The following is a 57,671-nucleotide window of genomic DNA, read 5'->3' as shown; positions in this document are numbered from 1 at the left end:
CGCGGCTTTCGCTCGCATGCATTCTCAACGCACATGGGAAGCCATGCTGTACACGCACGTTACCCTCGGCGACATCGTTTTGGGTGAACTGGCCTGGGCAGCCACCAAGGCCTTCCTGGCCGGTACGGCAATTACGATTGTCACCGTAACGTTGGGCTATGCAGCCTGGCCGTCCGTCCTCTATGCGCTGCCAATCATTGCTCTGACGGGGTGCGTATTTGCGAGCCTCGCGATGATCGTCACCGCACTTTCGCCCAGCTACGATTACTTCGTATTTTACCAGACGCTTGTGCTTACACCTATGCTGTTCCTGTCGGGCGCCGTTTTCCCATTGAATCAGCTGCCTGACGCCTTTCAGAAGATAGCGCGATGCATGCCGCTGTCACATTCGATCGACCTCATTCGACCTGTTATGCTTGATCGCCCGATCGCCGGCATCGCCCTGCACATCGGTGTGCTCGGCCTATACGCACTGTTGCCATTCTTTCTCTCGATGGCGCTGTTGCGCCGCCGACTGATGCGCTGACGCGAAAGAGAGAAGGAGATAAATCATGCCCTATGAGCGCAAATAAAAACGACATCGCCAGCATGTGCCGCGAAGGGTTTGGCTGGCGTCAATACAATCTCACAACGCTATGGGACCGGCGTCTCGAGCACAGAATCTTATGTTGATCCCGGCGGACCCAAGAGGATTTCTTTGAGGTCAGTGATGTCTGACTGGCGTTCGCCGGGACGAATGACAACGCAGCCGGTCTTTCTGATCGAACGGCCTCGAGACAGGCCAATTTAGTATTCTTGTACGACAAACGGAGAGCCAGATGCTGTGTCTAGGATTGAACGGCGGATTGGACAAAGTCCATGAAAACAGGTTTCAGATTCCAAACACATTCATGCACGATGGCGCTGCGGTGCTCGTCCGGGACGGACAGGTCATTGCGGCAGTAGAAGAAGAGCGCCTCAATCGGATCAAACATTCCAACAAGCTCCCAATTAGCGCGGCTCAATACTGTCTTTCAGCAGCCGGGGTTCAGCTCAGCGAAATCGATCGTGTGGCGTTCTACGCTACCGAAGCCTACTCGAATGCCATGCTAGAAAACATGCTTGTTTCCCAGCCGGATGCCTCCATTCCGTTGGATGCTAAACTGTTGGTGCAGAAGCTGTTGGCGCAGGAATTCGGTACCGAACTCGACGCTTCGCGTATCTCATTCGTAAGTCATCATCAGGCGCACGCCGTGAGTGCTTTTGCAATGTCGGGCTTCGAGCAAAGTCTGATTTTTGCGGTCGATGGCTCTGGTGATTTCCTGTCGGGCCTAATGGCGATAGGATCCGGTACTGAAATTACGCAACTCGCGACTTTCCCGGAGAACAATTCCCTTGGGCAATTTTATCTCGAGACGATCCGGTATCTCGGCTACGGCTTGTTCGATGAATACAAGGTAATGGGGCTAGCCCCCTACGGCGATCCCGTTGCCTATCGCGAACTTTTCGAGCAGTTCTATGAACTCTCAGCAAACGGCGAGTATCGCGTCCACCTGGACCGCATCGGTCCGACTTTGCTCCGCAGCATTCAGGTGCGGAAAAAGGGAATGCCATTCACCCAGCAGCACAAGGATGTGAGTGCGTCGTTACAGGAAGCGCTCGAACGCATCGTGTTTCACATTCTTCGGCATTATCGTGAGGCCACCGGGATGACGCGGTTATGCCTGGCCGGCGGAGTTGCGCACAATTGCTCCATGAACGGCAAGCTCCTCTATTCAGGACTTTTCGAAGACATCTTCGTGCAGCCTGCATCGCATGACGCTGGGTGCGCATTAGGCGCTGCACTAATCGCGTCTAATGAGCTGGGCCGCCCCGCGCCGCGTGCGCGATTGCAGGAGGTTTATTGGGGGCCGGATCTCGCGAGTGATCACGCTGTCGAAGAGGAACTAAAGGCATGGGCGGGGCACCTGGAGTTTGAACGCACCGAGGAAGTGGCGGATAGGGCAGCCGAGTGGATGGCCGGTGGGGCCGTGATCGGCTGGGTGCAAGGTCGTTCGGAGTTCGGGCCGCGCGCGCTCGGAAATCGCAGCATTCTTGCCGATCCCAGGCCCGCCACAAACAAGGACCGGATCAACGCTATGGTCAAGAAGCGGGAAGGGTATCGCCCGTTCGCCCCATCTGTGCTGGAGGAGGATGCGCGCGAATTCTTTGACCTTCCGGGGAGTGCGGGCGAATTTCCGTTCATGAACTTCGTAGTTCGTGTGCACGATTCCAAACGTGGTTTGCTCGGCGCCATCACGCACGTCGACGGTACGGCTCGGCTGCAAACAGTATCGCGCAAGGCCAGTCCTGCCTACTGGAACGTTATCAATGCCTTCAAGCAGCGGACTGGCATTCCAATGCTGCTCAATACGTCCTTTAACAACAATGCCGAGCCGATCGTAGATTCAGTTGCAGACTCGATTGCCACGTTCTTGACGACAGAGCTGGATGGACTTGTGGTCGGGCCGTACCTCGTCAAAAAACGGGCCGCAACGCTGCAGGACTGGACTGCGCTCGCGGTTTCATTGCCGCCATATGTATCCCTGCATAAAGTCCGCGCATACACGGCGCAGGATCGCCAGGAGACCGTCTGCGAAATCCGAACGGATAACCGTGACTGCGCGCGTATCTCACATGACTTGTTCGATCTGCTGACGCGGATCGAAGGCGAGGCCGTGCTCGCAGAGCTCCTCGACACAACCACGATGGATCAAGCCCAGCGCGAGGCTCTCACATCAGAGCTGAGACGGTTGTGGGAGCAGCGCCACGTTCGGATGCACCCCTCACAAGCTGCTCGCGTCCACCAAAAATGATGCCAGAGCCTGGACGACCGATACCAGCTGCCGAAACACCGGTGCGTCCAAGCACCTTCATATGACAAGCCGCTTGGTGCGGGGGATCCGGAGCAATTGGCCGAACACCCGGATCCTGATCCATAGCCATTTATTGCAGTCCGCAGGTTTTTCGACTGGTGCCGGGCCAATATATCGACTTCAGCCTCGGCCTGGCGCTCACCATGAGCTTGCGCAAGGCATGGCGCGGATCTGGAGCCCCGCACAATGGCGCGCTTCGAAGCGTCCCGGCGAAGGGCGAGTCCGAAGGTCAAATTCGTTCACGGAGCCGGCAGTTGGAGCCGCGTCGAACGCGTCATCGCCTCGTGTCGAGGGCAGCGAATGAAAGCGTGGCCAAGGCGAGCTGTTCTCAAGCTGCGCCACGCGTCGCTGAAGTATTTCCGCGAGGAACGTGGAATTGCTAGCGTGACGCGAACCTCAGTTGGCACGCCGATCTAAACCATGCGAGTTCGACTGGAGCGCCGCGGCCTATCGCGCGGGCAGCCGAGTTGGCCGTTCGCAGACGGTGCCAGTTTATCAGTCTTGGATCGGTGGGGCGGGCTCGGGCATCGACTTCGGACATGCTCTTGGCTTTCGGCAAGAGTAGCTGCAAACTGGTCCAGTTGGGAGGAAAAGAAATGGTCCAGTTTCCAGGTCCCGGCGGCTCAAACCGCTCGTACGGCATGGGTGCGCGCCAGATCTACGAATCGCTTCGCGAGCAGATCCTCAGAGGCGTCTACGACGCCGGCAGCCAACTGCCCTCCTCACGTGGTCTCGCCGAGGAACTTGGAGTCTCGCGAACGACCGTCACCGCTGCCTACGAGCAGCTGGCGGCGGAAGGTTTCATCGACGTCCGTCAAGGCGCGCGCCATCGTGTCGCATCCTCGCTGATCGGACCTGAGCTAACCGCCAATCCCCCAAAACGGGCCGGCCCGGGTCACTTGTCGAACTATGGCGAACGGCTGCGTGGCACTCCGCGCTGGCCGGATCACCTGCCCAACAGGCTGAAGATCGATTTCCGATATGGCGACCTGGCGCCCTCAGATTTTCCGGCACCGGTTTGGAAGCGCGCGATGAACGCGGCTATCGCGCAGCGGCCTGCACGGCTCGCCTACGACCATCCGTGCGGTTCGCGCCGGCTGCGCCAGGCGCTTCAGGGCTATCTCTGGCGCGCCCGTACTGTGCGCTGCGACCCTGAGCAAATCGTCATCGTCAATGGGTCGCAGCAGGGGCTCGATCTCTGCGCGCGCCTGCTGCTCGACCCAGGGGACAGCTTCGTCATCGAGGACCCCTGCTACAGGATGGCACGCCAGGTCTTTGCCAGTACAGGTGCCACGCCGGTTCCGGTCGAGGTTGACGAGCATGGCATGCAGACGGAGCAACTGGCGGGGCTCGCGGCTCGGCTGGCCTATGCGACGCCATCGCATCAGTTTCCGCTCGGCGGTGTCATGCCGATCGCGCGGCGGCATCAGCTTCTGGAATGGGCGCGGGACGAGGGCGCCTACGTCATCGAGGACGACTACGACAGCGAATATCGCTACGATATCAGCCCCGTTCCCCCACTGCACAGCCTGGAGGATCATGGGGCCGTCATCTACCTAGGCACCATCTCCAAGACGCTCTCGCCGATGCTGCGCATCGGCTATCTCGTCGTCCCGGTGGAATTGCAGCAGGTTTTCGAAACCGCCAAGCAGTTTGCCGACCGGCATTCTCCGATGGCCGAGCAGGAGTCATTGGCCTCTCTGATCGAGAGCGGCAGCTATGAAAGCCATGTTCGCCGCGTGCGCCGCCTCAACGGCGAGCGCCGGGAGGTGTTGCTGACCACCATGAAACGGAGTTTTCAAGATAGGATCGCCGTCCAAGGGGCAGAGGCCGGACTGCACGTCGTCATATGGTTCAACGACCTGCCGCGGTCGCGCGAAACGGCGTTGGTCGAAGCCGCGCAATGCGCAGGTCTAGGTCTGCACCTCATTTCGCCGCTTTATCATGGGCAATCGGGAGCAGGCGAGGCCGATCGCGTCGGGCTTGTCATGGGCTATTCCGCCTTGAGCATCCGGCAGATCGAAAAAGGCGTCGAGATGCTGCGGGACGTCGTCGCTCAACTCTGAGACGCTGACAGTTTCCGCATGCGGAGTAGGACACGTTCGCGGGTGCTCATCGTAAACAGTTCATCGTTGAAAGCAGCCGGGCAACGGCCGCACTCATGGCCGGCTGACTTGGGTTGATGCTGCTTGCCCCCCCGTGAGGTTGCACTTCGGTCGGTGCGTCGCACGACCAGGAGGTTCAGATCAAGGGCTTGATCTCATCTATTCACAAACTGGATGCTTGTCATCGAAGCAATCGATTTTGCGGATTGGACAGGACGTCGCATAGGAAGATGCAGCCCTAAAAGGATTGTCGATGTATACGTTGGCTCCGAGGAGCATTTCTGGTGTGTGCCTCCTGGGCTGCGCCGAACTTAGGCGAGCCGATCCGCTTTCCGATCAGGTTCGTCGGTGATCGGCGCAAGCTGCATCGGGTCGGCTCTTCGCCACAAGCTCCCTCAGGTGGCGTAGGCGCCTACCTCAAGCATCAACAAGGTTGAGGTTTTCCCATGCGCTCCCAAGGACGGTGGAGGTTGTGCTTGGAAACAAGTTGCAAGTGGCCGATCATGTCGAACTCTCTGACTCTTCCGAAAAACCTATCGAGGGACTGATCCTTTGATGGAAAGCTATTCGCAGCCGTTCGAAGTTGGGCTGGGGCTTCGGCCTAACGGCTACGACGCGCTGGTCGTCACGGCTTACTTGGGCCTGCTGCGCCGCCATCAGGATCGGCGAGGTTGATGTCGTGGCGGGAGAATTCGGGTTGCACGCGATGCGTCCGCATCTTGATCGGTTCGGAATCAGCAATTCATTTTGTATACCATATCCAGTGCTTTCTCACTTGGGGCACGCGCTGCGGAACCAATTTGAGGTCCTGCAGAAACAGGCGTGCGGCTATCGCGTCTACTTTCGCGTACGATCCCACTCCGGAGTGCCGAACCTCGACCGGCCGTCTCGCGCGTTTGAGCACGTGCTCTCGTGGCTATGCCGATTGCGGGGCCGATGAGCAAATGGCCGGTACAACAATTGACCGGAAGGATCCAGAGCTATGAAATATCATGATGAAAGATGGGAGGTGCAGAGTGAATGCGCTGATGGAAGTCGGAGCGTTTATCTGACGTTTGACGACGGTCCCGATCCATTTTTCACGCCACAGATACTCGATGTGCTGGCGCAAAATGGGGTGCCAGCGACTTTCTTCGCCATCGGTGCCTGTGCCGCAGAGCACCCGGATCTCATCCAGCGAATGATCGCAGAAGGGCACGAGGTAGGCAACCACACCATGTCTCATCCAGATCTGTCCAAATGCGACTTGGGTGAAGTGCAACGTGAGGTATTTGAGGCCAACCGTGCCATTATGGCAGCATGCCCGCAGGCCTCGATCCGCTACATTCGCGCGCCATACGGCGCCTGGAGCGAAGAAGTGTTCACTGCGTCAGAGATCGCCGGGCTGGCCGCCCTTCATTGGTCGATAGACCCAAAGGACTGGGCGCGGCCCGGCACCGACGCAATCGTCGATGCAGTGCTCGCTTCGGTCCGGCCTGGCGCAATCGTGCTCTTGCATGACGGTTGCCCTCCCGACGAGTCCAGCACTCAAGCCAGTCTGCGCGACCAGACCGTTATGGCGCTGTCCAATCTGATTCCGGCATTACATGCCCGCGGATATGAAATTCGCTCGCTACCAGAACATCACTGAAATGCCGGATTGGACCTGCTTCCCGCCAGAACCTTGTGATCTCGCGCATGAAGGCTTGCAGGCCGGTTACGCCCTGCGCACAAGCACTTCGTCGACCTCGGACGAACTGCGACCGTTCGCTTAAGCGTGGAAGGTAGTTGTCACCTGCCGGACCCGCGCACGCTCTTGGCATTACCTGGCCGACGCGCTCTCCTGGAGGTTGTTTTAACATGGCTCATTTTGCGTTAGCTCAATTCATTGGGCTTGCCAGAGGCCTATACCACATTCCTGCGTGATCGCGGGCCACAAGGTTTGGGAAACTAGCCGCCGTTGCCGTCGTTGCGGGATATGCACCACCGCTCGGCTGCGAAGGACGCAGGCCGTTGCCAGACTCGCCCACCCCGCCGCGGGATCTGTCCCTGATCGGATCGGCGCGATGCCGTCTTTCGTCAACTGGACCACGTCGATAGCTTCTGACTGGCCGTTTTCAGCAGGTCAGATTGCCAGTAGCTGACTGGTAACGCAAGGAGGGCCTTGCACCGAGCGGGCGGGCATCTGACCGAGAGATCGCCGCGCTCATCCCAAAAAATCGTGAACCTCGTTGGAATCGACCATGATGCCAGAACTGACCCCGTTCGCCCTGTATCTCGCCGCGGCCTTCATGCTCGCCATCACGCCAGGTCCGGGCATCTTCTACGTTGCCGCGCGCACGCTTGCCGGCGGTCGTGCGGAAGGTATCGCTTCCAGCTTCGGCACCGGGGTAGGGGGCATGATCCATGTCCTCGCCGCAAGCTTAGGTGTCTCCGCGATCGTGCTCGGGAGCTCGGAACTGTTCTCTGCATTAAAGCTGTTCGGCGCGGTCTACCTCGTCTGGCTGGGCTTGCGCACCTTTCAAACCGCCCGCCGCAAGGGAGCGACTGGCGGCCATGACGGCCACCGGGTGAGTCCAGTCGGACCCCGGCGGGCATTTCGTGAAGGGGTGCTGGTCGAGGCTCTCAACCCGAAGACGGCAGCGTTTTTTTTAGCCTTCCTTCCGCAGTTCGTGAACCCGAGCGCAGGGTTCGTAGCTCTGCAATTCGTGGTGCTTGGCTCCTTGTCGATTGCACTCAACACGCTTGCCGACATCGTGGTTGCCTTCCTGGCCAGCGGCATTCAAGACGGCGCGGCAGCGCGTCCCGGGTTGATCCGCCGCCTAAGGGAAGCGTCGGGCGGCGCGATGATCGCGCTGGGCGTAGGCCTCGCTCTGGCCAAGAACCCGGCTGCCTGAATTGTGAATCCGATCGGTTGGCCGTCTCTGTGGGTTGGCGGGTTAGCTTGCGCAAGCAGATGGATGGCCCGAGCCAGCTTCGGTCATTGCACCTATTCAGGCAATTTCTCGGAAGGCGCGGCACCACAGTGAGAGAAGCGTGAGCTCGACCGACTCGCCTCCCGCATGAAGATCATTTCGGCCCTCGCATATCAACGGACGGTAGAAGACAAGTCAGCCGAGAATGGCATCCGTTTCCTGGAAGGAAAACCAACCCATGCGCCAAGCATCGCCCCGCTTTGCACTCGATCATATGGCGACACCCGGACTTGACGTCGGGGCACTTTTCGCTTTTGCCCGCGACCAAGGGCTGACCGAGGTCCAGATCCGCGGCCAGCCGCGCAGCAATGCGGTTGCACTCGGCATCCCGGCAGCGGACGTCCGGTCTGCCGCCGCCGAAGCAGGCGTTGGGATTCTTTCCGTCAATGCCTTGCAGCGCTTCAATGAGTGGACACCCGCCCGCAAGGCCGAGGCGAGCAAACTCGCCGATTACGCGGCCGCCTGCGGAGCCAAGATGCTCATGCTGGTCCCGGTCAACGACGGTTCCTGGCCCGCCAATGGCGAGCGCCGGGGCGATCTCCACGCCGCCTTGAAGGCGCTCAAGCCGATCCTCCAGTCGCGCGGTCTGATCGGTCTCGTCGAGCCGCTGGGCTTCCAAACCTGCTCGCTTCGATCGAAGAACGAAGCGGCTAAGGCCATCGCCGCTGTTGATGGCCAATCGGTATTCCGACTCGTGCACGACACGTTCCATCACACGCTCGCCGGGGAGACGTTCTTCTCCTGCGAGCTGACCGGTCTAGTGCACATTTCAAGAGTGAACGATCCAATCCACTGGATTTACCCGGATCGCGTCCTGGCAGGTTCCGACAATGGCAGCCAGATCCGGGCGCTGCTTGATGGCGGTTATGGGGGCCCCTTCTCATTCGCACCGTTTGTCGATGCAGCCCACCCGCTCGATGACTTCGCAGGCGCACTTGCCGCAAGCATCGATCTAGTCCGACACGGGCTATTGACCCGACTGGCGGCCTGAGACGCGGGTGTGGGGGTGCCTGCGGCGCCCTTTGGCGTCCGGCGGAGAAGTCATTCGAGACGCCTCCTGTAACAACACCTCTCGCATCCAGATGCTTGCCGGATCGCTGTTGTGAAGGGCGGGCCACTGGACGGCCTCGGTGAATGCGGGAAGCGGCAGCGGAAGTTCGACGATCCGCAGGGGCAAGGTTTTTTCGAAATATTTAACCAGCCGGAAGGGCATGCTGGCGATACGAGCTGTGCCTGAGACCATCGGCGGGATCATGCTAAAAGCCTGTACGACGATCTCGATACGTCTCTTGAGACCATGCTCAAGCAAAAACCGTTCCTCCATGGATGGCGTCAGCGCATGGCCGAACTTGACCGCAACGTGCCTCATAGACATGTAGCTCTCGAAGGTAAGCTGCCCTGGCAGCTGCTTGTTCGTGGGGCAGCCGACGCACACGAGTGTCTCGTCGAACAGCGCCGCTCTTGGATGCGCGCTCGACATGAACAATTCGGGACAAATCAGGAAATCGACGTCGCCGCGCCGGAGAAGCTCATCCGGATCGTCGTCGAGCGGCAGCAATTCGAAGCTGACGCCGGGTGCTTCGCGTGCAACACGCTCCACGACCTTTTCAAAAAACACGAGTGTGACGAAATCGGAAAGAATGATCCTGAAACGGCGATCGGATTGAGCCGGGTTAAACGGATCCCAAGAAATAATCGAGGATTGGATTGTCAGGAGTGCGCCGCGAACTGCGGGAGCGAGTGTCTCCGCACGCTGCGTTAGAACACGTTCGCGTCCGCTCATCGTAAACAGTTCATCGTTGAAATAATCGCGCAGCCGGCCGACGGCCGCGCTCATGGCCGGCTGACTCAGGTTGATGCTGTCTGCCGCCGCCGTGAGGTTGCGCTCGCTCAGCAGTGCGTCGAGCACGACGAGAAGGTTCAGATCAAGGCCCTTGAAGCGCATGGCTTTCACTTATCCATAGCGTGGATGCTCACGATCTAAACAATCGATTTTACCAAACTTCAATGGCGCTGCATAGATGACCGCACCCGAGATGCACCCGATCACGCCACTGCACGGCGTAGCGGCTCACTTGGACCTGCTGCGCCGTTTCCTCGCGGTCGGCGAGGTTGATTTCTTGGTAGGCGAACTCGGATTGTACAACGGTGCAAGTCGGATCTTGAGAGACTCGGAATGAGCCATTCTATCCGCGTCATGCGTGTCCCACCGCAGCAGCCTGACATTCCATTCGCTTTCGGCACGGTTCGGCACGCTCTGTGGAACCACCTTGAGAAGTTCTGCAGAGACCGCCTGACGGCAATAGTGCCGTGCGTTCGCGTCGCCGCACATGATCGCGACCGCCGCCGCGATCGAGGTAGCGATCAGGCGCTGAGATTTTGTCCGCTCGCTTGCAGCCAATCGCCCCACAATACCATGCCCGATCCCCGTCAGTTTCGATCCTTTGCGCCGAAACTGGCGCGCTCGCCGTGCCCGCAGACAGCACGTAGCAATGCGATAGATAGGCTGGAGTCTGATGCTTGATCACATAACAATCGGAGCGAAAGCACGCGACTCGCGCCCAGCCGGAACAAACAACCGAGACCCAAGCTTTGATTTCGCCAAGGGTATACTCATTACTTTAGTGATAATTGGGCACTTATTACAATATTGCATTTATCGAGGCACTGACGCCTTCTGGCTTTCGCCGTATTTCAAGTCGATATACATATTTCATATGCCTCTCTTTATGGCCATAAGCGGCTATCTATCTTCTGGGGCAATTTTGCGAAAACCATTCATTCTGGGGGTCCGCAATCGAGCAACCCAGCTACTGCTGCCAATGCTTTTTTGGTGTGCGTTGATTTGGACGCTAAAGTCCACCGTGATGGTCCCGACGAAGAGTTTAACTGGTGGGTTGTTGGATCTTTTGAACGAGGTCATTGGAACATACTGGTTCATATGGGCGGCGTTTATGTCGTTCGTCCTGGTTAAGTTTTTTACAACTTTCAGTCGTCTATCGATGTGGATCATAAGCGCATCTGCAATTGCGGTCGCAATCGCCCCCATCACATCATCGATAATCCCGTCGTTAAGATACACATACCCATTTTATTGTTTGGGTTTCTTTTTTGCCCAGTCGAAAGGGTGGCAAGAAAGTATTATCTGGACCCACAAATCAATATTTTTGTTCCTACTTTCGATAGCAGCTTTCATATGCTTGCTATGGTGGGATAAGCAGACCTACGCCTTCAACAATCTCGTGTTAATCAATGATGGACGGTCAGCTAAGCAAGTATTGCTAATGTTCGCCGGCTCTGCGGCGGCTTCTGCAGTGGCAATGCAGTTTATGTTGCAATGCTGGAGAATCGGGTATTCGACCAGAACAGCTCACTTTGTAGCGGTCGAGCTTGGTCAGAGCACGCTGCTGCTTTACCTGGTTCAGGGTGCCGTGTTTCGCCTCACGGATTTTATACAGTTTGGAGAAGTCTGGAATCTCACGACCAGAATCGCGTTCGCAAGTGTTCTTGGAGTGGCCATTGTCGTAACAGCGATGGCAATTCGCAAGTTTGTGGGCGACCTTGGATATGTGTCGCAGATCGTTGTCGGAGCGCCGCCACGCCCAAGCCTGCTCAAACCTCAATCTGTGATCAATTAGCCACGTGAAAAATTCAGTTCATAGCTCCGGACCTGTCCGATCAACAGTTGTACAGGCCGGCCATTCGCTGATCGGCCGCGCAATCGGCATAACCCGAGCACTTCCTCCACACGCGTGGGCGGCAGGTCAAGACACAACACCTTGGACTTACGCAATGGTCGCGATGACAAGCAACCACGTTGCGGACGGATGAGGCATGCGCTTCAAAGGCCTTGATCTGAACCTTCTCGTCGTACTCGACGCACTGCTGACCGAGCGCAACCTCACGGCGGCGGCAAACAGCATCAACCTGAGCCAGCCGGCCATGAGCGCGGCCGTCGGGCGGCTGCGCCATTATTTCAACGATGAACTGTTTACGATGAGCGGACGCGAACGTGTTCTAACCCCGCGTGCGGAAACACTCGCTCCCGCAGTTCGCGGCGCACTCCTGCACATCCAGTGCTCGATTATTTCTTGGGAGCCGTTTAAGCCGGCTCAATCCGATCGCCGCTTCCGGATCATGGTTTCGGATTTCGTCACACTTGTGTTTTTTGAAAAGGTCGTGGAGCGTGTTGCACGCGAAGCACCCGCCATCAGCTTCGAATTGCTGCCGCTCGACGACGATCCGGACGATCTTCTCCGGCGCGGTGACGTTGATTTTCTGATCCTTCCCGAATTGTTCATGTCGAGCGCGCATCCAAGAGCGGCGCTATTCGACGAGACATTCGTGTGCGTCGGCTGCCCCACGAACAAGCAATTGCCAGGGCAGCTTACATTTGAGAGATACGTGACGATGAAGCACATTGCGTTCAGGCTCGGCCGCGCGCAGATGCCATCCATCGAGGAACGGTTTTTGCTTGAGAATGGCCTCAAGAGGCGTGTCGAGATCATCGTTCAGGCTTTTAGCATGATCCCGCCGATGGTCTCGGGCACATCTCGTATAGCGACCATGCCGCTCCGGCTGGTTCAGCATTTCAAAAACACCTTTCCCTTGCGGATCATCGAACTTCCGCGGCCACTACCCACGTTCACCGAGGCCGTCCAATGGCCCACCCTTCACAACAGCGATCCAGCAAGTACCTGGATGCGGCAGATAATGTTGCAGGAGGCGTCCCGCATGTGAAGTTGCGGGTGCTCGCTGGTCCAGCTCTGGATTTTACTCAGCGCCTCGTACGGGTGCAAACGGCGCGCAAAAAATTGGGCCTGGCTCTTCGATGATTTTGGCATGACGGTGTGGTGCTGGCTTCCGACACTGTCCCCGGGTGCTTCCCGGAGGTCACGCGGCGTGCGCATCGAAACTGGAGACCCGGTTCATGACCGAATCCGCGATATACATGGACGGAGTTCTGCATGACCCAGAACAGCCAAAATCAACGGTCGGGTCCCGCCCTGCGGTGCGGTCATCTCGCTTGCCTTAGGCACCTTCGGGCTTGTGGCGGCAGAGTTTCTGCCTGCCAGCGTGCTGACGCCGCTCGCGCATGATCTCGGTATCACCGAGGGTGCAGTTGGACAGGCGCTGACAGCGACTGCAATCGTCGGTGCCATCGCCGCGCCGACGATGGCCATCATCACAAATCGCCTTGACCGCAGGATCGTCATGTGGGCGATGACGCTGCTGCTGATCCTGTCGAACGTTCTATCGGCCGTCGCGGGGTCGCTGCCGGTTCTTGTGACCGCCCGCGTCGTGCTCGGAATAGCGATCGGAGGCTTCTGGTCGATTTCAGCAGCGCTGGCGATGCGGCTCGTTCCAAGTCACCTTCCTGCAGCGCGCCATGTCGATCATCCTCACCGGCGTTACCGTCGCTAAAGTGCGCGGCTCCTATCGGCGCCTATGTCGGCGACATCTGGGAATGGCGAACCGCCTTCATCATCGCTGCGGTCGTAGCCGCCATTACACTGATAGTGCAACTCGTGACCCTTCCGAGGCTGCCTCCGATGGGGCCAGCTTTCGCCGTCTGCTGGACGTGGCCAGGAACCCGGCGAGCAAAGTCGCGATTTTGGTCGTCCTGCTGGCGGCGTCCGGGGCCGATTGCGAAGCCTGCAACCGCCAAAGATCGTGCGCAGGATCGGCCCGCGCGGCCGATCTGATTGCATCTATCCCCGCGCTTTCACTTACGGCCTCTTTCAACGGTCTAGGCATCGCGCTTGGGGCCGAGCAAGAACACCGTCAGGGCAGCGAGGAACGAGGCTACGGCGCTGTAGGCAAAAACACTGGCCACGCCGGCATTGTCCACGAGTAGTCCGCCGAAAACCGCGCCGGCTGCAGCGGCGCGCAGCACCATCCATGTCTGCATACCCACCGGCACCCGCCGAAGGCAAAGCCCCATACGAAACCGCAATCACCGCGGCCCACGCCGATGCTCCCAGCGCGATGGCCACTTGGAACGTTGCGGCCATCAGTCCACCGGCGTTCTCGGCATGCTCGGGAGTTGGGACCTGCATCGACCGCGTTTTTTTAGTGGGTGATTGCGTGCGCAGGCCGGGGATCTGGGATGACGCGGCCATCGCACCTCTACCATTGCGCTGTTGCTGCTCCCCCGTCGAGGAAGGTCTTTGACGCCTCCCGCTCATCAGCACCGCGCCGGTCTGCACGTGGTAAGGATCGAGTTCGGCTGGGCGTCAGGATCGTTGCATGATCGAGATGCCTTGATTTGCTCGCGGGGGCGCCCATCCGAAAAACTTTTTTTGGGCCCGAAGGCGGACAAGAATGTTGCAAGCGCGACCAAAAGATCGCCTCGGCCGTCTGCCCGTACTGGGGCAATGGTCAAAGGCAAACGGCACGGCGATCGGCGCGCAACTTGCTCCGACAATTTTGGCAGTGGGCGTCGTCAGCAGTGCTTCACGAGCTCAGCGGTGATTGACCAACGATTGGCGGCGTGGCGGTTGTCGAATCCTGACAAGAAATACCGTGAGGAGAGCCTTCATGCCCTATCCTTCGACCGGCCACGGGCTTGTGACGCCGGCTACGCTGCCCGATGATGCCGCATGCACGCGCCAAACCAGGCGCGATTGACCCTGCACACACAGCCAGCCTTATTGAAGACCGGAGCGGCGACTAGCCCGTCTTGGTCAACAGCAACCCATCGCACCAAACGTGGTCCACGTATCCCCACTCACACGCTGCCGAGGCATCGGGAAAGAAGCCCCGTCCGTTTAGGTTGGCACTCGTGTTGCAGAGCAGCGGAATGCCGGTGAGTTGTTCGTATTCGACCAGGAGCTCTGCAATTGGGTGATCAGATTTTCTAGAAACTGTCTGTAGTCGTGCAGTCCCGTCGAGATGAATGACTGCCGGGATTTTCTCTTTCCACTCCGAACGTGTTCGGTGATCGAACAGCATGTAGGGATCAGGCGTGCCAGGTTCAAATATATCAACTGCGCGATCCTCCAAGCATATTGGCGCTACCGGCCGGAAGTGCTCTCGGCGTTTTACTTTGTTGAGGTGGTCCTTCATTTGGAGCGAAGTCGCGGCGGCCAGGATGCTTCTGCCTCCCAAGGCTCGTGGACCAAGCTCTGCACGGCCAGTGAGGAAAACGACAGGCTTGCCGTCGGCGAGCACGCTGGCCAGTTCTGCCACGCTGCATGGAGCAGCCTGCCATCCCGGCGGCACGGGGCCATCCTTCATGTTTGGTCCGCTGTAGACCGACCAATCGAGGTGAACGAAGCCTTTGTCGGCAGCCAGCGCGCAGCAAGCGGCACCGATCGCCGACCCGCTGTCGTTTGGGAACGGAGGCACCCAAACTGTATCGAACAAACCACTCGCCCGAAGTGCGCTGTTCCATTTGATATTCAGCCCGCATCCCCCGGCGATGCACAGGTTTCGCGTTCCGGCAACCGAGAGCCCACGCAGCGCGATTGCCATTTCGCGAACCAGAAGACGCTCGAGAAAGGCATGAAACGAAGCAAGTATGTCCTCAGGTGTCTCGGCGACCAGCCGTGCCTCGGCTGCATCGAAGAAATCATGCACGGCCGTGAGTAACGCGTCCTCGGAGCGGCTGTTGTTTCTATATTCAATAGCAAGCTTCGTGTCACCGGCGAAATGTTGGTCGTAAAGTTCCCCAAATACTGTCACGATCTTTTCGCTGACAGATCCGAGCGCGATATAGGCCATCAGCTTGCCGGCGATATCCAGATTCCAGCCGGTCCTCGTTTCCTGCCTGTAAGGACCGAAGTGTTGGCCCGCGGCGGCATAGGCATGACCCATCATCGGAAACAGGCATTCGATAAACCGCACTCCGCTTGGTTCCACGTAGTAAAGCCGCGGGAAGATGAAGCCGTCCCATACCAGGCAAAGGGCAGGTTCTTTGGCTTTGGCGAATGAACTGGTGCAGTATGCGGAAGCTACGTGGCCAAGGACATGCGGATAGCTTTCATAAGAAAATACCCCGCCGCCCAGCACGAGGCCTGAGCCATGACAAGCTGTCAGGGGACTTTTAGGATCCCGCTCCACATATGGTGCCCCGTTGAGAGTGACTGGTGTGCCCTCACTAACAACCTCGAATTGCGACTCGATCTCACCGTCCCAGCCATCGATGACGAACCGGTCTACATCGCGCGGATCCAGGCCATGTTCCGCTAAGGCGGCAACAATCGTTTCAAGACGATCAATGGATTGATATCGAGGATTATTGTCGAGTTTTTCCTGCTCGATGCAGAAGGCCAATCGGCCGTCCTCGACGACAGCGATTGCCCCGTCGTGCGTTAGCTTAATACCGCAAATTCGCATAATAGATCCATGTCAAAGTTAGCTGTGGAACAACTTAGGACAACCGACGAACGTGAGCTGGAAAGCATCGGGCATACGCTTTCAAGCAATGCGCTATGCAGTATGAGAACCCATCGGTAAACTTGATTGTTTGGATATAGTGCATCCATGGCGTGGATATCGCGGCACATGCCCACAGGCGCCTGGTGGCCAAGCTTAGTGAGCACGCGAGCTCAATAGCGCGCCCCATTCAAAGCCTCCATGCCGACCAGACACGCCGGCAAATTGGCGAAGAAGCGGGCGACCGCATCGCGGCGCAGCCTCTTTCGCAAAGAGAGTCCTATGGTAATTGACGCCATAGGCTTAGTAAGCCGCCAAGGGCGCAGCGGTCGCCTTGACGCCATCGGCACTGCTCAGCGCCCGCGCGCCTGAGGCGCGCGCCGGGTGCTCGTGAACCGAGCCCACTTTCTTCGGCAAGCTCAGGCGGTCTCGGCCCTGCGGCTTCGCCCCCTGGCGCGGGGCAGCCTGTCGGCTGCTGACGGTCGCCGGCCTTTGGGCCGGCGTGGTTTCTTGTACTGGCCTTCCCCGGTGGCGCGCGGTGGGCGGCACTCCCTTCTAGGCCCGCCGCGGCGTCCCGCAACCCTTCGCTTCGCTTCGGGTCCGCCTCTTCGTTCCGGTCCTTCGGATGCGGTCCGCCTTGGACGTCGGGCCTTTCCGGTCGCTTTCGCCGCCCACCCCGCTTCCGGGGAGGGCGCGGGATTAAGAGCGGAGGACCAGACGATGGGTGCAAAATACAAGCGTTCCGGTAGCCAAGAGGCTGGCGCGGGCAGGGGCGGGCGCACGAGCGCCAGCCTTTATCAGGAAATCACTGATCGCATCATCGCCGAGCTGGAGCGCGGCACGGTGCCATGGGTCAAGCCATGGGGCAGCGCCAAGGCCGGCCTCGGCCTGCCCAGCAACGCGGCCACCGGTCGCGCCTATTCCGGCATCAACATCCTGATCCTTTGGGGCGCTGTCTTCGAGCGCGGGTATGCCAGCCAGAACTGGCTGACCTTCCGGCAGGCTCAAGCGCTCGGCGGCAATGTCAGGAAGGGCGAACACGGCACGACCATCGTCCACGCTGACCGCTTTGTTCCCAAGGAGGAAAAGGAACGCGCCAAGACGGACGGCGACGAACCGCACGCCGTGCCCTTTTTGAAGCGCTTCACCGTCTTCAATGTCGCGCAATGCGACAACCTGCCGGATCATCTTTATGCCGCCGCCAAACCGCTGCCCCAGCGTCAGATCGTTCCGCAGGCCGAGGCGCTGATTCACGGCTGCGGCGCTGACTTCCGCATCGGCGGCGATCGCGCTTTTTACATGCCGGGCAGCGACTTCATTCAAGTGCCGCCGCAGCCTGCTTTCTTTCACCAGATCGACTATTACCGCACCTGCTTCCACGAGCTTGGCCACTGGACCGGCCATCCAACCCGGCTTGCGCGCGACCTTTCCGGCTCCTTCGGCTCGAAGGTCTATGCGCGAGAGGAACTGGTCGCAGAAATCTGCGCAGCCTTCGTCTGCAGCAGTCTCGGTATCGAGCCGACCGTGCGCCATGCCGATTACATCGGCTCATGGCTCGCCGTGCTGCGCGAGGACAACCGCGCCATTTTCCGCGCCGCCAGCCAAGCCTCGAAAGCCGCCGATTTGCTGCTCTGCTCTATCCCCAGCACTGAAGACTCGGACCGTGAGGAGATCGCGGCGTGAGCGCGCACGATCCTCATACGCTGCCGCCCGACACGACGCCGGAAGGCGAGCAGACGCTCATCCCGGTGTCCGGCCAGTCACCACGCGCGACCGGCTTTTCGCTTCTGATTCACGCGCCGATGCGACCGCGCAAGGCACGAAAGCCGCTCGATATCGGCCTTTTCGACGAAGGCGCGCGCAATGAACTCGACCCGTTTTGACAGGAATTCCGCAATGATCCTGATCACCGACGACCTTTGCGCCCGTCTCCTCGCCAATGGCGCTTCCGACACCGAAACCGACCATGTTCCGGTCGTAAAACTGTTCGATCCGACCGGGGCAGCAACCTGGCTCTTGAGCGAACTCGCCGCCGACGGCGACACGCTGTTCGGCCTTTGCGATCTCGGCGTCGGCTTTCCCGAACTCGGCAGCGTCAGCCTTGCCGAACTGCAAAGCGTCAAGGGCCGGCTTGGCCTCGGCATCGAGCGCGACCGCTATTTCAAGGCCGAGTTTCCGCTCTCCGTCTACGCCGAAGCCGCGCGGCTGTGTTGCCGCATTACCCAGGACGAGCGTCTGCTGCGGCAGGCAGCAGACGCGCTTGCAAGCCCCCATTCCGAGCTTCCGCCTGACACGGCGGAACAACCGCGCCGCTAGGGCGCGAAAACCGTCCCGCCGCGCCGGCCTTGCGGCCTTTGCGGCGGGAGAACCTCAACCAAACCGAAGGAGACAGATCATGCAGCTTGCTCATATTCCGCTTGATAGGCTCAACATTTCCGCCCTCAACATGCGCCACGGCAAACGCGCGCCGGACATCTCCGATATCCTGCCGTCCGTTCGCGCGCGCGGCGTTCTCGTGCCGCTTCTTGTGCGGCCCAACGGGACGCCGGAAAGCTTCGAAATCGTCGCCGGACGGCGACGCTATTTCGCCGCCAAGTCGCTCGCTGACGAGCGAGGCGAGAGCGACGCCTTGCCCTGCGCCATCATGGAGGATGGCGACGACGCCGATGCGCTCGAAGCCTCGCTCATCGAAAACATCGCTCGCCTCGACCCCGACGAGGTCTCGCAATGGGAAACCTTCTCCCGGCTGATCAAAGAAGGCCGCTCCATTGCCGAAATCGCCGCCACCTTCGGCATCACCGAGCTTCAGGTGAAGCGCATCCTGGCACTCGGCGAGCTTCTCCCCAAGATCCGCGAAGCATACCGCGGCGAGGAGATCGACGCCGAGACGGCGCGCTATCTCACCATGGCTTCGAAAGCGCAGCAGAAGGACTGGCTGGCGCTTTATGCCGACCCCGAGCAATACGCGCCGCGCGGCTACCAGCTGAAACAATGGCTGTTCGGCGGCCAGTCGATTTCCACCAAGGTGGCGCTGTTCGCCATCGAGGACTATCCGGGCATGGTCGTGTCCGATCTGTTTGGCGAGGACAGCTATTTTGCCGATGCCGACGTGTTTTGGCTGAAGCAGAACGAGGCGATCGCCGCCAGACGCGACGCCTATATCGAGGCTGGATGGAGCGAAGTGACGGTGCTCGAACCGGGTCAGTATTTTCATTCCTGGGACCACGAGAAAACGCCAAAGAAGAAGGGCGGCAAGGTCGTCATCACCGTCTCGCATCGCGGCGAGGTCGAGTGTCACGAGGGCTGGCTTTCGCGCAAGGAAGCGCGGCGCGCCCGCGCCGATGACGAGGGCGGCGAGCCGGACGAACAGGTCCTCAAGCCGTCGCGGCCTGAACTCACCGGCCCGATGCAGAACTATGTCGATCTGCATCGTCACGGTGCCGTGCGCACCGCCTTGCTCGATCATCCCGCCATCGCAATGCGCCTCATGGTGGCGCATGCGATTTCCGGTTCAAGCCTGTGGCAGGTGCGCCGCGAGCCGCAGCGCGCGGCGAACGAGACGGTCGCCGCCAGCCTCGCCACCTGCAAGGCCGAAGCCGCCTTCGCCGAAAAGCGGTGTGAGGTTTTGGCGCTGATTGGGCAGGCGAACGATGATGGCCCGCTCACCGGCGGCCACGTCGACGCCCTTGCTTTCGCCAGCGTCTTTGCCCGCTTGCTGGCGCTCTCCGATGACGATGTCTTGCGCGTTCTCAGCCTTGTCATGGCCGAGACGCTCGAGGCCGGCAGCGCCGTCATTGAGGCGCTTGGGCATAATCTGAACGTCGACATGGCTGCTTTCTGGCAAGCGGACGAGGCGTTCTTCGAGCTACTGCGCGACAAGGAAGTCGCCAATGCCATGCTCGCCGACATCGGCGGCAAGCCTGTCGCCGACGGCAATGTCTTGGAGAAGGTCAAGACGCAAAAGAAGATCATCCGCGACTTCCTTGCCGGCGAGAACGGCCGAGAGAAGGTGGAAAGCTGGCTGCCGCGCTGGATGAAATTCCCCGCCGAAAGCTACACAGCGCGCGGCGGCTTCCGCACCGCCGATCAGTGGGCCAAGGTCCGGCACCTGTTCGTGTCGGAGTGACCGGCCAAGCCTCAAGCGGCGGCATTTCGAAAGCCGCCGCTTGGGGCACCTCTCGGGCAGAACCGGTTGCACTTTCGCGATTTTTGAAGCGCGCACTGCATGTGGTGGTCCGACGCAAATCGATGCCCTCGCCAGCCCTGTGCCAGGCCGGAATGCTCGCCGAGGCGCCACTCGGGTTAGGCACGTCGTCGCTGGCTGCGGTGTCTGAACCCGTGCCAAGCCCGGTACCCGCCATGTTGCTTGGGGATCGTGTCAGCCGATCGCGCGATCTGTCTCCCAAGCGTCTTTCAGGACCATTTCCCTGCGGTTGGCTTGTCGACCTATGGGCGGTTCCGACCCGCCCGAAACCCTCGGCCAGCAGCTTTTTTCCCCGCCGCCTATGGCGGCTTCCTCGCGCCCGCTTCGCTCCAAAAAAGCCGCCCGCTCGGGTCCTGCGCTGTCGCTGCGGCCCTGTCGGGTTCAGGCGGGCCGGACGCGCCCATCACGGTCCGCCATCGCAGGGGAATGGTCCCCGGCGACAGCAAAACAGGAGACTAACATGACCGCGATCGGATACGTCACCAAGCAGGAAAACGGCGGCTACAAGGGCCAGCTCAAGACGCTCAGCGTCCGTGCCGACATCGACATCGTGCCCAACCAGGGCAAGACCGCCGACAATCATCCAGACTTCCGGGTGCTGACGCAAGGCGTCGAAGTCGGCGCCGGCTGGATCCGCATGGGCGAAGCTTCCGGCAAGGACTATGTGAGCCTGTCGATTGCCGCCCCGGAGTTCGGTCCGCGCAAGCTCTACGCCAATCTCGGCCGCGCCGCCGGCCAGGACGATGACGACACCTACGCCATCATCTGGAATCCCGTCGACTAAAACGGCGGAGCTCCGAGTCCCGCGCCGCGACCGGCGCGGGGCTCATCTGACAAGAGCGGCGAAAACTCGCCCCCGACTCTTCGCCCGTCCCCGCAGCGACCTCGCTCGCCCATCCTCTCCGTCGCTTCTCCTTAAGCGATACGAGGACAATCATGGACGACGAAAACGAACGCGCCGCCCGCGCCAAGAAGGGCAGCCCCTTTCTCAATACCGCGCAGGCAGCCTTCTATATCGGCCTCTCCCAGCGCACGCTCGAAAAGATGCGGCTCAAGGGCGGCGGCCCGAAATTCCGCAAGCACGGCCGCTATGTCCGCTATCACATCGACGAGCTCGACGAATGGTCGAAAGGCCATCCGCACTGCGGCGCTCCCGAAGCCGGTTCCACGCCGGCCGACGATGGGGGCCGCTCATGACCCGGCGTCCTTTTCTGCGCATGATCGGCTCCGGCCTGCGCCGCGTTCGCGCCCGCAAGACGATCGCCATTGCCACGATTGGCCTCAGCCTTTTAGGCTTCACCACGTTCGCAAAACCCACGCCCTGGCTGGTCTGGAACGCCTCGGCGAGCGCGCCGATCGGCCTCTATCGCATCGCTGCGGGCACGCCGGCGCTGGGCGATCTGGTGCTCGTCCGCCCGCCTGATTACGTGGCGTATCTGGCGGCCCAACGCGGCTATCTGCCTGTCAATGTGAAGCTCGTCAAACGCCTTGCCGCACTGCCCGGCGAGCATGTCTGCGCCTTCCATGACGCCATCATCATCGGCGGCGACATCGTCGCGCGCCGGCTCAAGATCGACGCCCAAGGCCGGCCCTTGCCATGGTGGAACGGCTGCCGGGCACTCACGAAGTCCGAGGTGTTCCTGCTCGGCAGCGAGACCAGTCGCTCCTTCGACAGCCGCTATTTCGGGCCGGTGCCGGCCGCCAATGTCATCGGGAGGCTCGTGCCGCTATGGACCGAGTGACCCTCCTGGTGTTAGGCATGATCGCCATTGCGCCATGCGCCTGTTCCGCCTCGACCGGCGCCGAGCCGGTCGCCATCTCCCTAAGTCCGCAGCTTCGAAACTGGCAACAGTTCGTAGCGGAAGCGAGCCGGCGTTTTCGTGTTCCGCAGGCCTGGATCTACGCCGTCATGGATGCCGAAAGCGGCGGCAACACCATGCGCGACGGCCGCCCCATCACCTCTCGCGCCGGCGCCATTGGCCTCATGCAGGTGATGCCCGCCACCTATGCGGAGATGCGCGTGGCCCATGGTCTCGGCCCAAATCCGCACGATCCGCGCGACAATATTCTCGCCGGCACCGCCTATCTCCGAGCCATGCATGACCGCTTCGGATTCCCCGGCCTGTTCGCCGCCTACGTCGATTACCTCGATCAGCTCAGGGCGGCGGGGATTTCGGCCACCGACATGAAACAATTCAAGGGCGAATCTGTCGCTCCGGAGAGGCGAAAGGCACCCTCGGGGCGCTCGCTGTTCTTCCTCCACGACGGTGTTCGCGCCGGCACGCGAAACGGCGATCTGCTCGTGCCGCTTCGCAAGGATGACATGCGGCCGAAGGAGCCGGATGGCTAGGAGTTTGGAGGCTGTGCGCGCGCGACAAGGGCAGTGCGCGTAAGGCAAGATAAAGGTACCGCCTCCGGGAGGCGGTCAAGTCTTTGTCTGCACATCGTTTTTCGAGGAGGCAGCTGGCGGGGCCAGGAGGCTGCGGCGCCTAAACCGTTGATCTAGCTTTGGATTATCCGGAGGCCGACATGCAGGACGATGAATTCAGGCCGAAGCTCGGCAAGATCGGGTCGCGCGGATCGAAAGCAGGCAAACGCTTCGCCAGCCAGATCCGGACAGCGATCAACAGGGCCGGCGGCCGGCTGCAACGCGATGGTCGCTTCACCGGAAGCCGGGCAGGGCGGGGAGGGGCGGCCGCAGCACTCCTCAAATCCCGCGACCGGTATGCCGCCTTCCGCCAGCGGCGGGTCGTCGTCAAGGCCCGCTTCGTCAAGCTCGCCGGCAAGGGCGCGGACGGGGCGCGTGCGCATCTGCGCTATCTTCAGCGCGACGGCGTCACCCGCGAAGGCGAACCTGGCGACCTCTATGGCGCCGATAGCGACCGCATCGATGGTAAGGCGTTTGTCGATCGCACTGATGGCGACCGCCATCAGTTCCGCTTCATCGTCGCAGCCGAAGATGGCATCGAGTATGAGGACCTCAAGCCGCTGACTCGGCGCCTCATGGCTCAGATGGAAGAGGATCTCGGCACCAAGCTCGACTGGGTCGCCGTCGACCATTTCAACACCGGTCATCCGCACAGCCACATCATCGTGCGTGGCAAGCACGACCGCGGGGAGAACCTCGTCATCGCCCGTGAGTATATTTCGAGCGGCATCCGCGAGCGCGCTGCCGAGCTGGTCAGCCTCGATCTCGGTCCACTCACCGATCGCGAGATCGAGCAGCGCCTGCGCCAGGAAATGGAGCAGGAACGCTTCACCAGAATCGACCGGCAACTGCTGCGCACGCGTCACGATGACGGTCTTGTTTCGACAAACGGCCGCGACACCTTTCGCCAGACGCTGCATCAGGGCAGGCTTCGCAAGCTGGAGCGCATGGGTCTGGCCGAGGACGTCGGCGCTGGCTCCTGGCGACTCGACGGCGAGCTGGAAGCGACCCTGCGGCGTATCGGTGATCGCGGCGACATCATCAAGACCATGCATCGCGAGCTGGCCGGCAAGGGGCTCGCGCGCAGTGCCGCCGACTGCGTGATCCACGATCGATCCGGTGAGCCGGCCCAGCCCGTCGTCGGCCGCGTCGTCGCTCGCGGGCTCGCCGACGAAATCAATGACCGGCAATATCTTCTCGTCGACGGAGTTGACGGTAAAAGCCATTGGATCGACGTCGGCAACGGTGAGGCCACCGAACCGATGCCAGAAGGCTGCATCGTGCTTGCCACCCCGAGGAGCACCGAGCCGAGGCAGGTCGACCGTACTGTCGCCGAGATCGCCGCAGCCCATGGCGGCCGTTACGACGCTGATATCCACATGAAGCATGAGCCATCCGCCACCCAGAGCTTTGCGCAAACGCATGTCCGGCGGCTGGAGGCGATCCGCCGCGCGACCGGCGGCATCGAGCGAGAGCCGAACGGCACCTGGCTGGTCGCGCCGGACCATCTCGATCGTGTCGTGGAATACGAGCGCCAGCGGGCCAGGGTCGAGCCTGTCGTTGTCGACAGGCTGTCAACAATGCCGCTGGAGCACCAAGTCAGCTTTGAAGGTGCCACCTGGCTCGACCGGGAACTGGTTGCCGACGGACCAGAGCGGTTGCGCAACTCAGGCTTCGGGCATGAGGTCCGGGAGGCGCAAGCCAGCAGGCGGCAGTGGCTGATCGCGCAAGGCCTCGCGCGCGTAGAGCAGGATCGGATCGTCTACCGCGCCAACATGCTTTCGATCCTGCGGCAGCGTGAGTTGAACCGTGTTGCCGGCCAACTGTCGGAGGAACTTCGTCTGCCCTATGCTGAAGCGCGATCCGGAGAACGAGTACAGGGTACGCTCCGCCGTTCCGTCGAGCTTGCCAGCGGCAAATATGGCGTGATCGAGAAGTCGCGCGAGTTCACACTGGTGCCATGGCGACCGGTGCTAGAGCGACACATCGGCAAGGAGGTGTCCGGGATCATGCGCGGGGACGGGATTTCCTGGGCGATCGGCCGGCAAAGGAGTGGGCCAAGCGTGTCATAGTGGCGCCGACATCTCACGCGCACAAGCCGCCGCTCTGGGGCAAGGGAGACGTCCGCGTCGCTTAGGAGCCGGAGACATAGCTTAGCTGCTCAACGTTCTTGCTATATTTGCGCCTGTAACCGGCGATGAAATCGCCGTCGCTACAGATGCAGCGGCCGCTGGAATCTTTGGCCTTCGGATCATGCAAATGAGAGCCAAGGGGGCGCAGAAGATTCACCCGAGTGCTCGTCGTCGCGCTCATGGGAAAACCCGCACTATGTTTGACCAGCTCCGCGGCAAGCATAATCCCGGCAAGCGCTGACTGAAAGGCCATCGGAACCACGGTTCGAACGAGGCGATTTCCATCGCTAAGCTCGAACACCAGACCGCCGCAGATCGCTTGCTGATAAAAGGACCGCAAGGGCTGGCCAACAAACGGGGCTAGCGGTTCAAACGGCACAGCCATCGCAGTAGCCACCCGAACTACAAAGTCGTTGGGAACTCCGGCATTGGTCTGCAGCAGCGTTTTTACCTGCTCGTGTGCTTCCGGTATTCCGAGTTCCTCGGCAATCAGCTGGTGCTCGTCCTTGGATTTCCCGGACGGCATGTACATGCAACAAAGGCAAGCCTGGCCGTCATCGAAACCGTGCCGCGAGATTCCGAGATCGTGCTCCTGGGTCCAGGCATTCGCGATCCATCGGGGCAGAGCACCTTGGACAGCCAGACGGTCGGCGGCGGTGTCAAGCGCCACACCCACTTGGTCGAAGACCCAATTGCCCCTGCGCGCAACATATTCTGCCCACTTCACCGGGTGCGCCTCGACATCGAGGGCGGTCGATCGAAGGACGGTGGTTGCAAGGACCGCCTTGGACATGCCTATCTCCGCCTGGCCGGCTAATGCGTAGCGCTGCAGGTTTGAGAGTTCGATCGCTTCGGGATCGATTACATGCAGGCGACCCGAGAGGCCGGGGTGTCTCGCTAGCGTCCAAAGCGAGCCATGGCCTATCGCGCCGAGCCCAACGAGGTGCGTTTCGCCAAGGTCGACAGGGAAATCGATCGGGCCTTCCTCGCCGGCTTTGGTCTTGTCGTAGCTGTATAACGAGAGGTCGATGGTTTCGTCCAACTCGGCGCCGGTCAGTTGGGCGGCGAAAATGGTTCGAAAGACATTGGCGGCGCCGAAGCAACCGGCGGCGCCAGCTCCATAGGGCAGCAAACTTGAGCCAGAGCCCACCGGGTCCGTAAGCGACAGCTTGGCCGACCAACCGTCCGATCCCATGAAAAAGGTTGGGCACCGGAGTGATGGGCGCGTTACCCCTGCAACTACGCAGACGGTGGCAGATTTGCCGGAACGCCGGATGCCGACTTTTGGATTGATCGACTTTGCCAAGCGCTCCAGCGCTTGGGTTTGACACCTTGCCGCGCTGTCCAGCGGGAGTATCGCCAGAACTGGGTAGAGCCTGGCGAGCAATCTCACCGCAAGATCCAGCGTCGCCTCGCCTTCGGCGCAGGAAGCCGCCTGATTGTCGAACGCGACTGCCACGACCTGCTTTTCAAGAGCGGCTTTAAAGTCGCCCAGATGAAAGTCGGCCAGCACCTGAGATGCCGCCGTGGCAGCGCGGTCGATGAAGTTTGCAAGGGCCATCGTCAGCTCGTTATCGTGATCATTCGCATCAGGGCCGTGGACGCGACCTCATTCCAGTTCGCCTTCGCGTCAAGTCGGTAGGCAGCGACGCGAGCAAGATCGAAAGGCTCACGGGCGAAATTCGGCACTACCAGCGACAGACACCCAACCGTGCTAGCAACCGCATAAGCGTCGTCGGTCGTCGAATGGTAGGCGCGGCCCGGATGGCTGTGAATCTGGGCCAACAGTTTCAGGCCGCTTTTGTAGAGCCAGACATTGAGCCGGTGCAGTTCTTCGGCCGGAACTATCACGCAAACGCCATCGCTTGTCCGAATGTGACGCTGCGCCGGGATAACCGTCTCTGTTACGGCAAACTGCCGGTCTTGCTGAACGCCGACCCAGAGCGCCATCCCCTCATTGCCCTCGCGACCAACTGAGCGCAGATGCGCATGCGTGGTCGAGATGCAGCCGCGCGGGAGAGTCACGGTCGCTACATCTTTCAATTCAGTCATTCCGGTATCGCCTGAGGCGACACCGCCATTCCCACGACGGTCGGTTGGAGATGAATCTGCAACTGCTCTACAGGATTGATTCCGTATTTGATGATCTTGTCCAGAATGAAGGCCAAACAGCCTTCGCCAGAACCCCGATGAAGTAGCCATGGGTCACCTGAATGGGCTGGGTTATCGTGGTATTCGCGGATACCCGCCATGCACAGGAATGGGGGGTCTTCGGGGCCGTTGGCCTGGATGAAGTCCGTCAAGGCCACAGCATTCTGCTGGATCAGGGCTGGGATCATCCCCGGAGGAGTTCCCGGCAACGCAGGACGTCTCAGCATTCTAAGCATCAAATCCTTCCGGGCAACTGGCTGACGGGTAAACGGGTCTACGAAGACCACCGAAGGAGGTCGAAGGTCGAAGTTGGAGAAGTCGATCTCGACAGCTGCACCGATCATCTGTGGCTTTATCTTCGGCGGTGCAAATATGAAGAAGGCGCTCGGGAAGCTCGCCTCGATCAGGAAGCAGCCTTGAGCACGATAGGCATCTGCATATGGCCGGAACCGGCCCATCTCACGATCAAACTTCGCTCGGGAGACCTCCGGGTCCACAGTTTGGAGTTCAGGCACCTGCAACACCCGCCTTCAGGCTTAGGAACAGGGTCACAGGATTCGCGAAACCGAGATCGCCAACTTTTTTGTCGACGTCGAGCAAGTTGCCGGCCTCATCCTTGAATTCCCAATTCTCGGCCGGTTGGGCGACGTTCTGCGTGTTTTCAAGGGCTTTGGTACGAACGACGTGCAGCGGCTGGTTGGGATTGGCTTCGACCTGCGTGGGCTGGCCGTTCACGACCACCGTGATCTCGATCTTGCCTGGCCCGCCGCCGTGATTATCGGTCTTACCTGAATCCTTCGACATTGTCCTACTCCTGTGGCTTGCCAATCCCGCCCCCTCGTGCCCACCTGCTGGTGAGACCGTCGGTCTTCAATCGTCCACGCGGCGCCACGACCGCGAGTACGCGAAAGACAGGGGATAAGCTACCGAATCGGTGCTACCTCTTTTATCCGCGACTTGAGCAGCAAGTAAACGGGCTGAAATTGCTCTTCACAACTATAATCGATTAAAGCAATGCCAAAATATTGGAGCCCCCCGATTCATGTGCGCTTTCACTCGCCTGCTCCAGTTGCAGCGTGCAACGTTGGCCCACCCCGTGCAAGTACGCCGCCCGGTATGATTTCATGTTCGATTGGGCGGGCGCTGTGATGATTTGGCTGGGGCGGCTTCCGGCCCCTGCAATCTACGGACGTCCGGATGCGCCCGGAGAACGATGCTAACCTATTGCGAGTGGAAGAAGTAGAGTTAAACGACTGGTAAGGCAACATTATCATTCGTTTTGCTGATACGACAGCCTGTGCGTTTTGGCACGAAATTGATGGCGTAAAGCGCACCGGCATTTTACCCTCGAAGGCATGATTCGCCTCGATCCCGCGACCGCCAATCCGTTCGCGCCGCCGACCGTCCCCTCCTGGGCGCTTGCCGCCGGCGGCGAACCAATCGACGCCTCCGCCGCCTTCCAGGCCGGCGCCGCCCTGGCTTCGCTTGACACGCTCGCCCGGGCGCTGCCGGCCTGGTCCGGCGCCTGGCGCCAGCGGCTGGCGCTCAAATGCGCCGCCGCCAGCATGCGGCTCGCCGGCCGCGCCGAGGATGAAGCCGGTTTGCGCGACGCCGGGCAGCTTTGCCCGGCCGGCGCCGATCCCGGTCCCGCCGGCGCCATTTTTGGCGCCTGGCGCCAGCTGGCGCTGCAGCCGCCGCCGGCCAGCACCGATCGGCTGGCAAAAGTGACCGAGCTGCTCGGCCTCGCCTGGGACGACGAGGCGCTCGCCGACCTCTGCATGAAGATCGAAGACGTGGCGGGCTCACAGCGGCCGGCGCCGTTCGCTGCCGCGGCGATCGCCTCCCATGTCGTCGCCATGCGGCCCGACGCCGAGCTGTTCGCCTGGTGGCTCGCCGACCTGGTGCTGGCGCAAAGCCTGCGCTGGCCGCGGCCGCTGCCGCTGCTGATGGCGCAGGCCTTTGGCCCGGCTTTTCGCGGCGAGGCCAGCGGCAAGCGCATCCGACCCGGGGGCAAAAATTTTGAGTGGGCGGTGTGCCTGGCGCTGGCGCAAGCGGCGGCCGAAGCCTGCCGGCTGGCCGCCGATCTGGCGCGCCGCGCCGAAAAACTCCTGGCGGTGGCGCCGAAACTGCGCGCGAAGGGCGCCAGCGACGTGATTTTTTTGCTCTTGAATGAAGACGCCGTCGCCGGATCGCTGACGACCAAAAACCTGTCACGCTTCGCGGCGCGACGCCTGTTCGAGCGACTGCAGCAACTCGAGGCCGTGCGCGAGCTGTCGGGCCGCGCCAGCTTCCGGCTGTTTGGGCTGTAGCGATGAGCCAAGCCTCCGCCCGCTGCAAGCCGAACGATCAGCCGGCGCTGCTGGACACCGAGCTCGAGCACCTGCCGCCGGAACTGCGCTGGCGCGAATGGATGGGCCGCGTCGAAGCGGTGATCTTTGCGGCAAATGAACCGGTGCCGCGCGAGGTTCTCGCGCGGGTGGTGGGAAAAAATTGCAATCTCGACCTGGTCGTCGACGACATCCGCGCCGAGCTCGCCGGCCGCCCCTACGAACTGGTGTCGGTCGCCGGCGGCCGGCAGCACCGGACCAAGAAGGTCTTTGGCGACGTCATCCACGCCGCCTTCGGGACGGCCGTGGGGCAGGGGACAAAAGAGTTGTCCCAGTCGGAGGCGCTTGTCCTGATGTGCATCGCCTATTTCCAGCCGATTACCCGGGGCGAGCTGTCTTCCTTCTTCGGCAAGGAGGTGTCGCGCGACCTGATCGGCGTGCTGCGCGCGCAGGAGCTCATCGCCTCGGGGCCGCGCAGCCCGCAACCGGGCGCGCCCTACACCTATGTGACGACCAAAAACTTTCTGTCGCAGTTCGGGCTCGACACGCTGCGCCAGTTGCCGGATTTCGAAGCGCTCGAAGACGCCGGGTTGCTGTCGAAGGAGAAGCTGCTGGCCGGTGACATCATGCCCGAGTTTTCATCTTACCAGAAGCAAGCCGACGTCGAGATTGAGGATTAGTCACCCGCTACGGCGCAGGCTGGCCGTACCGGAAGTTAGCGATTTCTAAAATGCAGTTGCTTCAGCAAACAGCAACATGAGCTCAGGCTCCGGCTCTGATTTGCCGTTGCGCGGCCAATTATCTGAATAATTCCGGCACGATGCCGCCTGTGGCCCGGCAAGGGAAACTCGCTTCTGCAAACCCTCGATCCCTTCAATTCGAATAGCAACAACACGCGATCGAGCGGGGTGAGCGAATGCCTGCTCCACCCGCCTTAGTCGAGGCCATCTCGCCGGCGTGGATGCCCATGTCGATTGATGCCTGCTGGAGAACTTCAACGGCCGCGTTCACTCCAGTGTCTACGCCGGCCGCTTGGAAAAACGCTTCGCTGTTGACCGGGACGGCGGGATCATTTGCAGCTTGACGGTGGTCGGGTGAAGCAGCAATCGTCGAGTACGACAATCCAAGATGTCGTTGCGTCACACAACGGCGTATTTCCTTCCTCGAAGTTCAAATGCCCGCATTCCGCCTTCCATTGTTTCGGTTATGGCTTCCCTGACCGCGGGAGTTTCAATCGCCCCATCCTCTTCAATCGCAATTTGAGCTGCTCTTACAGCCTCCGTGGCGTTCGGCTCGACACTCGGCACTAGAGCCACAACTTTGTCGGCGTCGCCATTTACGACGAAATTCGGGTTGTGGGTGGCAAATATTAGTTGACGCTTGCGTTTGGTTGTCTGCAGCAGCTTGGCGATTGCCATGATCACTCGGTTATCGAGGTCATCTTCTGGCTGGTCAATTATGAGCGTACCTGCTTCCTGGTGCAGAAGCAGCGTGAGCAGTGCCGAGGCTTGCTGTCCCGGCGATGCACGTTCAAACGGCATGTAGCTCCCTCGGTCTCTGTAGTCGAAACGAATGAAAGGCGACGCCCACGCTGACAAGAATTTGCCGAGGCGATCATCGTCCAACCGCCCCAGCACGAGGCGCGCCTGGTTGTCGGTCAGCCAGGTGAGCACTGCCTTCAGCTCAGTGATATCAGTTGGATCGACTTCATTCCCGTGACCACGCAGGACCTGTCCATGCCTGATTCGTTGCAAGCGGTGGACGAGCTCCTCCCATCCTTGACGCCCGTTACGGGCTGCGGTTTCGACGAGCTCCCGGCAGCGGACCTCTATTTCGCGGATGCCACAACGTTCGCAAAGCTCCATCAGAGCGTCCACGAAGCGACGGGGGATTGTCTCCTCCTCCACATGGGCGCGAAGCACTCCGGTGGACATCTCGATTACGTGATCCGATGCCTCGTTGAGGATTTCTCGCAACGTTGTCAACCTCGTTCCGAGCAGTGTCCTCGCCTCTGCAAGCCTGACCTCGATCCCGACCAGTTTGGACATGGCCGTTTTGGCGTCCTGCAGGTTTCTCTCAGCGACCTGCTGTTCTTCTCCGAGCTGACGGAACTCTGCAAGCAGCGTTGTCAGATGTGATTGCGCCAAGCTCGCGACAGCGTATTGCTCGTTGAATTTGGCTTGGTCGGTGCCGAATTCGCCCTGATGCCGCGCGAGCTCCTCAAGCGCCATCGCAAGCGCGTCCGTGATTTCGTCAATGGCGCCGCGAATCCGGTCGTTCAACCGCATGATGGCTTGCCGTGCGTTATTGACGGATGGGGTCTCGACAAGGCCTTCCCACCCTTCCATTGGGATCTCCTTGAGACGGTTTGCCTGGTCGAGCGTTGCCTGCACGAGTTTCACGGCGGTCTGGAACGAGGCCAAGGTTCGATTATAGATCGGCTGCTGGTCGAGAATGGCCTGCTGCTCGGCACTGAGACCGCCCTGTTCAAGTCGGCTCCGGATCGACTCAAGTCGTCTCGCCAAGTCGGCAGAAGCAGATTCGGCGCGGTTGAACGCGGCCTGCGCCGCCCAACTTTGGACGACCTGCTGGAAGGCCGCCCGGATCGCGCGTTCCGCCTCGTCGATATCCTGTTCTGCCTTGCGCCGGCGATCGACACTTTCTGCCGCCGCTATGCCAGTTATTTGTTCATCGGCGGTCTCTGGCCGCCTCACCATGGTCGACAGCTGTTTTTGAGAAAATGCGCGAGCGCGAAACCGTTCCTGCGCTACGCTGAGGGGGAGGTCGCGGGCCTCTCCGTCCAAAGACACGGTAATCATGGTCTGCTTGTCAAGCGTTCGCCGCCACGTCTCGACGACGCCATTGCGGTCGAGGTCGACCTCGACGAACCCCCCTATCAACGTCGAGGTGATCATGTCGCGTTCGCGATTGGTTGCCACGTCGTCGGCAGCGTCCAGGGTGCTGCGGCCAAGCGCGAACCTCAGATACTCCAGGATTGCCGATTTCCCGGAGCCTCGGCCGCCGATCAAGGTGTTGAAACCATCGTTGAATGTTATGCTGAAATTGTCTCCCGTCAGCGTCGAGCTTACCCGCAATTCCAAAATCCGCTGGCTGGGGATGGACGGCTCTGTATAGGTAATGCGCGCCTCATCCGCCAACACCGCTTGGCGGACGGCTTCCGCCGTAGCCTCGCCGAGCCGCATCCAACACGCATTGATGCCTAGGTCGGCATAGTTGGACGCGCGATTGTCGCCGGTGGTGATGATGCCGTGCCGGCGATCACCCCAATCTGATATCTCGCCGTAGATCTTCTTTCGCGTCGTCTCGTCGAGGCTTGCAAACGGCTTCTCGTTATAGACCCCGTCGACTTCGAGGTCGGCGAAACGCTGATGAAAGCCCTGCCTCAATTTGTCCTTATGGCCGCCCCTGCTAGCATGAGGCAGAGCGATGTTCCTGCCCTTGAGCATTTCGTCCTGGAAGATTGCCCCCAACAAATCCTCAATGTCCTTTCCGCAGAGGCTGGCTTGCGGGGCTCGGGCGGCAAGTGGATCGGGTGCAGGCACTTTGGGCATCATGCCAAACAGGCGATCTATGACACCGGTTGGCGTATCCTGGTCGAAAAGGATCAAGCACTGAACAGAGTCGTTGCATGTCACCTCCATGCCCGGGAGCAACCACAGCCTCGACTTGGCTGCCGGTGATCTTTCGATCGCCCTCGCCACATAGGGGTACATGACTATGTCGTGATGATCGGTGATCGCGATCGCTCCGATGTCCCTCTTGAGGCATGCTGCCACGAATTCGTCCGCCCACGCTTCGCGCGCCAGCTCCTTCTCCTCGGATCCACCTGGCAAGCCACCGCCGCCTGTCCATCCGGGGTCGCGCGGCGTATGGATCTGGAAGTCGGTCTTTCGCCACACCGCCCCCGGGTGATGTCCCTTTGCATGTTTCATTCCACCCCCAATTCGCGGATGCCGTGGTTAGATTCTAGAACGCATGACCCTACTGAGTTCCGACCATGTCGAGCCGGTTCAAGTTGCAAAGACGCGATATCGATCGGGCGCAATGTCCTATTGCTGAGAGGGGATTGCCATGTGCTCCTTTGCCTTGGCGATTGCCTCATCGAGGCGCGCACGTGAGATTGCGGCGAGGCGTTCTACCCCCAGAAGATGGGCCACGTCGCGTGCGGGGTCAGGCATGTCGAGAAGTCCGGGATTGTCGATAACCACCGAGGCAAGCTCCGCCAAAGGTATGTCCGCAATGGAGCGTCGTGCCTCCTCATTGGCCGGTCGACGATAGGGTACTGAGTCCGAGATCGCACCCTTCTTCCAAATGAATTCGCCGCTCGACTCCAGTGTGCGATCCAAGTCCCTCAGGTGCAGGTCAATCCTCTCGCGGATGCGACCACCCGTGCGGAGCCACCCATGTGCCCGGGCTATGCGCTGGGCGAGAACGTCTGCGCGCAACGGGCTTTCGGTCTCGACGATGGCCGCGACCATGCCCTGCAGCGTGGTCCTATAGCTGAACTCGAAGAACTGCTCGGGGTCTGCCCGGAAGGTCGTGAGATCGGTCACTTGGTAACGCCCTTTCTCAACATTACCTTGGACCGGCTGGCCCGCCATCGTTGAAAATGCTGCAAAGCCAAAAGACTCGGGAGCTGTTGGAGTATTGGCCGAAACGAGCTCAACATTGGATGCATTCGGAAGGGGCGGGAGCTCCTCAATTTGTGGCAGTTTCTGTTCGCTGGTCTCGCTTATTGGCTCGATCTGCTGACCCATTTCCCAGCGTGTCGTCACCTCCTCCGTCTGTTCGTTCGAACGACGTGCCCGACTTTCTTCGAGTAGGATTTCCAGGCGTGCGTGGAGGCGTTCGGCGCAACCCTTCGCGTCGAACCACCAATCGGTCGACCAGACGCGCAAGATCGTCCAGCCGAGCCCCGTTAAAACCTGCTCGCGAACCTTGTCGCGATCCCTTGCCGTCGCCGATCGATGATAGGTCGCCCCATCACATTCCACACCGGCCAGATAAGCTCCTGCAAGATCCGGGTGGCGGACGCCCAGATCGATCCGGAAATCTGAAATCCCGACTTGCGGGACGACAAACCATCCGCGCCGCTCCAGTTGCTCGGAAACTGCCTCCTCGAACGGCGAATCGAACCCGCCGACAGATCCAAGATCCTGGGCGGGCAAAGCGATCGGGCCGCGTTCGGCGTAGTCGAGGAATGTCTTCAGGTGTTGGACTGCGATCGCCTTGCTTCGCGACGGATCGATCTGGTCCGCGGTAAAGCCGGAGAAGATGATAAGTTCCTGTCGGGCGCGCGTCACCGCCACGTTGAGGCGCCGCTCGCCGCCATCTCGGTTGAGAGCCCCGAAGTCCATCGCCGGTGGCTTTCCGGAGCCGTCCTTATAGAATGTTATCGAGAACAGGATAACATCCCTCTCATCACCCTGGACGTTTTCGAGGTTCTTCACGATCGCGGGCTCAACCCGATCTTCGGCAAAGAACCATTCAAGTTCCGGATGGTCCCGGCGCGCAGCATCGAAAAGATCCAAGATCAGCGATTGCTGTTGCGCATTGAACGTGATTACGCCGAGCGTCGGCCGGCCATTCTCCGGGAGCGCCAGCCAGCTCCTCATGCGACTGACTGCCTCGCTGACGACCGCCATGGCCTCGATCTTGTTGGTGCGGCTCTTGCCGCGGTCGTAGATGCCGTCAGGCACCCGGTGCAGCCGCACCGCGCGATCATCGACCGCCGGCGAGGGGAACGTCACCAAGCGGTTGCGGTAGTAGTGATAGTTCGAGAACGCGATCAGCGACTCGCTGCGGCTGCGGTAGTGCCATCTCAGATCGCGCACCGGAATTCCTGACGCCCTTGCCTCATCAAGAATGCTTTCCAGGTCCTTTTCGTGGTCGGCGATCTCCTCTTCGTCCTCGTTGCGGCCGAAGAAATTGGTCGGCGGCAGCTGCTTGGGATCGCCCACGATAATGGTCTGTCGCGCCCTGGCGATAGCTCCAACTGCATCCCAGGTGGTGATCTGCGAAGCCTCGTCGAAGATCACCACATCGAACAAGGCCTGGTTTGGAGGAAGGTACTGGGCAATCGAAAGCGGCGACATCAACATGCAGGGCGCAAGCTTGGCAAAGCTCTCAGGCATCTTGCCAATCATGTCGCGGATGGATTGGCTCGGCCGCTGAAGCTCCATCTGGTGCCGCAACAACCCAAGTTCGGAATTGCGGGAAACGCTTTGTACAGAGGGGAGCCCATGCGTGAGCGCGCTTACCACGCGCTGGGTGGCTTGTGTGCGCACAAGATCGTCGATCTCACGAAATTCCGTAATCGCGTTCTCGTGCTGGAACCTGCGGAAGTTTCGCAATACCGCGTCTCCGTCAAGAACCTTCGGCAGCCACCATCTTGCGTAGCCCACCCGGAAGGCCGGGCGCGCCTTGTCGGCGGCTATCGTTCCCGTCTCGATCTGCTCAACCAGAGGTGCCAGATCGCGTTGGATCGCCTGCCTTTTCACCCGGCACCATTCCGACCAATCGCGAAACAGGTTTCGAGCATCCGCTAGCTCAATCAGCTTGGCTCTGAGCGCTTCAAGGCTAGGACCATCCGTGGGGTCTGAAATCTCCCGTGCCGAAACTTCGCCGAATACCGATCGCACGGCGTCGAACTGCTTGGCAGCTGCCAACAGCCGGTCGCCCGCGTCGCGCAGTCGGTCATTTTCAAGGGTGCCACGCAGACTTGGTGCCACGGAGCGAACGACGGCCCGAAATTCGTCCTGACTGCGTCCAGGAATGCGAAGTGCCGCGCGGAGACGCCGGGCGGAATCAAGTATGCTCGCGACAGCCGCCACGTCGGTTGTCAGACCTTCGATCGGTAGTGGCTTGCCTGCCAGCGGGCTTTGGTCGATTGCTGCCAGAAACTCCCTCATCTGGCGGAGCAGAGGAAGGTCCCTGCCGGGGTCCGCAGCATCACGCTGCGTGCGGCTTTGAAGCAGTTTCTGAACCTTGCGCTTGCCTAGGGCCGATCTCGGCCAAAACGATTCTGTGGCCTCACGCCATTGGCGGACCAGGACATCCAGGTCGAGGTCACGGACGGTCGCGACGTCATAGGCGGCGGAGAGGCTGCGCTCGCTCTCGCGATAACCCCCGATCGCGCGTTCCAGCTTGGCAAGCGCCTCCCCGAAGGTTGAGAAATCCCGGTCATACGCAATCGAGATATCGCGGTTCCGCGTTTGGGCCAGAACCTGTGCCAGGCCTATGAGCGACTGGAGTTCCGTATGCGAGAACGTCTCATTAGGCGAAAGGCCGAGACTGGACTGGTAATCCCGTATCGATGCCGTCAATTGCCCGCTGGCGGAGTGCAGGGACGTTGCGGCGGCCAGCAACCTTAGTTGCCAATCGCTGCTCCACTCTCCGACATCGATCAGATCCAACGCTGGCTGACGTTCGACCGACGCGAACACCAGACCGACCTGCGCGGCCAGCTCCTCCAGGTGAAGAAGAGTTTGCGCATCGTGCCCATCGGAGGACTGCCACGCGAATGTCGGCGCAGCTTGGTCGTTCGACTTCAGCGCTATGCCTAACGCCAAATAGGGCGTCCATCCGTTTGGATACCGTTTGTGAAGCGCCTCGACATAGGCATTCAATTCATCCCGACGCAGGCGGAGCCGCTCGTTGACTGGGATCCATTGAGACGCGTCGGCGTTACCTCCGTGCTCCCACGAAGCCTTCAGTTGCGTTAGAAAACGTCTCCGATCGGCCTTGTTCGAGTGCAGCTCGATGCAGTGGTTTCCAAGTCCATGCTCACGCAGCCGGCGGTAGACGACATCGAGTGCGGCCGTCTTTTCCGCCACGAACAGGACGGTCTTGCCTACGCCCAGACAGTTGGCAATCATGTTGGCGATCGTCTGGCTCTTCCCCGTCCCGGGCGGCCCGACGATCACGAAGTCGCGTCCTTCGGCTGCCGCCAGGCTGGCGGCGGTCTGCGATGAATCGAGGGGAAGGAGGCTTATGATGGCGGCGGGTTCGTAAGCGCGGTCCAGCTCGGCCTCATCACGGAAGGCTGACTGACCACCCGAGATCTCGAACGCCTGCTCGGGCGTGTCGATGAGATGGCGAACGACCCTGTTCTGTCGCAGTGCATCGGTTCGCTCGACAAGGTCCTTCCACATCAGGAACTTTGCGAAGGAGAATGTCGACAAGGCGGTTTCGTCGATGACCTCCATTCCAGGAACATCGCGGACCGCCTGTCGCATGGAGGATAGGATGCGCGGCACATCGATTCCGCTGTCGTCGAGCGGCAGATCGCCGGCGAACTGCGGAAGGCGAAGTTCGAACTCCCGCTCAAGGAACTGGAGAAGGGTGGCGTTGAAACGCGGCTCGTCTTCATGGAAGCGGATCGTGAAGCGCGAGCTCGCGCTCCGTCTTTCTAGCCGGACCGGCACCAGGAGAAGCGGCGCCCGATAACTGCGTTCATCTTCGGGCTTTTTCTTCCAGCGAAGAAAACCCACGGCCAGGAACAGCGTGTTTGCTCCACCCTCGGCGAAGTCATTGCGCACCTGACGGTACAGATCGATCAATCTGGCCTCAAGCTGACGGAAGTCCAGCGTTGAGGCGAGCTCATCCCTGAGCAGCGCTTCCGCGGCAAAACCGCGTTGCAGATCGCGACCATGGACATCGCGATAGAGCTCCGCGTCTCGCTCCCCCAAAGGGTTCTGCTCGGGCAAGGAAATGAGGCGCACGGCAGCACCATTTGCCAACCTGTCCTCGAGATAGGCGACGTCGGTACACAAGAACGGGATCGTCTTTTTTGAATCGGGGAAATTGAGCAGGCGATTCCTGAGCGTCAGGTCGAGCAGCTTCTTCTGCCAGCGGTCGATGCGACTCGCGGCTGTGGTAGGCTTTATCTCAACGACCTCCACTGGCATCGCGCCAATTGCTGGAGCCGCGGGGAGCGGCAGTGCCGCGATGGCCGCAGACGGCTCCTCCTCGGCGCCATTGCGCCGGATATGCTCGTGCGAAGCGAGGGGCGTTATACCGCCGCTGCGCGATCGCCTGACGTCGATGGCCGCAACGAATGCATGCGCCTGTTCTTCCGCGAGCCGGATACCGAGCGCATTCTGCGCCGCCTCGAATGTGAGCGCGGGTCGGTGAGTGACGCCTGTGGTTTCAAACGCGATGAATTCGCGGGACGCAAGCGCCTTGCGGACCTCCATCTGGTCCGTTTCCACGGCGTTGGCGAAGGTTCGTTTGGCCAGCCAGACGCCGACAGCTGCATGCCCGTCAAACATCAGCACGGCCGGGTGCAGGCCGGCAGCTTCCAAAGTAGCGGCAAACAAAAGTGAAGTGTCCAAGCAGGTCGCCAGACGTTCCTCGGCGATCGTCGCGGGACGCCTGACCTTTTGCCCTCGGCTCTCGAAGCTCGCCGGAGGTTCGGCATAGTGCAACCCCATGCCGGTGATCGCAGAATAGACGGCTGCAGCCAACATGTATGCCCGCTGCGGGTTTTGCGATTGATAGCCATCAAGGCCGCTGGGATGCCCGTGCGCGGCAAGCCGATCTGCCGCCGCCCTCAGGATCGGTGCAACGCCAGGGTCATTGGGCATGACGAAAGCCGGAAGCAATTGCGCCATGTCGGCGACACCGCCCCACTCGTCGCGCGCGAGCAGCCGGACGGTCAGGCGCCGTTCGTCCAGGACCTCACCACCCGCGGAAAGGCGCAAGGTGATTTCTCCGCGCTCGGCCTCGTTCAGGCCAGCAAGATATCCGGAATCGAGCTCGACCTTGCGGTCGCTCAGTTGAAGCCTATCGCCAGGAACGAGACGGTCAACTGCCCAAGTCTTCGGTCTCAGAAACGACGGCGATGACGTGAGTTCCAGGCGGCAACTCTCCAGGCTGCCGGCGGTGTCGTTATCTAGTCGGATAGACCGGATTACCGGAATTGCGTTCTGATAGGATGCATAAGTGAAGCTGGACGCGACGTCGGCGCTTATGCTCCGGGCCGTCGAGCGTTCGGCTACCGCATCATCATTTGATACTAACTCTGAACTATCAACAGATTGCATTGACCAGTCCCCACATGCAGACTAGCAATTTTTTCAGGATATAAAAGGGCCTTGCCGGTCACGCGAATACAATCGCGTTCTCTATCCACGCGATAGTTGGGTCGGCCAAGAAAAAGGCGAGGGAAGCGAATGCACCATCAGAAAGGGGCGGTCCACCCCTAATTTCGTGACCTCACTCACCAGGACTGTTGCGAAACGCTATCGGACTTTGATACCGAGACCCAAGCTGTCTTAACCGTGCGCCATCACGGCCGGGTAGCTAGATTGACTTAGGGCCAGCATTTTGCCTGAGCTTTTCGTTCAGCCCCGGAGAGTCCTTCGAATGGCATTTCGATTTGTTCATACGGCCGACATCCATCTCGACTCGCCACTGCGCTCCCTTGCGCTGCGCAATCCGGAGCTCGCCGAGCTGGTCGGAGATGCCAGCCGTCAGGCGTTCATCGCCGTTGTGGATTTGTGCCTAGCGGAGCAGGTCGATGCGCTTGTCATCGCCGGCGATCTTTACGACGGCGACCAGACCTCGATGAAAACAGCACGCTTTTTGGCCTCCCAAATGACGCGCCTCCATCAAGCCGGCGTCAGGGTCTACATGATCCGCGGCAATCACGACGCCATGTCGCGGATTACCAAGCAGCTCGTCTTGCCAGACACGGTGACGATCTTTGGCGGCCGCTGCCAATCTGTGGTGCAGCCTGGCTCCGCGATAGACGTTGTGTTCCATGGGCTGAGCTTCGCCAGCCCCAAGGCGCCCGAAAGCCTGCTGCCCAAATATGCTCGCCCCCAGGAGGGAGCTGCCAACATCGGCATCATGCATACGAGCCTGGCTGGTTCCCCGGGTCATGACGTTTATGCACCTTGCAGCGTCGCCGATCTTCACGGCCACGGCTTTGGCTATTGGGCGCTTGGCCATATCCACGTTCGCCAGGTCTATTCCGGCGCGAGCACGCTGGTGATGCCGGGGATCCCTCAGGGTAGGGATATCAACGAGGCAGGCGAGAAATCGGTCACGCTGGTCACCATTCGCGACGATCGCTCTGTCGAGATCGAGGAGAGGCTCACCAGTGTCGCGCAATTCGAGCGTGTGGGTGTCGATCTGACGGGGACAGCCGAATGGAGCGAGGCTGTCATCCGCATCCGGGCAGGGCTGGAACAAGCCCGAAAGCAGGCCAGATCGCGCTACCTTGTTACCCGCCTTGGTTTGGTCGGCACGTCCGCCCTTTCATGGTCGCTGATGCGGGACCGGGACCTGGCTATCGCGGAAGCCGAACAGGCAGCGGAACAGGTGGGCGACACCTGGGTGGAGAAGCTGGAGCTTGATCTTTCGGCTCCCGCTGCCGGAGACTGGGGAACTGTCGCCGATCCTACTTTGGAACTCGCGCAGTCCATGCGCGCCAATGCGAACTCGGAAGCATTTCGATCCGAAGCGCGGGAATTCGTCCTGAAGACGATCGCAGACCTGCCGCCCGATGCGCGCGGCTTCGCAGGCAAGGACGAAGCAGGCCTCGAACAGTTTCTCGACGATGTGCTTGCCGGAAGCGTTGACCTGGTCACGGCCCGGCTCAAGGCAGGTGCGACGCGATGAGATTGCGGCGCCTTGCCCTGACCCGCTACGGCAAGTTCACCGACAAGGCGATCGATTTTGGAGAGAAGCCGGTTTCAGGCCCCGATCTGCATATCGTTTTCGGCCTGAACGAGGCCGGCAAGTCGACGGCACTTTCCGCCTACCTTGATCTGCTCTTCGGCATCGAAGAGCGCAGCCGTTATAATTTCCTGCATGACTATAGCTCGATGCGCATCGGCGGCCTGCTCGAATTCGAGGGGCAGACGCTTGCCGTTTCGCGCACCAAAAGCCGTAGCAACTCGCTGCATGACGCCGAAGGGCGGCCACTGAGCGAAATTGCCATTTCGGCTCACCTTGCGGGCTTGTCTCGCGATGCCTACAGCAGCATGTTCTCGCTGGATGATGAGACGTTGGAAGCAGGCGGCAAGGCGATCCTTGAATCGCGTGGCGATCTAGGAAAGCTACTTTTCACCGCCAGCGCCGGGCTCGGGCATGCCAGCGATGTCCTGGCCGCCCTTGAGATCGAGGCCGACGGGCTTCACCGGAAACAGGCCCAGACGACCGAAATCGCGCTGCTGAAAAAGCGGTTCGCGGAGCTCAAGTCACGCAAGGAGGCGATCGACACGCTGGCCTCGACATTCGAGGCGCTCGAGGCGGAACGGGCGGAGACCCAGGAGAAGTATGACCGCAGCCTGGCCGAGCGCGCGGCGTTGTCGGCCCGGCTCGCCACGATCGAGCGATATGTGCGCGCCGCGCCTGTCCTGGCCGAGATAAAACGCAAGGCAAGCAGGCTGGCTGAGCTGCCGGACATCCCGTCTCCTGCCAGGACCTGGAGTGGCAGCATCGCGGAATTGATCGATCTGGATGCACGCTTGAGGACCCGTCTCCAGGCAAGTGCCGACGAGATCGATCGCGCGAAGGCAAAGATCGAGGCAATCGCTGTCGACGATGCCATGCTCGCGATCTCGGAGCAGGTGCGAGGACTGGCCGACCGCAAGGCGCGCTATCTGTCCGCCGGCATGGACCTGCCGACCCGCAAGATGGAGGCCCAGCTGCTCGATCAGACGGTGGCTAGCTGTCTCGCCGCGCTTGGAAGGTCGGCCGAACAGGATCCGTCCCGGCTCATCCTGCCGGCCGTCGTGGTCGGCACGCTTCGCACCATGGTTGAGCAACGCTCCGGCATTACAACGAGCCTGCGGATGGCCCGAGATGAGGCCGCTGCCGCGCTCGACGGGCTCAATGCAGCCCGAGGCCGCGTTGGCGAGGAGAGGGCGGTGCCCGAGCCCGCAAGAGCCAGGCTAATGGCAGCCGTGTCGGAAGCCAAGGCCAGTGGTCACAAACGCGAAATCGCAGAGGCGTTGGCGTTCGAGGACGAGCGGCAAACAGGGCTGGCCAATGCGATGCGGCGCCTTCGGCCGTGGTCGGGAGATGCGGAGGCACTTTCGAAAATGCCAGTTCCGCCGCCGATGCAGATGGCCGCCTGGAAAACACTGGCCGCGGACCTTCAAAGGGACAAAGCAGTCTTCTCCGAGCGTCTGGCTGAGCATGAACAAAGTCGGATAACTACTTCGTCACGGGTGGCTGCTGTCCGCGCCTCGGCGGACATTACCGACGATGAAACTGCAGCGGCCATTCGGCGTGAGAGGGATAAGGCCTGGCGACATCATCGCGACGACTTGAAGGCCGAAACTGCAGACGCGTTCGCCGCGATACTCGCCAGGGACGATCAGGTCGGTGCGGCACGATTGGCTCATGCCGGCGATCTCGCAGACCTGCGCGCAATCAAGCAAAAGGCGGCCGAAACCGAAGTGGCAGTAGAGCGCGTCAGTGTCCAACTCGGCGAACTGGACGCGCGCGCTGAAATGGCGACCGCTGAAGTCAAGCGAACAGCCGGCAGCTTGCTTGAGGATTGCCAGGCGCAGTCGTTCGACCTCTTAATCGGACTTCTGGAGGAGCGCCTTTCCGCGCGCGCCGACGCGCTTGGCGCCTTTGACGACATCCTGCTCGCACGCGCAAGAAGCGAACGCGCGACAGCCGAAGGAGAGCGGATCCATCTCGGATTGGCCTCGGCTCTTCGAAGCGTTGGAATTCAGCCGGAAGCCGGTGAGGCCCTGGACGCCATGGTTGTCGCCGCCGACCGCTTTCTCGACAGACAGGCGAAGGTCGATGCGGAACGAGCGGAAGCACTGAGGAGCGTCGCCGCGAAGGAAGAGGAGCTGGCCGCCAGGCGGCTCGCTGTTGAAATTGCCGAGCGGCGGGATGTTGCATGGCACGCCGAAGTCAATGAAACGCTGAAGGGGACCTGGCTTGAAGACGGCATCGCCGGAACCGGGCTCGGCAGCGTGCTCGATCAGCTGTCGGATCTATCAAAGGCCCTGCAGGATCGCGAGGCCATGCGTACGCGCATAAGCAAGATGGAGGCGGATAGGACTGGTTTTGCTGAAGAGGTAGCCCGGCTTGGTGCGCAGGCCGGGGATCACTCAAGCGAGGAGGCGCCGGAACAGGTGAGCGCCAGGCTGACCGAGCGTCTGGAGAAAGCCGAGCGCGCGCGTGAGGCGAGGGCGAATCTCCTAGTCGATATTCAGAAGTTGCAAGACGTTCAGGTGGCGTTGCACGCCGAGATGGCGTTATACGAGACGACCAAGCGGCAAGTGCTCGAGGCTTTCGGGGCGAAAACTCTGCCCGAGGTCGCAGAGCGCGACGAACAGCTTCGCGAGCGAGACCGCCTGCTGAGCGCGGTGGCCGAGCTTGAAGAACGACTGACGAGCGAGCTCGCCCTCGAGGACTTCGCCCAGGCGCGCTCATTGCTGGAGAGCGTCGATCTCGACGGATTGGCAATTGAAAAGGCGGAAATCGAGCGGCGCCTTGCTGACCTCGATGAAGCGTTGCAACAGCAACTTGTCCGGCGCACTCGGGCGGCCGACAAGCTCGACGCGATTGGCGGCGACAGCCAGGTCGCTCGGATTGATGCGGAGCGCCGGACAGTTCTTCTCGAAATCGAGGAGAGGGCTGCCCGCTATATCGGGTTGAAACTCGGCGTCATGTCGGCGACGAGCGCGCTCCGGGTCTACCGCGAACGTCACCGCTCTGGAATGATGAGCCAGGCCTCCGATGCCTTCGCGCTGATCACGCGCGGCCAGTACACAGGCTTGACGACCCAGCCAGTAAAGGGTGGCGAGGTCCTGATCGCGACACAGAAAGACGGCCAATCGAAGGTCGCGGACGCTCTGTCGAAAGGCGCGCGTTTTCAGCTCTATCTGGCCCTACGCCTCGCCGGGTACTATGAGTTTGCCAAGCTCAGGCCATCTGTTCCCTTCATCGCCGACGACATCATGGAGACCTTCGACCATCTCCGGTCGGAGGAAGTTTTCCGATTGTTCGGCGAGATGGCCAAGGTGGGTCAGGTCATTTACCTGACGCATCATCAACACCTTTGCGAGATAGCGAAGTGGGTTGTCCCTAACGTGGCTATCCACGAGCTCGGGTAATTCAAACGGGGTCGTTGCCGGCGTGTGCTCGAAACAATTGGCATCGTCAATAACCGCTTCGCGCCTCCTTTGGGTCGTTCAATTGGTCGCTGAAAGCGGACTCGTCCGACACGGGCCGCCATTCGCGCTAGGTCCGCGACGATCTCCCATGACGGCTGTTTCGACGGTCAGTCGCCGCACGCCGGCCGCCATGGGTTGGCTTGACGCTCAGGTCAGAAGGACAGACGAGCGATGATCTTCGCTGGCTTCACTGCTCGGATCGAAGGTGTGACGGCTTCTGGTATTTGGAAGGTCCTCAGGTTCTGAGCTTTGGATGTGGAGCCCGGTATCGCTGCCTCCGCGGAAGCAATGTCTTTTGCACTCACCTGCAGCGACTTGCAGGCTCCCTTCTCGTCCCAAATATTCTTGGCAACCGCGCTTCACACCGCCGCCGTGATGGCAGTGGGTGCGACATCGTTCGGCGCGACTTGGCGCGTCGCGATCAACGCCTTGATTGCCTCACCGAGGATCGCAGCGGAGTCGTCGAAGCCAATCCCGCGAACTTGATCGAACCTCTTCTCCGTGCTCCCGTCAACGATGCAGTGATGCGCAATGAAGTTCCAGTCGTGGATCATGTAGGCTGGGGCGTAGCCCCAAGGCGACAGCCCTTTGAAGACCTGCGCGATCTTCGGGATTGAGCCGCCGTCCGTGTACATGAGGCCTGGCTTGATCGTGCTTCCTGGTGCTGCCGGATCTGCCCGATGGAAGATCAGGGGATCATGAGGGTCGGGCACGAACAGGAAACTCCCGTCACCGGAATTGTTGCCCTCACCGACCCACATCACAAACAAGCTGCCGGATATCTCACCGGTGGTAAGCTTCTGGTAGTCTATGGAGGTGCACCCAGCTGCAGTTGCAACTGCGAGCGCGATCACGCTCGTAATGAAGCGACCTGCAAATCGCCGAGACAGGCGGATCTGATCGCTGAACGCATTGTGCCGCATCGTTCCACCTCGGTCGAATAGAGTGCTGATGGTATGAGACGCTGCCAAACCAACGGACGATGTCAGAGAAAACCGACCCAATGGCTCTCGGCGACAATCGAGATTGGCAACCCCTCGTCGCGCCAGGCGGTCGCTTTGAAAATCTTGTCGCCAAACGATGAGTGCTTCCAAGACTCTGTGGCGTACGCACCGATCACGAGTACGTCGGTCTTTTGCGTCAAACTGCCGGCGCGGCCGCCACGATCCGCTATGGCCTGCTCGCAGTATTTTCGCTGGCCATAATTGAACGTCCCGGTGAAACAGTACGACCGACCTTCAAAGGTCAAATGCGGAGGCGGATTGCAAAGGGGCAGGGTGGTCGGCTTCAACACTTCCCCGAGTTCGAAATCTCGGTTCGAGAAGCTATTCAGCGTGTCGAGAAGTTCGATGTGTTCATCGGCATCGAGCACGCCGTCCGCAAGGATTTCATTGACCCGTCGGTACAAGGTCCGGACAATCGGCTGATCGCTAATCTCGACGTTCGCGGCCAGCCACTTTTGAAGAAACTCGACTTCTGCCTTGTTGATAGTCCCGTCTGCAGCGAGGCCGCGCGCTAACCCGATCAACTCATCGATCTGCCGCGAAGAAATACGATCGCCGCCGACGCGGTTGTAAAACTTGTCATCCGCGTCTCGCACGCTACCCCGTCACCATCCCTATCCAGCTTGCGGCCCCACGCACAGTTGTGCAGGTACCATTGGGCGTCTTCGCAGGAGCTGACTTGCGAGCAGTAACCGCCGGGGCTCGCACGAAAGGCCGCCGCTTTGCGAAACCAGCTTGCGACTGATGATGCCGAACGGCTGGCTCGACGGCGCAGCCCCGTCGCCATGCGATGCGCGCCAGTCCCAAGGCGCGTCGAACTTGCCAACATAGACCAAGCTTCGCCGCCTTGGCGTTGGCCTGCTGCGGCGCGTAGGCGCCGTTGCTGTAGTGCGGCCAATCGAGCGCCTGGCCATGCTCTACCATCCACGCCGCCACGCTGGCGCCGTCGGCGCGCCGGCAGTCGCCGACGAAGCGGTGATAGCGATCCCAAGTCACGAAAGTGCACTGCACCGGCCGCGAGGCGGCCAGGAAACTATCCAGCGCTTCGGCGGATCGCTGACCGCATGGGTACTCGAAGCCCTTGGCGTCGTCGCAATATTGCTTGCTCTCTGGCGCATCGATCCCGTTGAACCGAATGCGCTGGCCGCGGATCTCAATCGTGTCACCGTCAATGACCGACGCCACGCCGGTCATGGGGGCGGGCTTTGGCTCGATCCAGCTCGAAGGGGTCAAGGCGGGGAAGCGGTCACTGTGCATCATGACCGTCTGAGCGGCTAAGGCACCGACTGCAGCAGCGGTGACGAAAATCAACCGTCGCGGGACACTTGCCCGCCGCAGTGCACGAGAGCGTTTTGCTCCAGTGCGCTTGCGCCAGCGATCAGAACGATTGTCGTAACGTGACCTATCCACACCCTATCCCCCCAAGCGGGAGAATGCTCCTAAATGTAGCAGAGGTCTAGTGAGGCCTATTTGCTGAGGATTCCCTCAGGAGATCACGGTTTCACTTGCCTAGCGCAATAAGTGTCAGTGCCGAGCCGAGGCTCGTTCCGAAGCCAATATGCTCTAGCTTAGGAACTGCCGCAGCATTGTGTGGAGTCGAAGGCTATCAGCTATTGTCTTCGACCGGAGCGAGCTGCGATCGTCGAGCTGTTTGATCAGCCACAATGTTTAGTCTGGACAACCCGCCCCCAAAATCGGCCGTACTTCGCGTGTGAAGTGCCCCCGAAAGCGGTCGTACCTTGGGCCACCTTGTGGCGGGTCGGATGCATTAAGCGCCGCCGCGATTGCGAGGAGGAGTCACATCTGATTTCGTTCGAGGGCAACGATTCGACGGGTGACTGATGATTGCCAAGGCATGATGATGGCGAACGCGCGCCAGGTGAATAAGAGGTAGGCTTAGATGCAAGGTTTGACGACGTGTCCGGTGTGCCAGGGGGCGTTCGGCCGATGCCGAGAGCGTGCGACGCCTCGCGATACGTCCGCATTCGATTGCGACGGTTGTGGCGCGTTCGAGATTAGCCGGACGGCCCTGGTGACATGGTTCGAGCCCAATCGTCATCGCCTTACCGCCCTCCAACGTTCGGCGCTCAGCCACGCGTTGCGAACGGCATCGCGTGGGACATCGCCTCTGATGATCACCACCGACTGGATGGAGCGCTTCTTGCCAAGCGCGCGACTGCCAACGCCCGCGACGCAAGTTGCCAATCTCATCGCGCATATCGGCGATGTCATGGCGGAGACCGGGGAAGGATGCTTTCTTGACCATGTCGTCGATACACCGCTCGTCGGGGCTTTCAACCGGACCATGTTCGACGCGCTTCTGAAGGAGGTTCTCGAGCGCGGCCTGGTCACGGCCGTCGGTAAGGCGAGTGTGCCAAATCCTCGCGATGTCGGCGTCCTCCAGGGCACGCTCTTCGGACTTTCGCTGGAAGGGTGGGAACGCTACGAAGCCGAGAAGCGTGGCAAATTTGCTGGCCGCTACGGCTTCATCGCGATGAAGTTCGGCGATGCGGTGCTCGACCCGTTCGTCGAAACTGTGGTGAAGCCCGCGATCCGCGATGCCATCGGCTTCGATCTCGTTGACTTGCGCAATGTCTCGCGAGCGGGTGTCATCGACAACATCCTGCGGGCACAGATTCGCGATGCGGCCTTTGTGCTGGTCGATCTCACCCATGATAATGCCGGCGCGTATTGGGAAGCCGGGTATGCCGAGGGGTTGGGTAAACCGGTGATCTACCTGTGCGAGCAATCGAAGTTCGATGCCGCGAAAACGCATTTCGATACCAATCATTGCACGACCGTGATGTGGTCGGCGGCAGAGCCCGCCCCGTTCGTCGAAGCACTGGTCGCGACGGCACGGCGCTCGCTCAACCTGTTTCCCGACATGGTCCCGGCCGGCCATTGATTATGCTGAGCTTACCCCATATTATCGAAATCAGGTAAACTTTGCTAAGGTTCCTCGAATTGGACGCTCGTCTCAACCCCTATGCGCCAGGCGCCGGTACGCCCCCGCCCGAATTGGCTGGGCGAGACGACATCATTGAGCGCGCTGCAGTCGCGCTCGATCGGATCCGTGCGGGGAGGTCGGCGCGAAGTGTCGTCCTCTATGGGCTGCGCGGGGTCGGCAAGACCGTCTTGCTGAACCGGATTCGGCTCGACGCCGAGACACGCGGGATCGCCAGCGTACGAATCGAGGCGCCAGAAGAACGATCACTACCCGCGCTGCTCGCCCCTGCCCTTAGAGCCGCGCTCTTCCGGCTGCGCCGAATTGATGCCGCCAAGGCGGGCTTGGGGCGGGCGATGAAGGCGCTTGCCGGTTTCGCGGGCGCGCTGAAGATCAAATATGCCGATATCGAGGTTGGCCTCAATATGGACCCTGAGCACGGCCTCGCCGACAGCGGCGATCTCGACACGGATCTGGCCGATCTGATCGCCGCGGTGGCAGAGGCCGCCGCCGAGCGTGGCACGGCGGTCGTCCTGTTCGCCGATGAGCTGCAATATGTGCCTGAAGATCAGCTCGCCGCGCTGATCATGGCGCTGCACAGTGCCAACCAGGCGCAACTTCCGATCACGATGGTGGGCGCTGGCCTTCCGCAACTGCTGGGCTCGATGGGCCGCGCCAAATCCTACGCGGAGCGGTTGTTCGAGTTCATCGCGATCGACAGGCTCGACGCTGATGCCGCGCGCGATGCGCTCCGCCTCCCGGCGCAACGCGCGGGCGTGGAGTTTTCTGACGATGCCGTCGGCATCATTCTCGATAAGAGCAGGGGTTACCCCTATTTCCTTCAGGAATGGGGCAAGCATAGCTGGAACGTGGCGGACGCTTCCCCAATCGATGGCGACGATGCTCGCCGGGCAACGGATGAAGCTCTGGCCGATCTGGACGCGAGTTTTTTTCGGGTGCGGTTCGACCGGCTGACGCCTGCCGAAAAGGGCTATATGCGAGCCATGGCGGAGCTTGGCCCGGGACCGCATCGTTCCGGCGATGTCGCCGCGCAACTGGGCCGCCAGGTGACCACCGTCGCGCCGATACGCAACGCCCTGATCGCGAAGGGCATGCTGTACAGCCCTGCTCATGGCGATACCGCCTTCACGGTGCCGCTGTTCGACAGCTTCATGCGCAGGATCATGCCCTCGCCATGACTTACAGGTCTGCTGCCGACATTCTGGAGGAAGCCGACCGGCACGGCATGCGCCGGGCGTTTGTCGTGACCGCAATGATGCTCGAGATGGAGGCGGTGCAAAGTCATATCGACCATCTGGGCTCCGTCAGTGGCGAGGACGGCGCCGTATACGAATGCGGCGTCTTCTCCGATCTTGGTCAAGATTGGCTGGTGGTGGTCACTGAAACGGGAGAAGGCACCCATGCCGCGCTGAGTGCCGTGAGCTATGCCCACCGAGCATTTGCGCCCTTCGAAGTGATGATTTTGGTTGGTGTAGGCGGCTCACGCAAGGAAGAGGCGCCGATCGGAAGTGTGGTTGCCTCGGAGCACGTCTACATGCCGTATAGCGCGAAATATGGACCGAAAGGTCGTTCCAGCCGCCCCCGCTCATTTCAACCGGACAGCCGTCTGATCGGTATCGCCAAAAAAATCCGTCGGGAAAAGAAGGGCTGGCCGACCCGCATTCGCGATCCACTCGACTGCGTCCTGCCGCCGCGCGATATCTACCCAGTCGATTATCCGCCGATCGGCCTGGTGAAGCCGATCGCGTCGATCGAGGCGGTTCTCGACGATCCAAAAAGCGAACTCGAGGCGCTGATCGCCGAGGATTATGGCGATACCTACGTCGTCGAAATGGAAGGCTATGGGGCGATCTATGCTGCCAGCCGGGAACGAACACCCGGCATAGTCGTCCGCGGCGTCTCGGACATGACGCAGGGAAAGTCACCAGAGGACGACGCGCTTCGGCAACCCATCGCGGCGGCGCACGCGGCGGCTTTCGCGTTCGAGATGTTGAGCCATTGGGGCCAGATTTATCCGCGATCGAGTAGTGGCGGCGACACGGCAGCGGTGCAACTCGGTGCCCCGGAAACACCGGTCACGGCGGTTATCGAGGTCGCGGAGGTCGCGACCCGATACCACGCCCGACGTCGCGGCCACGGAGGCGGAGCCCGTTACAGCGAAACCAGAGCCCTCTGTCAGCGCAGATGTGGTGATCAACCTCAATGCGCAGATGGAAGAGGTGACGCCTGAATGGATCGCAACGCTACAGACGGCGCTGCGAGAAATCTGCGGCACGGATGAAATCCTAGTGGTTCGAGCGGCGGCGGGCTCGGTACGGCTATTCGTCGCCGATCCAACAGGAGCGCTGCGAGCGGTCCGCAGAATCGCCTTGCGGGAAGGACTGCTGACGAAGGCGGATGTCGAACTGATCGGTGTGATGGCTGTGGCCGATGCCGTAGCGCTCGACGCCTCGATCGCGAATCTGGTGGCCGCATCGGTCGACCTTATGGCGTGGCCGCAGACGCTGCCCGATGGCGAATGGATCGAGCGCCCCGAACTGGAGACGCTGGTCGAGCGGATCGAGGGCCAGGTGTCGAGCACTACCGTCGTGCTGGGGCCGCCGGGTGCTGGCAAATCGGCGCTGCTGGCAGCACTGGCGCACCGCTATGTCGAGCGAGGATGGCCGGTCCTTGGTATCAAGGCGGACGCGCTCGACCCCGATATCGCAACTGATACCGATCTGAGAGATCGGCTCGGCCTGGAGAGGTCGGCCGGCACTGTCGTCGAACAGATCGCGACATTCCGGCCCATCCTGGTGATCATCGACCAACTCGATGCCCTTGCGGGCTATCTCGATATTCGGACGGCGCGCCTCAGCCTTCTGCTCAATCTCGTGCGGCGGATCGGCAGGCTCGACAACGTCCACGTCATCCTCTCGGCCCGGCTCTTTGAGTTTAATCATGACACCCGGCTGCGCGCGGTGCAGGCTGAACAAGTAGCGCTGGCGCTGCCACCCTGGAGTACCGTGGTCGAGCTGCTCGATCAGCACGGCGTGCAGGCGGGCGGCTGGCCGCCCGATGCCCAGGAATTGATGCGCATCCCGCAGGCTTTGTCGATCTACCTCCAGCTTCGCAGCAGCCGCGAGTCCGAGCCATTCGACAGCTACCAGGCGATGCTGGAGCGGCTTTGGGAGGAGCGGGTTCTGGCGGGCGAAGACGGCCCTCGTCGTGCCCGGCTGCTCGCCGATATCGCGGACCACATGGCCCAGGAGGAAAGCCTGTGGCTGGCTGCCGCCCGGTTCGATGATCACCGCGCCGACCTGAAGGCGTTTGAAGCCGTCGGAATTTTGACCGCGGTCGATGGCAGTGTTGGTTTCAGTCATCAGACGCTGTTCGATTTCGCGCTCGCGCGCAGCTTCGCCCGTGAGCCCGGACGACTATCGAAATATGTGCTTGAGCGGCAGAATTCGCTGTTTTTGCGGCCGAAGTTGTGGGCCGGGCTTACCTATCTGCGGGGCGTCGATCGCAACGCCTATCTAGTCGAGCTCGAACGAATCTGGACGGCGCCGGATCTGCGCCGGCATCTGCGCTTCCTGCTGATCGACTTCCTCGGCCATGAGGCCGCACCGACGGATCGCGAGGCGCTGCTGATGGAGCAGGCGCTTGCGCTTCCGGCTGAACGCTGGCGCACCTTTCGTGCGCTGAGTGGAAGTCGCGGCTGGTTCGAGCGGTTTGCCTATAGCTTCATCAGTGAGGCGATGACGGCGGACGACCGATCGGCGGACCGGATGATCGAAGTGCTTTCTCGCGCCTGGGCTTTTGCGTCGGCGAAAGTGGCGGCGCTGGTGGCGGACCGATGGTTGCCGGACCCGGCCTATGATGCGCGCGCTTGGGTAGTGGTTCAGAATGCTACCGATTGGACCGATCAGGTCACCGACATAGCCTGCACGGTTATAGCACGAACCGACATCGCGCCGATGATGATCGACCGTGTCGTGGCGACAATCGGGATCGACCATCCCGAGCACGCATTGCGATTGGTGCGAACTCGGCTTGAAAGGCAACTCCGCATCGCGGAGGGCGAGGCGGCCGAGAAAGCCAAGGTCCCCAAGCCCAAATTCGAGAAATATGAGGACCACTTTGTGTGGTTCATCAAGAACGACCCGCGCGATCCGATCAAAAAGCTGATTGAGGAACGGCAGGAGTGGGACAGCCTTCCCGCGCTGGCTGAGCAGTCTCCGGTCGTCTTTATCGAAACGCTTTGGCCCTGGTTCCGCTCGGTGTTCGAGACGCTAGCGCGCTTCGTCGAGCAGCGTGAAGGTTATCTCGGCTATCCATTGCCGAGCGCGGGCAACTTCCAGTTCGATGAAGAACAGGCCGACGGCCTGCCCGAACCGGCGCTGCTTAACGCGCTTCGCGTCGCGGTTGAGCAATGGGCTGCTGCGGACAAAGACGCGTTTCTTGCTTGGGCAAACGTGCAGACGGCGATCGCGCTGGCACCGGTGCAACGCCTCATTGCCCACGCCTTCGCCCATCTCCCTGCGCTCTACGCCAAGGATGCATTGGGCTATCTTCTCGATGATCCGCGCCGCTTCTGCCTTGGCACCGCCGGGGCGTTGAGCGGCACGACAAAGGGACTGGTCGCGGCGTGCGCCCATTATTGGACACCGGACGACGTAGCCCGCTTCGAAGCGGCGATAACTGGTTTCGCGCCGCCGCCCCCGCCGGACCAGACAAAGCCAGAAGATCGTCGTTTTTGGCGCCGCGCGGTTCGGCGCGTCCAGCTCGACTTGCTGCGAGCCCTGCCGAAACACCAGATGAGCGCTGCCGCGCGCCGGCGCGTCACCGAAGAGCAACGTGCCTTTGGGAACCGCGGCATTGGCTCCCGTTTCACCGAAGCGCGGGTGATCGGTTCGCCGATGGATGCCGACGTGATCGCGCGCGCCAGCGATGACGATGTGGTCGGAGCGTTTGAGATGCTGCCAGATGTGACGGGATGGGATCACCCGCGGAGCTTCATGGTTGGGGGCAACATTCAGCTGTCGCGCGAGTTTGCGACGTTCGCCGCGCAGGATCCGGTCCGCGCGCGCCGCATCCTGGATCGTCTTGGACCCGACAACGGCACCCGCGCCGCCGGTTATGCGCTCGATGCGATGGCGGAGAGCGCCAATGCCGATGCTGTGATCCCCCTTCTGCGCGATGTGACCAAGCGCGGCTTTGACGGGGAAGAGTTTCGGGGCTCCGCGGCGCGTGCCATCGAGAAGCTGGTGCGGCGCAAGGAGCCGGTGCCCGATGACATTTTGGAGTTGCTTGAGGGCTGGCTCGTGATGCCGGCGCCAAGGGACGCCGGAGATGACGCTGATGCGTCGGACGACGAGGAGATTTTCGATAGCGCGGTCGAAGACGTAACCGAGAAAGCCGAATCCGATGGCGACAGTCTTCAGGAGAGCCTGGTCTGGGGGCATGGCGTTTTGTCCATCATCCCGGGCGGCGCCTATCCGGTCGTCGAAGCGCTCACGCGGGCTCGATTGGCCCGGAAGGAGGGCGACCGCTTGATCGACACGCTCGAACGCTTCCTCGCCTGCGACAAAGCCCCTGAGAATTGGGAACATCTGCTGCTGTTCCTGGCCCATGTCGAAACCGCCGATCCGGCGCGCCGAACGGCGTTTCTGGAGCGGTTGTTCATCGAGGTCCCCGGCCTTGTGGGGACCAAGATGGCGGCGCATTATCTGGCAAACGCGCATTGGCATGAGGCTGCATTCGTCGACGCACAGCTTGATCGCTGGCAGGCCTCGGGCAGTCGTCGAACTCGGATGGCCTATGGCGAGATTGTGGCTATCGCCGCCGTCGTGCAGCCCGCACTCGATTGGGCGCGTGCGCGTCTTGAAAAACTACTCGACGACGAAACGATGGGCGACGCGCGGGTTGGAGCCGTGCATTCGGCGGCCAATCTGTGGGCCGATCCGAACCATCGGTCACACGCGAACCCGATCCTCGTTCGCGGGCTGGAGCGCGGACCCGCTGCGGTCTGGCCGGCGGTATTCGATGTGTTTCGGCTGGTCGACGAGCTTTCACCCGATGCCGAGACGGCTGCTCTGCTTACGACGATCGCCGATCGCCTCACCAGGGAGGCCCGGGTCGACGCCGCCTTTATCGTGGAGCGGCTCGCTTCGCTGCTGCCGCACCAGGCCCTTTTGGTTGCGCGGCTGTCCGAGCGCCTGATCGAGCATTGGCGCGATGATCTGGGCAATATTCAGACAAGCACGGCCTTTGCCGCTGCGGACCTCGTCAATCTAGCTGTCACTCTGCACCGATTGGGACCGGAAACACGCGACGTTGGCACGTCCCTATTCGAGCTTCTGATCGAAATCGAATCCTATGCGGCGATGGAAACGCTCGAAGAGATCGATAGCCGATTTAGAGCGCGGCCGGCACCGTCCCGGCGTCGATTGCCGAGACGGCAGGCGCAAGGGCGGCGGACCATGCGGCGCGCGACACGGCCAGCTTGAGGCGTGACCCTGGAAGGTTTACGCGACGGTCGCGCTCCCGATTCTCAGTCTAATATACAACGCCTACCAGAAGGACCTTAACCCCCGGCGCGCTCGCGCAACGGCACAGGGAGACCGGGTCCGACTTCTGGAATGTCCGCGAATCCTACCTTAGTCTGATCGCCGACGCGTTGAATAACGCGGTGCCTGTCGAGGAGCTCCGGACGAAGCGCGACGAGCTACAGACCAGCCTTCATGTATCTATCGCGGCGCGCCGTTCACAGATGGCAGGGCCCACACGAACGCTCAGGCGTCGTTGAAGGACAATGAGGAGCTTATGTTTCCGACAAGGAGATCGACGCCATGCTCCCCACCACGCTGCGGCGGTCAAAGCTTAACCCCGCAATGGGGCATCAAATCGATCATCGACGCTATGGGCGACGGTAACTGGTGTTCCTCCCCTGAAAGCTGCAGGGCCGGTTCCGGCCCCCGTTCCTGCCATTGCTAGACTAGTGATCACCGGAACCGACGGAATGGGCAGGCCTATTGACGTCAAACACACAACGCCCTTTCAATGTTCACTCTTTGTGCTTCGCAAGTCGCATAATTGGCATTATGTTATGATGTCCGGAATTATTTGGCATTTCATGGGCTTTACCAGTCCGGAATTATGGGCCGCGGGTGTTCCACCTATACCATTGAAAACAAGAGAGTCATCAGGTCATGCATAGGCACTCCCGATCTAAACACCGGGTTTACCAATGGCCCCCATCACAGTAATTCGGGATTGGCGTTAAGTCGTTGGATCAGCGTAGGATCTGAGCGCCTTTATTGGTCAACCCGCTTGCGGTAGGCAACGGATTGGTCAACCCAAAAACACAGGATTGGTAAACCGAAGCAGCAGCCCTATCGACCAAGATTCAGCTCTGTACTTCCCCGCAATCCCTTGAGACAGATGGCGTCAGAATGCCAGCGTGAGTAACTTGCGCCCTACAGTGACGTCCTGACTTAATTTCGGACTGCGACAGATAATTCTGGGCGCCATAGCGGAACTCCCGTCTACAGATCGCTTTCCCGCAGAGGGACACCCTGCGAACGTTGTGCTCTGGAAGCTCAGGGCGTGATCGCGCCTGTTCATCGGATAATTGCTTCGGTCGTTGGCCCGGTCGAAAGGGCTGAGTGTGGAGAAAGCTCTCCATCATGCAAGGCGCAAGGTGCTGGCGTACTTCCTTGTTCGCTGCCGTGAGCCGATGAACACCGGCACGGCTAAGAGCGTGGCGCTTTGCGCGCATGCAGCCGCACATTGAGGAGGCGAGCCCGGACATGACGCCGAAACAGCTTCTGAAGGCGGGCGAAGAAAGAACATCCTTCCGCGGCATTTTCGATCATTTCACGCGGATCAGGAGATCGGCAAAGTCCAGAAATCTGCAAGCCTTCGCCTCAGCGAAGAAAACGCAAGGATCTGAGTAACTCCTGGCGCCGAGCAACGGCTTAATGACGTCTTCAGTAGGTGTGGCGCTCGCCGGTGGACGAACGCGTGAAACTCGTCGACCGATTGCACCGCGGCACACCCACCAGGTTGAAATTAAACGACGGCGATGATTTGAGCGCCAACATCAGCAATCGCTGGTGCCCTGATGTGCCGGTCAGGCTTCAATGACGGGGAAGTGGGAGGATGGCGCGTTTGCGGGGTGTGTCGCCGGTCTGGGGTGGGGCGATCGTATACTATCTGACACTGTTCTGTCGCTTTTGTTGGGTCCGTGCCACCGGTCTTTTTCGCCGAGCTCTTGTCTGGCCTCACGCTAATCCGCTCAAAAGCAATCACAATGTTTTTTCTTCTGCCGGGTCGGCCAAGTTGGCACGAATTTTGAAACTCCCTCGTTGGGAGCCGAGGCCGCCGACCGACCTTCATTTCGTGGATGACACCGCGATCGATGGAACGAAGAAAGAAAAGCAAATGTCAATCCGCATCAAGATATCATTCTATGGCAAGGCGGCCTCGGCGAGACCGCCCCGTACTGAAACAGGCGCCGCCCTTGTCGACCCTTGCGCCGGAAAATCTTGATGGCCGGCTGCGACTCAAAGGCCGGCCCACCACACTCGCTCAATCCTGCCTTCAAAGGCGCAGGATAAGTTCTGCATCTCGCCCCGCGCGGTATGGCTGGACAGTTATACGTTGGCCAATCTTGATAATCGAGCCGGCTACGCCGCGGAGGACGTCTACATGCCGTCTTACGTCATTCGCTCCCCGCAGCGCCTTCCGCCCTTCCATCGCTTAGAGAGTGAAGTGCCACCATGTCCGAACACCCCTTGCCGACACTGCCGATGTGGCGCGTCGATCACATCGAGCCCTCGCCCGAGATGCTGGCGCTACGCGCCAACGGTCCGATCCACCGCGTGCGCTTCCCGTCCGGGCACGAAGGCTGGTGGGTGACAGGCTACGACGAGGCCAAGGCGGCGCTGTCCGACGCGGCGTTCCGGCCCG

General features: G+C 60.8%; 37 protein-coding genes and 4 pseudogenes (1 of these 41 running past the window's edge). 28 read left to right on the top strand and 13 right to left on the bottom strand.

The genetic code is table 11. From position 1 onward, the window contains the following. The 6 genes from CK215_RS24630 to CK215_RS24600 all read left to right on the top strand — a co-directional run. Positions 1–526, top strand: partial view of an ABC transporter permease gene (locus CK215_RS24630; RefSeq protein ID WP_095802359.1) — the 3' portion only. The gene continues 263 nt to the left of window position 1, outside the view; the window shows 526 of its 789 coding nt (coding positions 264–789); its start codon lies beyond the left edge, outside the window; the stop codon is at positions 524–526. Between the two features lie 292 nt (positions 527–818). Further along, positions 819–2,834 carry a carbamoyltransferase gene (locus CK215_RS24625; protein WP_095832481.1) on the top strand — a complete coding sequence of 672 codons (2,016 nt, stop codon included), beginning with the start codon at positions 819–821 and terminating at the stop codon, positions 2,832–2,834. 656 nt (positions 2,835–3,490) lie between these two features. Then, positions 3,491–4,960 carry a PLP-dependent aminotransferase family protein gene (locus CK215_RS24620; RefSeq protein ID WP_095832499.1) on the top strand — a complete coding sequence of 490 codons (1,470 nt, stop codon included), beginning with the start codon at positions 3,491–3,493 and terminating at the stop codon, positions 4,958–4,960. 1,021 nt (positions 4,961–5,981) lie between these two features. Further along, positions 5,982–6,629: a chitooligosaccharide deacetylase NodB gene (gene nodB, locus CK215_RS24610; protein ID WP_095802358.1), complete on the top strand. Its 648-nt coding sequence runs from the start codon at positions 5,982–5,984 to the stop codon at positions 6,627–6,629. A 595-nt stretch (positions 6,630–7,224) separates the two neighbouring features. Then, positions 7,225–7,875, top strand: a complete 651-nt coding sequence (locus CK215_RS24605) for a LysE family translocator (RefSeq protein ID WP_095832498.1) — start codon at positions 7,225–7,227, stop codon at positions 7,873–7,875. A gap of 256 nt (positions 7,876–8,131) precedes the next feature. Beyond that, positions 8,132–8,944, top strand: coding sequence for a TIM barrel protein (locus tag CK215_RS24600; RefSeq protein ID WP_245418787.1), 813 nt, complete (start codon positions 8,132–8,134; stop codon positions 8,942–8,944). Here the strand turns inward: CK215_RS24600 and CK215_RS24595 are convergent. Further along, positions 8,921–9,898, bottom strand: a complete 978-nt coding sequence (locus tag CK215_RS24595) for a LysR family transcriptional regulator (RefSeq protein ID WP_095776596.1) — start codon at positions 9,896–9,898, stop codon at positions 8,921–8,923. The genes CK215_RS24600 and CK215_RS24595 overlap by 24 nt on opposite strands. A 571-nt stretch (positions 9,899–10,469) precedes the next feature. Between CK215_RS24595 and nolL the strand changes: the two genes are divergently transcribed. Then, complete coding sequence (nolL, locus tag CK215_RS24580) at positions 10,470–11,591, top strand: nodulation factor fucose acetyltransferase NolL (RefSeq protein WP_095832476.1); 1,122 nt, start codon at positions 10,470–10,472, stop codon at positions 11,589–11,591. Positions 11,592–11,609: 18 nt separating this feature from the next. Here nolL and CK215_RS31910 read toward each other — a convergent pair. Then, positions 11,610–11,719 (bottom strand): annotated as a pseudogene (locus CK215_RS31910) (acyltransferase); the annotation flags it as partial. A gap of 68 nt (positions 11,720–11,787) precedes the next feature. On the opposite strand from CK215_RS31910, the gene CK215_RS24575 reads away from it, so the two are divergent. Beyond that, positions 11,788–12,693, top strand: coding sequence for a LysR family transcriptional regulator (locus CK215_RS24575; protein ID WP_095832475.1), 906 nt, complete (start codon positions 11,788–11,790; stop codon positions 12,691–12,693). Between the two features lie 211 nt (positions 12,694–12,904). Then, positions 12,905–13,594 (top strand): annotated as a pseudogene (locus CK215_RS24570) (MFS transporter); the annotation flags it as partial. 108 nt (positions 13,595–13,702) lie between these two features. Here the strand turns inward: CK215_RS24570 and CK215_RS31905 are convergent. Beyond that, positions 13,703–13,949, bottom strand: a pseudogene (locus CK215_RS31905) (MFS transporter); the annotation flags it as partial. Positions 13,950–14,625: 676 nt separating this feature from the next. Beyond that, the gene (nodU, locus tag CK215_RS24560) at positions 14,626–16,293 is read right to left on the bottom strand and encodes a nodulation protein NodU (protein WP_095832474.1); all 1,668 of its coding nucleotides are present in this window, start codon (positions 16,291–16,293) and stop codon (positions 14,626–14,628) included. A 759-nt stretch (positions 16,294–17,052) separates the two neighbouring features. Here nodU and CK215_RS24555 point away from each other — a divergent pair. From CK215_RS24555 to rlxS, 9 genes are all read left to right on the top strand, one after another. Beyond that, the gene (locus CK215_RS24555) at positions 17,053–18,015 is read left to right on the top strand and encodes a zincin-like metallopeptidase domain-containing protein (RefSeq protein WP_095832473.1); all 963 of its coding nucleotides are present in this window, start codon (positions 17,053–17,055) and stop codon (positions 18,013–18,015) included. Further along, positions 18,012–18,215, top strand: coding sequence for a hypothetical protein (locus tag CK215_RS24550; RefSeq protein ID WP_095832472.1), 204 nt, complete (start codon positions 18,012–18,014; stop codon positions 18,213–18,215). The genes CK215_RS24555 and CK215_RS24550 overlap by 4 nt, the downstream gene beginning before the upstream one ends. Before the next feature lie 13 nt (positions 18,216–18,228). Further along, positions 18,229–18,648, top strand: a complete 420-nt coding sequence (locus CK215_RS24545) for a DUF2958 domain-containing protein (protein ID WP_095832471.1) — start codon at positions 18,229–18,231, stop codon at positions 18,646–18,648. Between the two features lie 79 nt (positions 18,649–18,727). Then, positions 18,728–20,458: a ParB/RepB/Spo0J family partition protein gene (locus CK215_RS24540; protein WP_095832470.1), complete on the top strand. Its 1,731-nt coding sequence runs from the start codon at positions 18,728–18,730 to the stop codon at positions 20,456–20,458. Positions 20,459–20,996: 538 nt separating this feature from the next. Further along, complete coding sequence (locus CK215_RS24535) at positions 20,997–21,320, top strand: DUF736 domain-containing protein (RefSeq protein ID WP_095776587.1); 324 nt, start codon at positions 20,997–20,999, stop codon at positions 21,318–21,320. Between the two features lie 152 nt (positions 21,321–21,472). Beyond that, positions 21,473–21,733 carry a helix-turn-helix domain-containing protein gene (locus tag CK215_RS24530; RefSeq protein WP_095828268.1) on the top strand — a complete coding sequence of 87 codons (261 nt, stop codon included), beginning with the start codon at positions 21,473–21,475 and terminating at the stop codon, positions 21,731–21,733. Next, on the top strand, positions 21,730–22,278 hold the full coding sequence (locus CK215_RS24525) for a S26 family signal peptidase (RefSeq protein ID WP_095828269.1): 549 nt from the start codon (positions 21,730–21,732) through the stop codon (positions 22,276–22,278). The genes CK215_RS24530 and CK215_RS24525 overlap by 4 nt, the downstream gene beginning before the upstream one ends. Next, a complete protein-coding gene (locus CK215_RS24520) occupies positions 22,266–22,886 on the top strand; it encodes a lytic transglycosylase domain-containing protein (RefSeq protein ID WP_095832469.1) in 621 nt (206 codons plus the stop codon). The genes CK215_RS24525 and CK215_RS24520 overlap by 13 nt, the downstream gene beginning before the upstream one ends. Positions 22,887–23,065: 179 nt before the next feature. After that, positions 23,066–25,036, top strand: coding sequence for a relaxase/mobilization nuclease RlxS (rlxS, locus tag CK215_RS24515; protein ID WP_095832497.1), 1,971 nt, complete (start codon positions 23,066–23,068; stop codon positions 25,034–25,036). A gap of 61 nt (positions 25,037–25,097) precedes the next feature. On the opposite strand, the gene CK215_RS24510 is transcribed toward rlxS, so the two are convergent. From CK215_RS24510 to CK215_RS24495, 4 genes are read right to left on the bottom strand one after another with little or no spacing between them, the layout of a single operon-like run. Beyond that, positions 25,098–26,657 (bottom strand): E2 ligase fold family C protein, encoded by a 1,560-nt coding sequence (locus CK215_RS24510; RefSeq protein WP_095832468.1) that lies wholly within the window; start codon positions 26,655–26,657, stop codon positions 25,098–25,100. A 2-nt stretch (positions 26,658–26,659) separates the two neighbouring features. Then, on the bottom strand, positions 26,660–27,148 hold the full coding sequence (locus tag CK215_RS24505; protein ID WP_095825973.1) for a Mov34/MPN/PAD-1 family protein: 489 nt from the start codon (positions 27,146–27,148) through the stop codon (positions 26,660–26,662). Continuing rightward, the gene (locus CK215_RS24500; RefSeq protein WP_245418786.1) at positions 27,145–27,771 is read right to left on the bottom strand and encodes a putative metal-binding protein; all 627 of its coding nucleotides are present in this window, start codon (positions 27,769–27,771) and stop codon (positions 27,145–27,147) included. The genes CK215_RS24505 and CK215_RS24500 overlap by 4 nt, the downstream gene beginning before the upstream one ends. Continuing rightward, a complete protein-coding gene (locus CK215_RS24495; RefSeq protein ID WP_095825972.1) occupies positions 27,755–28,051 on the bottom strand; it encodes a DUF2604 domain-containing protein in 297 nt (98 codons plus the stop codon). Before CK215_RS24495 ends, CK215_RS24500 begins: the two co-directional genes overlap by 17 nt. A 551-nt stretch (positions 28,052–28,602) precedes the next feature. Between CK215_RS24495 and CK215_RS24490 the strand changes: the two genes are divergently transcribed. Next, positions 28,603–29,556, top strand: a complete 954-nt coding sequence (locus CK215_RS24490; RefSeq protein WP_095832467.1) for a DUF1403 family protein — start codon at positions 28,603–28,605, stop codon at positions 29,554–29,556. A 2-nt stretch (positions 29,557–29,558) separates the two neighbouring features. After that, positions 29,559–30,254: an SMC-Scp complex subunit ScpB gene (locus CK215_RS24485; protein WP_095825971.1), complete on the top strand. Its 696-nt coding sequence runs from the start codon at positions 29,559–29,561 to the stop codon at positions 30,252–30,254. A 459-nt stretch (positions 30,255–30,713) separates the two neighbouring features. On the opposite strand, the gene CK215_RS24480 is transcribed toward CK215_RS24485, so the two are convergent. Both CK215_RS24480 and CK215_RS24475 read right to left on the bottom strand, forming a co-directional pair. After that, on the bottom strand, positions 30,714–33,527 hold the full coding sequence (locus CK215_RS24480; protein WP_095832466.1) for a TrlF family AAA-like ATPase: 2,814 nt from the start codon (positions 33,525–33,527) through the stop codon (positions 30,714–30,716). Between the two features lie 117 nt (positions 33,528–33,644). Next, positions 33,645–39,641 carry a DUF3320 domain-containing protein gene (locus tag CK215_RS24475; protein ID WP_095832465.1) on the bottom strand — a complete coding sequence of 1,999 codons (5,997 nt, stop codon included), beginning with the start codon at positions 39,639–39,641 and terminating at the stop codon, positions 33,645–33,647. Between the two features lie 322 nt (positions 39,642–39,963). Between CK215_RS24475 and CK215_RS24470 the strand changes: the two genes are divergently transcribed. Beyond that, the gene (locus tag CK215_RS24470; RefSeq protein WP_095832464.1) at positions 39,964–41,223 is read left to right on the top strand and encodes a DNA repair exonuclease; all 1,260 of its coding nucleotides are present in this window, start codon (positions 39,964–39,966) and stop codon (positions 41,221–41,223) included. Beyond that, positions 41,220–44,690 carry an AAA family ATPase gene (locus CK215_RS24465; RefSeq protein ID WP_095832463.1) on the top strand — a complete coding sequence of 1,157 codons (3,471 nt, stop codon included), beginning with the start codon at positions 41,220–41,222 and terminating at the stop codon, positions 44,688–44,690. Before CK215_RS24470 ends, CK215_RS24465 begins: the two co-directional genes overlap by 4 nt. A gap of 419 nt (positions 44,691–45,109) precedes the next feature. Here the strand turns inward: CK215_RS24465 and CK215_RS24460 are convergent, their stop codons facing one another. The 3 genes from CK215_RS24460 to CK215_RS24450 form a co-directional block, all read right to left on the bottom strand. Further along, positions 45,110–45,673: a hypothetical protein gene (locus CK215_RS24460; RefSeq protein ID WP_095832462.1), complete on the bottom strand. Its 564-nt coding sequence runs from the start codon at positions 45,671–45,673 to the stop codon at positions 45,110–45,112. Positions 45,674–45,735: 62 nt separating this feature from the next. Continuing rightward, complete coding sequence (locus CK215_RS24455) at positions 45,736–46,350, bottom strand: BRCT domain-containing protein (protein ID WP_210201688.1); 615 nt, start codon at positions 46,348–46,350, stop codon at positions 45,736–45,738. A 1-nt stretch (position 46,351) separates the two neighbouring features. Further along, on the bottom strand, positions 46,352–47,014 hold the full coding sequence (locus CK215_RS24450; RefSeq protein ID WP_245418785.1) for a thermonuclease family protein: 663 nt from the start codon (positions 47,012–47,014) through the stop codon (positions 46,352–46,354). Between the two features lie 871 nt (positions 47,015–47,885). Between CK215_RS24450 and CK215_RS24445 the strand changes: the two genes are divergently transcribed. The 6 genes and pseudogenes from CK215_RS24445 to CK215_RS24420 form a co-directional block, all read left to right on the top strand. Next, a complete protein-coding gene (locus tag CK215_RS24445) occupies positions 47,886–48,659 on the top strand; it encodes a hypothetical protein (RefSeq protein ID WP_095825964.1) in 774 nt (257 codons plus the stop codon). A 59-nt stretch (positions 48,660–48,718) separates the two neighbouring features. Continuing rightward, positions 48,719–49,897: an ATP-binding protein gene (locus tag CK215_RS24440; RefSeq protein WP_095825963.1), complete on the top strand. Its 1,179-nt coding sequence runs from the start codon at positions 48,719–48,721 to the stop codon at positions 49,895–49,897. After that, positions 49,894–50,949 carry a hypothetical protein gene (locus CK215_RS24435; RefSeq protein ID WP_095832461.1) on the top strand — a complete coding sequence of 352 codons (1,056 nt, stop codon included), beginning with the start codon at positions 49,894–49,896 and terminating at the stop codon, positions 50,947–50,949. The genes CK215_RS24440 and CK215_RS24435 overlap by 4 nt, the downstream gene beginning before the upstream one ends. After that, positions 50,909–55,207 carry an ATP-binding protein gene (locus CK215_RS24430; protein ID WP_141245519.1) on the top strand — a complete coding sequence of 1,433 codons (4,299 nt, stop codon included), beginning with the start codon at positions 50,909–50,911 and terminating at the stop codon, positions 55,205–55,207. The genes CK215_RS24435 and CK215_RS24430 overlap by 41 nt, the downstream gene beginning before the upstream one ends. Positions 55,208–56,723: 1,516 nt before the next feature. Beyond that, positions 56,724–56,846, top strand: coding sequence for a hypothetical protein (locus CK215_RS32295; RefSeq protein ID WP_280953086.1), 123 nt, complete (start codon positions 56,724–56,726; stop codon positions 56,844–56,846). A gap of 635 nt (positions 56,847–57,481) precedes the next feature. Further along, positions 57,482–57,671 (top strand): annotated as a pseudogene (locus CK215_RS24420) (cytochrome); the annotation flags it as partial.

This window comes from Mesorhizobium sp. WSM3864, from assembly GCF_002294955.1.
GTDB lineage: Bacteria > Pseudomonadota > Alphaproteobacteria > Rhizobiales > Rhizobiaceae > Mesorhizobium.
This window is presented reverse-complemented; position numbering and strand designations above follow the sequence as displayed.

What these genes read in the sequence shown, in the direction of transcription:
- CK215_RS24625 (WP_095832481.1), top strand. Translation starts at nt 819, where the DNA reads ATGCTGTGTCTAGGATTGAACGGCGGATTGGACAAAGTCCATGAAAAC.
- CK215_RS24620 (WP_095832499.1), top strand. Translation starts at nt 3,491, where the DNA reads ATGGTCCAGTTTCCAGGTCCCGGCGGCTCAAACCGCTCGTACGGCATG.
- nodB (WP_095802358.1), top strand. Translation starts at nt 5,982, where the DNA reads ATGAAATATCATGATGAAAGATGGGAGGTGCAGAGTGAATGCGCTGAT.
- CK215_RS24605 (WP_095832498.1), top strand. Translation starts at nt 7,225, where the DNA reads ATGCCAGAACTGACCCCGTTCGCCCTGTATCTCGCCGCGGCCTTCATG.
- CK215_RS24600 (WP_245418787.1), top strand. Translation starts at nt 8,132, where the DNA reads ATGCGCCAAGCATCGCCCCGCTTTGCACTCGATCATATGGCGACACCC.
- CK215_RS24595 (WP_095776596.1), bottom strand. Translation starts at nt 9,898, where the DNA reads ATGCGCTTCAAGGGCCTTGATCTGAACCTTCTCGTCGTGCTCGACGCA.
- nolL (WP_095832476.1), top strand. Translation starts at nt 10,470, where the DNA reads ATGCTTGATCACATAACAATCGGAGCGAAAGCACGCGACTCGCGCCCA.
- CK215_RS24575 (WP_095832475.1), top strand. Translation starts at nt 11,788, where the DNA reads ATGCGCTTCAAAGGCCTTGATCTGAACCTTCTCGTCGTACTCGACGCA.
- nodU (WP_095832474.1), bottom strand. Translation starts at nt 16,293, where the DNA reads ATGCGAATTTGCGGTATTAAGCTAACGCACGACGGGGCAATCGCTGTC.
- CK215_RS24555 (WP_095832473.1), top strand. Translation starts at nt 17,053, where the DNA reads ATGGGTGCAAAATACAAGCGTTCCGGTAGCCAAGAGGCTGGCGCGGGC.
- CK215_RS24545 (WP_095832471.1), top strand. Translation starts at nt 18,229, where the DNA reads ATGATCCTGATCACCGACGACCTTTGCGCCCGTCTCCTCGCCAATGGC.
- CK215_RS24540 (WP_095832470.1), top strand. Translation starts at nt 18,728, where the DNA reads ATGCAGCTTGCTCATATTCCGCTTGATAGGCTCAACATTTCCGCCCTC.
- CK215_RS24535 (WP_095776587.1), top strand. Translation starts at nt 20,997, where the DNA reads ATGACCGCGATCGGATACGTCACCAAGCAGGAAAACGGCGGCTACAAG.
- CK215_RS24530 (WP_095828268.1), top strand. Translation starts at nt 21,473, where the DNA reads ATGGACGACGAAAACGAACGCGCCGCCCGCGCCAAGAAGGGCAGCCCC.
- CK215_RS24525 (WP_095828269.1), top strand. Translation starts at nt 21,730, where the DNA reads ATGACCCGGCGTCCTTTTCTGCGCATGATCGGCTCCGGCCTGCGCCGC.
- CK215_RS24520 (WP_095832469.1), top strand. Translation starts at nt 22,266, where the DNA reads ATGGACCGAGTGACCCTCCTGGTGTTAGGCATGATCGCCATTGCGCCA.
- rlxS (WP_095832497.1), top strand. Translation starts at nt 23,066, where the DNA reads ATGCAGGACGATGAATTCAGGCCGAAGCTCGGCAAGATCGGGTCGCGC.
- CK215_RS24510 (WP_095832468.1), bottom strand. Translation starts at nt 26,657, where the DNA reads ATGGCCCTTGCAAACTTCATCGACCGCGCTGCCACGGCGGCATCTCAG.
- CK215_RS24505 (WP_095825973.1), bottom strand. Translation starts at nt 27,148, where the DNA reads ATGACTGAATTGAAAGATGTAGCGACCGTGACTCTCCCGCGCGGCTGC.
- CK215_RS24495 (WP_095825972.1), bottom strand. Translation starts at nt 28,051, where the DNA reads ATGTCGAAGGATTCAGGTAAGACCGATAATCACGGCGGCGGGCCAGGC.
- CK215_RS24490 (WP_095832467.1), top strand. Translation starts at nt 28,603, where the DNA reads ATGATTCGCCTCGATCCCGCGACCGCCAATCCGTTCGCGCCGCCGACC.
- CK215_RS24485 (WP_095825971.1), top strand. Translation starts at nt 29,559, where the DNA reads ATGAGCCAAGCCTCCGCCCGCTGCAAGCCGAACGATCAGCCGGCGCTG.
- CK215_RS24480 (WP_095832466.1), bottom strand. Translation starts at nt 33,527, where the DNA reads ATGAAACATGCAAAGGGACATCACCCGGGGGCGGTGTGGCGAAAGACC.
- CK215_RS24475 (WP_095832465.1), bottom strand. Translation starts at nt 39,641, where the DNA reads ATGCAATCTGTTGATAGTTCAGAGTTAGTATCAAATGATGATGCGGTA.
- CK215_RS24470 (WP_095832464.1), top strand. Translation starts at nt 39,964, where the DNA reads ATGGCATTTCGATTTGTTCATACGGCCGACATCCATCTCGACTCGCCA.
- CK215_RS24465 (WP_095832463.1), top strand. Translation starts at nt 41,220, where the DNA reads ATGAGATTGCGGCGCCTTGCCCTGACCCGCTACGGCAAGTTCACCGAC.
- CK215_RS24460 (WP_095832462.1), bottom strand. Translation starts at nt 45,673, where the DNA reads ATGCGGCACAATGCGTTCAGCGATCAGATCCGCCTGTCTCGGCGATTT.
- CK215_RS24450 (WP_245418785.1), bottom strand. Translation starts at nt 47,014, where the DNA reads ATGATGCACAGTGACCGCTTCCCCGCCTTGACCCCTTCGAGCTGGATC.
- CK215_RS24445 (WP_095825964.1), top strand. Translation starts at nt 47,886, where the DNA reads ATGATCACCACCGACTGGATGGAGCGCTTCTTGCCAAGCGCGCGACTG.
- CK215_RS24435 (WP_095832461.1), top strand. Translation starts at nt 49,894, where the DNA reads ATGACTTACAGGTCTGCTGCCGACATTCTGGAGGAAGCCGACCGGCAC.